Annotated in this window: 34 protein-coding genes (2 of these 34 cut by a window edge); 20 read left to right on the top strand and 14 right to left on the bottom strand. The window is 70.6% G+C overall.

The window, feature by feature from the left end; all coding sequences use genetic code 11:
• The 6 genes in view from WMF22_RS29925 to WMF22_RS29900 are tightly spaced (each overlapping or abutting the next) and all read left to right on the top strand, a layout consistent with a single transcriptional unit that may run on beyond the window.
• Positions 1 to 675 carry the 3' portion of an NAD-dependent epimerase/dehydratase family protein gene (locus WMF22_RS29925; RefSeq protein WP_438031997.1) on the top strand. The gene continues 285 nt to the left of window position 1, outside the view, so 675 of the gene's 960 nt are visible here — the last part of the coding sequence; its start codon lies beyond the left edge, outside the window; it ends in the stop codon at positions 673 to 675.
• Positions 676 to 1,719, top strand: coding sequence for a TolB family protein (locus WMF22_RS29920; protein ID WP_438031996.1), 1,044 nt, complete (start codon positions 676 to 678; stop codon positions 1,717 to 1,719).
• Positions 1,716 to 2,795, top strand: a complete 1,080-nt coding sequence (locus tag WMF22_RS29915) for an NAD-dependent epimerase/dehydratase family protein (RefSeq protein ID WP_438031995.1) — start codon at positions 1,716 to 1,718, stop codon at positions 2,793 to 2,795. The genes WMF22_RS29920 and WMF22_RS29915 overlap by 4 nt, the downstream gene beginning before the upstream one ends.
• Positions 2,792 to 3,511, top strand: a complete 720-nt coding sequence (locus WMF22_RS29910) for a glycosyltransferase family 2 protein (protein WP_438031994.1) — start codon at positions 2,792 to 2,794, stop codon at positions 3,509 to 3,511. Before WMF22_RS29915 ends, WMF22_RS29910 begins: the two co-directional genes overlap by 4 nt.
• Positions 3,498 to 5,543 carry an alginate O-acetyltransferase AlgX-related protein gene (locus WMF22_RS29905; protein ID WP_438031993.1) on the top strand — a complete coding sequence of 682 codons (2,046 nt, stop codon included), beginning with the start codon at positions 3,498 to 3,500 and terminating at the stop codon, positions 5,541 to 5,543. The genes WMF22_RS29910 and WMF22_RS29905 overlap by 14 nt, the downstream gene beginning before the upstream one ends.
• Complete coding sequence (locus WMF22_RS29900; protein WP_438031992.1) at positions 5,540 to 6,394, top strand: transglutaminase family protein; 855 nt, start codon at positions 5,540 to 5,542, stop codon at positions 6,392 to 6,394. The genes WMF22_RS29905 and WMF22_RS29900 overlap by 4 nt, the downstream gene beginning before the upstream one ends.
• 171 nt (positions 6,395 to 6,565) lie before the next feature.
• On the opposite strand, the gene WMF22_RS29895 is transcribed toward WMF22_RS29900, so the two are convergent.
• Complete coding sequence (locus WMF22_RS29895; RefSeq protein WP_438031991.1) at positions 6,566 to 7,207, bottom strand: metallophosphoesterase family protein; 642 nt, start codon at positions 7,205 to 7,207, stop codon at positions 6,566 to 6,568.
• Positions 7,208 to 7,578: 371 nt separating this feature from the next.
• On the opposite strand from WMF22_RS29895, the gene WMF22_RS29890 reads away from it, so the two are divergent.
• Entirely contained in the window at positions 7,579 to 9,453 is a 1,875-nt protein-coding gene (locus tag WMF22_RS29890; RefSeq protein WP_438031990.1) for an alkyl/aryl-sulfatase, read from the top strand.
• Positions 9,454 to 9,876: 423 nt separating this feature from the next.
• Here WMF22_RS29890 and WMF22_RS29885 read toward each other — a convergent pair whose 3' ends face one another.
• Positions 9,877 to 10,620 carry a hypothetical protein gene (locus WMF22_RS29885; RefSeq protein ID WP_438031989.1) on the bottom strand — a complete coding sequence of 248 codons (744 nt, stop codon included), beginning with the start codon at positions 10,618 to 10,620 and terminating at the stop codon, positions 9,877 to 9,879.
• A 188-nt stretch (positions 10,621 to 10,808) separates the two neighbouring features.
• Entirely contained in the window at positions 10,809 to 12,083 is a 1,275-nt protein-coding gene (locus WMF22_RS29880; protein WP_438031988.1) for a sigma-70 family RNA polymerase sigma factor, read from the bottom strand.
• Positions 12,084 to 12,656: 573 nt separating this feature from the next.
• Here WMF22_RS29880 and WMF22_RS29875 point away from each other — a divergent pair.
• The 5 genes from WMF22_RS29875 to WMF22_RS29855 all read left to right on the top strand — a co-directional run bounded on the left by WMF22_RS29875 (position 12,657) and on the right by WMF22_RS29855 (position 18,138).
• Positions 12,657 to 13,424, top strand: a complete 768-nt coding sequence (locus WMF22_RS29875) for a hypothetical protein (protein WP_438031987.1) — start codon at positions 12,657 to 12,659, stop codon at positions 13,422 to 13,424.
• 31 nt (positions 13,425 to 13,455) lie between these two features.
• Positions 13,456 to 14,580: a hypothetical protein gene (locus WMF22_RS29870; protein ID WP_438031986.1), complete on the top strand. Its 1,125-nt coding sequence runs from the start codon at positions 13,456 to 13,458 to the stop codon at positions 14,578 to 14,580.
• Positions 14,581 to 14,695: 115 nt separating this feature from the next.
• On the top strand, positions 14,696 to 15,811 hold the full coding sequence (locus WMF22_RS29865; RefSeq protein ID WP_438031985.1) for a hypothetical protein: 1,116 nt from the start codon (positions 14,696 to 14,698) through the stop codon (positions 15,809 to 15,811).
• A gap of 356 nt (positions 15,812 to 16,167) precedes the next feature.
• Positions 16,168 to 17,355 carry a DUF6544 family protein gene (locus tag WMF22_RS29860; RefSeq protein ID WP_438031984.1) on the top strand — a complete coding sequence of 396 codons (1,188 nt, stop codon included), beginning with the start codon at positions 16,168 to 16,170 and terminating at the stop codon, positions 17,353 to 17,355.
• A 141-nt stretch (positions 17,356 to 17,496) separates the two neighbouring features.
• Positions 17,497 to 18,138 (top strand): RNase H family protein, encoded by a 642-nt coding sequence (locus WMF22_RS29855; protein WP_438031983.1) that lies wholly within the window; start codon positions 17,497 to 17,499, stop codon positions 18,136 to 18,138.
• Positions 18,139 to 18,552: 414 nt separating this feature from the next.
• Here the strand turns inward: WMF22_RS29855 and WMF22_RS29850 are convergent, their stop codons facing one another.
• The 4 genes from WMF22_RS29850 to WMF22_RS29835 all read right to left on the bottom strand — a co-directional run bounded on the left by WMF22_RS29850 (position 18,553) and on the right by WMF22_RS29835 (position 24,801).
• Entirely contained in the window at positions 18,553 to 20,514 is a 1,962-nt protein-coding gene (locus tag WMF22_RS29850) for a hypothetical protein (RefSeq protein WP_438031982.1), read from the bottom strand.
• Positions 20,515 to 20,685: 171 nt separating this feature from the next.
• A complete protein-coding gene (locus WMF22_RS29845) occupies positions 20,686 to 23,508 on the bottom strand; it encodes a cation-translocating P-type ATPase (protein ID WP_437293409.1) in 2,823 nt (940 codons plus the stop codon).
• 13 nt (positions 23,509 to 23,521) lie between these two features.
• On the bottom strand, positions 23,522 to 24,358 hold the full coding sequence (locus WMF22_RS29840) for a PspA/IM30 family protein (protein WP_012238103.1): 837 nt from the start codon (positions 24,356 to 24,358) through the stop codon (positions 23,522 to 23,524).
• A gap of 53 nt (positions 24,359 to 24,411) precedes the next feature.
• A complete protein-coding gene (locus WMF22_RS29835) occupies positions 24,412 to 24,801 on the bottom strand; it encodes a hypothetical protein (RefSeq protein WP_437293408.1) in 390 nt (129 codons plus the stop codon).
• Between the two features lie 411 nt (positions 24,802 to 25,212).
• On the opposite strand from WMF22_RS29835, the gene WMF22_RS29830 reads away from it, so the two are divergent.
• Positions 25,213 to 26,799 carry a serine/threonine-protein kinase gene (locus tag WMF22_RS29830; RefSeq protein ID WP_438031981.1) on the top strand — a complete coding sequence of 529 codons (1,587 nt, stop codon included), beginning with the start codon at positions 25,213 to 25,215 and terminating at the stop codon, positions 26,797 to 26,799.
• A 1-nt stretch (position 26,800) separates the two neighbouring features.
• Positions 26,801 to 28,192, top strand: coding sequence for a sigma 54-interacting transcriptional regulator (locus tag WMF22_RS29825; protein ID WP_012238100.1), 1,392 nt, complete (start codon positions 26,801 to 26,803; stop codon positions 28,190 to 28,192).
• 38 nt (positions 28,193 to 28,230) lie between these two features.
• Here the strand turns inward: WMF22_RS29825 and WMF22_RS29820 are convergent, their stop codons facing one another.
• A complete protein-coding gene (locus WMF22_RS29820) occupies positions 28,231 to 30,033 on the bottom strand; it encodes a monovalent cation:proton antiporter-2 (CPA2) family protein (RefSeq protein ID WP_437293406.1) in 1,803 nt (600 codons plus the stop codon).
• 44 nt (positions 30,034 to 30,077) lie between these two features.
• Between WMF22_RS29820 and WMF22_RS29815 the strand changes: the two genes are divergently transcribed.
• The 3 genes from WMF22_RS29815 (at position 30,078) to WMF22_RS29805 (ending at position 35,377) form a co-directional block, all read left to right on the top strand.
• The gene (locus tag WMF22_RS29815) at positions 30,078 to 31,481 is read left to right on the top strand and encodes a B12-binding domain-containing radical SAM protein (protein ID WP_437293405.1); all 1,404 of its coding nucleotides are present in this window, start codon (positions 30,078 to 30,080) and stop codon (positions 31,479 to 31,481) included.
• A gap of 305 nt (positions 31,482 to 31,786) precedes the next feature.
• Positions 31,787 to 33,292 carry a hypothetical protein gene (locus tag WMF22_RS29810; RefSeq protein ID WP_438031980.1) on the top strand — a complete coding sequence of 502 codons (1,506 nt, stop codon included), beginning with the start codon at positions 31,787 to 31,789 and terminating at the stop codon, positions 33,290 to 33,292.
• A gap of 522 nt (positions 33,293 to 33,814) precedes the next feature.
• Positions 33,815 to 35,377, top strand: coding sequence for a hypothetical protein (locus WMF22_RS29805; protein ID WP_438031979.1), 1,563 nt, complete (start codon positions 33,815 to 33,817; stop codon positions 35,375 to 35,377).
• A gap of 33 nt (positions 35,378 to 35,410) precedes the next feature.
• Here WMF22_RS29805 and WMF22_RS29800 read toward each other — a convergent pair whose 3' ends face one another.
• Complete coding sequence (locus WMF22_RS29800; RefSeq protein WP_437293402.1) at positions 35,411 to 35,932, bottom strand: hypothetical protein; 522 nt, start codon at positions 35,930 to 35,932, stop codon at positions 35,411 to 35,413.
• 527 nt (positions 35,933 to 36,459) lie between these two features.
• Between WMF22_RS29800 and WMF22_RS29795 the strand changes: the two genes are divergently transcribed.
• Both WMF22_RS29795 and WMF22_RS29790 read left to right on the top strand, forming a co-directional pair.
• Positions 36,460 to 41,313 (top strand): hypothetical protein, encoded by a 4,854-nt coding sequence (locus WMF22_RS29795; protein ID WP_438031978.1) that lies wholly within the window; start codon positions 36,460 to 36,462, stop codon positions 41,311 to 41,313.
• Between the two features lie 423 nt (positions 41,314 to 41,736).
• Positions 41,737 to 42,891: a serine/threonine-protein kinase gene (locus WMF22_RS29790; protein WP_438031977.1), complete on the top strand. Its 1,155-nt coding sequence runs from the start codon at positions 41,737 to 41,739 to the stop codon at positions 42,889 to 42,891.
• A gap of 156 nt (positions 42,892 to 43,047) precedes the next feature.
• Here the strand turns inward: WMF22_RS29790 and WMF22_RS29785 are convergent, their stop codons facing one another.
• Both WMF22_RS29785 and WMF22_RS29780 read right to left on the bottom strand, forming a co-directional pair.
• Positions 43,048 to 44,265 (bottom strand): glycosyltransferase, encoded by a 1,218-nt coding sequence (locus WMF22_RS29785; protein ID WP_438031976.1) that lies wholly within the window; start codon positions 44,263 to 44,265, stop codon positions 43,048 to 43,050.
• An 838-nt stretch (positions 44,266 to 45,103) separates the two neighbouring features.
• Positions 45,104 to 47,395: a hypothetical protein gene (locus WMF22_RS29780; RefSeq protein WP_438031975.1), complete on the bottom strand. Its 2,292-nt coding sequence runs from the start codon at positions 47,393 to 47,395 to the stop codon at positions 45,104 to 45,106.
• A gap of 644 nt (positions 47,396 to 48,039) precedes the next feature.
• Here WMF22_RS29780 and WMF22_RS29775 point away from each other — a divergent pair.
• Complete coding sequence (locus WMF22_RS29775) at positions 48,040 to 48,570, top strand: GNAT family N-acetyltransferase (protein ID WP_438031974.1); 531 nt, start codon at positions 48,040 to 48,042, stop codon at positions 48,568 to 48,570.
• Between the two features lie 602 nt (positions 48,571 to 49,172).
• Here WMF22_RS29775 and WMF22_RS29770 read toward each other — a convergent pair.
• From WMF22_RS29770 to WMF22_RS29760, 3 genes are all read right to left on the bottom strand, one after another.
• Positions 49,173 to 49,907 (bottom strand): DUF7873 family protein, encoded by a 735-nt coding sequence (locus WMF22_RS29770; protein WP_438031973.1) that lies wholly within the window; start codon positions 49,905 to 49,907, stop codon positions 49,173 to 49,175.
• Positions 49,908 to 50,014: 107 nt separating this feature from the next.
• Positions 50,015 to 56,080, bottom strand: coding sequence for an AAA family ATPase (locus WMF22_RS29765; RefSeq protein WP_438031972.1), 6,066 nt, complete (start codon positions 56,078 to 56,080; stop codon positions 50,015 to 50,017).
• Positions 56,081 to 56,248: 168 nt separating this feature from the next.
• On the bottom strand, positions 56,249 to 57,671 hold the final stretch of the coding sequence (locus WMF22_RS29760; RefSeq protein WP_438031971.1) for an AAA family ATPase. The gene runs 4,583 nt beyond the window's last position; 1,423 of the gene's 6,006 nt are visible here — the last part of the coding sequence; its start codon lies off the right edge, out of view — the gene reads right to left on this strand; the stop codon is at positions 56,249 to 56,251.

Below are 57,671 nucleotides of genomic sequence, written 5' to 3'. Positions count from 1 at the left end.
CTTGTTGCGGAGGCGCGAAGAGCGGGGGTGCCGCACTTCGTGTACGTCTCGTCGGCCTCCGTCGTTTACCCCCGTCGCACGCGCTATGCCGAGTCCAAGCTCGAGGCCGAGCGTCTCGTCCAGGGCTCAGGGCTCGCCTACACGATCGTGCGGCCCACGCTGGTTTACGACCAGGGCGGCGGTCAGGAGCTCCTGATGTTCCTCGACTACTTGCGGCGGTTTCCGGTGGTGCCGTTCATCGGCGCCGGGGGCGCGCTCAAGAGGCCCGTTTGGGCCGAGGATGTCGTCGACGGCCTGGTGCGGCTCGCCAACGCGCCGATCGCGCACGGCAAGACCTACAACTTCAGCGGCGCGGAGGTGATTTCGATGCGCGAGCTCGCGGAGCTGCTGCTGCTTCATCACGATCGGCCTCGGCCGTTCTTGCACCTGCCGGTGTGGGCGTGCCGGGCGCTGGCGGCGGTGCTCCCGGTGTTCATGAAGCGGCCCCCGCTCACCTCGAGCGCGATAGCCGGCATCGTCAACGACGCCGATCTCGACCCGACCGAAGCCATGAGCGACCTCGGCTACGCGCCGCTCGGCGTGCGCGCCGGGTTGCGTCGCTGTTTTCCTTCGCCCGCCGTCGAGGCGGCCGCCCTCGCACCCCGCGCGAGTGAAGCTCGAGAAAGGACAATTTAGATGAGCCTGCGTTTCCCACTGCAGCAAATTGGTACTCTGTGCTGCTCGGCTGTGCTCGGATGCTCGGCCTTTTCGGGCGAGCCCCCGAAGGGGGCCGACGAAGCCCCGCCCGCGGAGGACGTCGCGCTGATGCGCGAGGTCGGCGAGAAGGCCAGCGGCACCATCGTCTGGTCCAGCTCCCGCGTGGGCAATCACGACCTGTTCACGATGAAGACCGACGGCTCGGACGTCAAACAGATCACCAAGGGCGACGAGGTCGACTGGTTCCCGAGGTTCTCTCCGAGCGGCGAGCAAATCCTGTTTTGCCGCAGCAAACAAGGCTGGGTGAGCGAACGCGACGCCAACGCCAGCGACAAATGGGACATCTACACGGTCAAGCCGGACGGCTCCGAGCCGAAGAAGGTCGTCGAGGGCGCGAGCTGGGGTAGCTGGATCTCGGAGGATGAGATCCTGTTCGTACGCGGCACGAAGGTCTTTCGCAGCAAGCTCGGCAGCGGCGAAGAGACGCAGTTGATGGACAGCGAGGGCGTATCCGATCTTGACGGCGCTTTGCTGCAGCAGCCGGAGATTTCGAGTGACGGCAAGTACCTCGCCATCACGCTGCGCGGTTCGAAGCGCGAAACAGGCATCTGGAACATCGCCAAGAAGGCCTGGACCCAGACCGGGCTGGGCTGCCAGGTGAACTGGACGCCGGATCACACGGCCATCTACTGGGTTCACCCGACCGGGAATGGCGATAGCCGGGTGCTGCGCATGCCGATCGATGACGGCACGCCGCCGAAGGACGTCGACCTGGACAAGCTCCAGTTCATGGACTTGCCGGGTCGCCGCTCGCACGAGTACTTCCCGCAGCTGTCGCGCGACGGCAAATGGATGGTCTGGGGCATCACCCAGCGCGGTCACGACCACGACACCGCCGACTACGAGATTTACCTGTGGGAGGTGGGCACGCCGCCCGAAAAGGCCGCGCGCCTCACCTACAACTCGGCCAATGATCGCTGGCCCGACGTCTTCATTCCGTCCGCCGGGAGTGGCTCACCGTGAGGGAAACGCGCATCGCCGTGGTCGGCGCGGGCGGCTTCATCGGCTCGCACCTGGTGCCGGCTTTGCTTGAACGCTTTGCCTGCCAGGTCGACGCCGTCGACGTGGATTTGACCAAGCTCGAGTGCTGGGACCCGCGCGTACGGCGCATCGAGGCGCGCGTCGAGGCGCCGGGGCTCGTCGAGGACGTCACCGAGCGCTGTCAGGTCGTGATCTCGCTCACGGCGCTTTGCAACCCAGCCCAGTACTCGACCATCCCGCTGGAGGTCATCGACGCCAGCTTCACGCACCTGTTGCCGCTCGTGAAGCGCTGCGCGGAGCGCGCCGTGCGCTTGGTTCATTTCTCGACCGCCGAGGTTTACGGGCGCACCGCGCTGGACGCGCAGGGGCTGCCGGCCGCGCGTATGCACGAGGATGACTCGTGCTTCTTGCTCGGCCCGGTGGGGCGCGAGCGCTGGACGTATTCGTGCGCCAAGCAGCTGCTCGAGCGGGTGATCTGGGCGCACGGTCAGCACGGCGCGTTGCCGTTCACGATCATCCGGCCCTTCAACACCATCGGCGCGCGCATGGACTTCCTGCCCGGCATCGACGGGGAGGGGACACCCCGCGTACTGGCCAGCTTCATGAGCGCGCTGCTGCGAGGGGAGCCTTTGCCGCTCGTGGGCGGCGGCGCGCAACGGCGGACGTTCATGGACGTGAGCGACATGGTCGAAGCCGTGTGCCGCGTGCTCGAGCGGCCGAAGCAAAGTAGAGGTCAGATCTTCAACGTCGGTAACCCAGACAATGACGTCAGTATCGCGGAGCTCGCTCGGCTGCTGGCCGACGCTTTCGCTCAGCGGTTACCCGAGCGCGCGCCTGCCCAGTTTCGCGCGGTGTCGGCCGCCGAGTTCTATGGCCCCGGCTACGACGACACGCAGGAACGCATCCCCGACGTTCAGAAGGCGCGGCAGCTGCTCGGCTGGAAGCCCCAGCGACGCCTGGCCGCCTCCTTGCCGCCGATCGTGCACGACTACGTCGAGCGCTACGGCGGTCGCGTCGCAGCGGCATCGTCGCTCTCCCAGCTCGCGAGCTCCGCATGAAGGTAACGGTCGTCATCCCTGCGTACAACGCTGCCCGGCACATCGAGTCGGTGCTGGAGCGCGTCGGCGGCCTGGCTTCGTCGGGGCCCACCCACGTGGTGGTCGTCGACGATGGCAGTCGCGACGACACGGCCCGTCGGGTCGAGCGCTACAGCTCGTCGGCGTTTCGCCTTAGCTTGCTCCGGCGGCGCAACAACGGCGGTTACGGCGCGGCGATGAAAGACGGTCTGGCCAAGGCCCGCGCCGATGCGCCGGAGCTGGTCGCCTGTATCCACGCCGACGGTCAGTATGCGCCCGAGGCCTTGCCTGGGCTGATCGGGGAGCTCTCGCGTCGCGGGCTCGATCTGCTGCAGGGCTCGCGCATCGCTGCGGGCACGGCCTTGCAGGGTGGTATGCCCCTCTACAAGTACGTCGGCAATGCGCTGCTGAACCGCATCGAGAACCGGACGCTGTCGCTTTCGATGACGGACTACCACAGCGGCTACCTCCTCTATGGGCCGCGCGCGCTAGCGCTGCCGTTCCACGACCTGTCTGACAGCTTCGATTTCGATCTGGAAGTCATCGCCTCGGCGCGGGCACGTGGGCTTTCGGTCGGCGAGGCGCCGGTGCCCACGCACTACGGGGACGAGGTCTCGCACCTGAACCCGCTGACGTACGGGCTCCGGGTGCTTCGCGTGATGTGGAACTACCGTCGAGGTCGCTATGACGCAGCGTAAGCGCGCGCTCGGGGTTTGGGGGTTGCTCGCCGCCGCATCAGCGCCTGGCATTGTCGCTTGTCACGCCGGGTCTGCGAAGTTCCCCTGGGGTGATGCGAGGGCGGGCACGCGCGTCGAACACGCTCACGTCCGTACGCTGAACGAAGGCTACGCGCGAACGCGCTCGCAGGTCTGGGTACGTGAGGTGGCACGCCCGACGCGCGCCGCGTTGGACTACGCCGCCTATCACAGCAACTTCATGATCGCCGACCCGGAGCCAGAGACGCCCATGTCGGCTGCGGGCACGCCCGATACCTCGCGCGCGTTCGCGGGGCAGCTCGACCAGGGCAGCCTGACGAGCGATCTCGCGAAGACGCCGCTCTCGCCGGCCGAGCAGCAGCAAGCGCTGGCTTTCGCGCCGCTTTCGGAGTTCTTGCAAGCGCGCAAGGTAGCGGGGGCCGAAGCGCTGGCCGAGGTTGGCTCAGCCGTGCGCAGCGAGCGGTGGGGCCTGCAGTTGCCGCCCGGCACCTCCGGCCAGCTCCTGAGCGAGGTGTTCGTTCATCAGGCCGCGTCGGGCGCGGTGGAGCTGTGGGCCAAGGTGGAGTTTCAGCCTTGGTTCAAGCCTTTTGCGGGCTCCGCCGATCAGGACGGGGACGGCTTTCCCGAGATCTATGGCCGAGTGGCGCCTGGCGTCGTCACTCCCGTGCTTGTGGCTGCGATCCAGAAGGACTACGTGGCGCCAGTGCTGTCGCCGAGCGAGGTGAAGGCTTGGGCGAACCAGCTCTCGTCGTATTGGTACCCGTCCTTCAACACCGATCTCATGCCGGTGGGACAGAGCTTTCCGGACGCGCAGACCGAGCCCTACATCAAGCAAGAGCTGGGTGGGCGCGCGTTTCCGGCGCCGACCATCGTGCTGCGCGGCAAGCCGCAAGGCAAAGCCACGTACAACGTCTTTCTGGTGCGTGGCGAAGGCGCGGCGCTCGCGGCCGCTGCGCCCGCGAAGCCGGCGCTTCGGCTGAGCAAGACACGTCCGTCGCCGAACCCCGCGCCGGGGCTCGAGACCGTGCAGCGCGAGCTGGCCCAGGCGGGCGGCTCTTGGCCGACGTGGATGGCCAAGCTCACGCCGACCCATGACGCCCTGAAGAAACGGCTCAAAGGCATGCCGCCGAAGGTCAAGGCGCTGGCTGGGCGAGATGGCTTTCTGTTCTACCGCAACGACCTCGAATACGTCAGCGGTGGTGATCTCGAGAAGCAACGCAAGGGAAAGAACCCGCTACCGGTGATCCTCGAGTTCAAGAAGCTGCTCGACGAGCAGGGGGTCGACTTCTTGTTCGTGCCGGTCCCGACGAAGCTCGAGGTGTATCCGGAGAAGCTGGACCCCGCTTTCACAGCGCTCTCGGGTCAGGTCATCAATCCGGCTTTCCGCAAGCTGATCGAGAGGCTCAGCGAGGAAGGCGTGGAGACCGTGGACCTGCTGCCGGCATTCCTGCAGGCGAAGGTCACGAGCGCAGCGGAGCCGTTTCTGTTCCAGCGCCAGGACACGCACTGGACCGACCGTGGGCTGCGCTTGGCCGCAGACCTCTTGGCCACCCGCGTGAAGAAGTACCCCTGGTACGCCGAGCTCGCCAGGCAGAAGCGCGCTTACGACTTGCGCGAAACCAGCTTCACCCGTTTCGGCGATCTGCATTCGCGACTGCCGGAAGCTGACCAGAAGAAATACGCGCCTGAGACGCTCGTGGCGCACCAGGTCGTTGCCGACGGCAAGCCGTACGACGACGACCCGGATAGCCCGGTCGTGCTCTTGGGCGACAGCTTCACCGCCGTCTATGAGCTGACGGACGCCGAGCACGCTGGCGTCTCGGCGCACCTGGCGCGTGGCATCGCGTATCCGCTCGACCTGGTCATGAGCTACGGCGGCGGCCCCAACGTGCGGCAAAAGCTACTGCGCCGCAGCGTCGAGGCGCTCGGCACGAAGAAGCTGGTCATCTGGATGATGACGGCGCGTGATCTCTACAACTACTGGGAAGACTGGGAGCCGCTGAAGAAGCCATGAAGCGCCGCTCGCTCCTGCTCTTGCTCGCGGGCAGCGGCTGCTGGCGCGCTCCGCGCCGAGAGCTTGCGTTCGGCCGCGCCCTGATCGGCCTGGCCCGTGACTCCGCGTTTGTCGACGAGAGCCAGGTGACCTGGAGCCTGACGGAGCTCTCGCGTCTCGTCGACGAGGCGGAGAGCGCGCTCGCTTCGTCGCCCCAGCGCTCACCTGCTGCGGTGTTGAGTGAGCTCTTGTTCGGTCGCTGGAGCTTCGTGCGCGAGGTGGCCGACACGAATCTGGCCTTCGTGTGCCTGCCCGGCGTGCTGGAGCGCCGCCGCGGAAGCTGCGTTGGCCTTGGTACCTTGTTTCTCGCGCTGGCTGACGCGCTCGGCCATTCGGCGTCCGGGGTGACGATGCCTGGGCACTTCTACGTGCGGGTGCAGGAGCAGGGCGGCGCGCGCAACGTGGAGCTGCTGCGCGCCGGTGAGGCGATGCCGGACGCGTGGTACGGCCAGCGCTTTCCGGTGCCGGGCGGCTCGGCGCGCGAATACGCGCGTCCACTCAGCCAGTCCGAGGTGCTCGGCGTCGTCGAATACAACGTCGGCAACGAACGGCGCCGGCAGCTGCGGCTGACCGAAGCGCGAGCAGCCTTCATCCGCGCCACCGGCTTGTTTCCGGAGCTGTCCGAGGCCCACGCCAGCCTCGGCGCCGTCGAACAGCTGCTCGGTAATCTCGAGAGCGCGGAGGCAAGCTACCGTCGCGCTTGCAACGCCAATCCGCACTTGCCCGGCATCGAGCAGAACCTTGCGCTCTTGGCAGCGGAGCGCACGACCGCGACGACTCTGCGGGCGTGCCCGCTGCCGCCGAGCTATTGATTGGCAAGGGAATGGCAACGGCGACGCGACCGTCCAGTCGGAGCTCTGCGCCACGGGGGTCACCACGTCCTCGGGCGGCGTCCGCCCGATGACCGGCAACGGCAACCTGTCACCGCTTCAAGGCTTGAAACGGCCGACTCGGTCGCCGAGCCCGCGGCGGGTGATGGCGCGTCACTGCAGCTGGATCTGATACCGCGGCAACGGGTCTCTGCCCGTCCCCTCGAGCCACCTGGCGTCGTGCCGCCACGCGCCGTTCAGCTCCTCGCGGCAGCGCGTCTCGACCGTCATCGTCCCCCCGGAGAACAGGAGGAGATTGTACTGGAGCGGGTATCCCGGCACCCATTGCCGCGCGGGCGCGCCGAAGGTGCCGGCGGAGACGATCTCGCGCCGCCTTCCGCCAGGGCTCATGTCGTACCGGTAGAGCTGGTTCTCGGCCCGGTGGACGTGGCCATGGAGCGCCACGCGGAAGCCGGCCACGGCGAGCTGCGGGAGGAAGCCCGCGTCGTCGAGGTGATCCGGCTCCGCGCTGGTGACCGGGTGATGCCAGACAGCGATCCGCAGGTCATCTCTCGCGACCCGATCGAGCTGGATCAGCGCCCGCGCGAGCGCGCCCGTGTGGACGCCGGCGCGGGCGCGGTGGTGATGTTCGATCTGCCACGCGGAGTTCAGGCCCAGGAAGAGCAGGCCGCACTCGGGCAGAGGATGGATCGTCGCCTGCTGCTCGTAATCGAGCGGATACTCTTCGCCCTTCACCTGCCGGTAGAACTCCGCGAAGTGCCGGAAGCGCAGCTTGTAGGCGTCCTCGTCCCGCACCTCGATGACGTCCGCGCCATGCGCGATGAACGTCCCGTCCTTCAGCTCGCCTCGATGGCGGGCGCGCCGCTCCAGCCGGTAGGCGTCCTGCGTCCTGCGCGAGGGCCTCGTCGCGGGAGGAGTGCAGCAAGACCAGGCGTGCCGGAGCTGGGGTCATAGGGGCCACCGGCAGGGCAAGGTAGCACGGCGAGGGAGGCCGCTGGAGATGGCCGGAGGGTGGACGCATCCTGGCCGAGCCGTCGCGCCGGATGCGGTTCAGCCGTTCTGATCTCGTCTATCCGGCGAACGTAGGGGAGGGCCCCACCAGCGCGGCGGGTTGCGGGTGAGCGACGTCACAGCCAGGTTCGGACGTGATCGCAAAGGAGCACGTCATGACCACACCGATCGATCCGGCCCCGGCCGTCGAGGCCGCTCATGCGGCCTACCGCGCGCAGCTGCCCTTCTCCGACCGGAGGGACTTCAAGGCCGCTGACCGCGGCTTCCTGGGCACCGTCGCCGAAGCGCGATTCCGCGGACCCGACGGGGCTGTCGTCTGGGACGGCGAGAGTTACGCGTTCCTCCAGGGCGAGGCGCCGACCTCCGTGCATCCAAGCCTGTGGCGGCAGTCCTTGCTGGTCGCCAAGCACGGCCTCTACGAGGTCGTCGAGGGCATCTACCAGGTGCGCGGCTTCGACCTTTCGAACGTGACGTTCGTCGAGGGCGATACCGGCGTCATCGTCATCGATCCGCTCATCTCCAGCGAGCCGGCCGCGGCGGCCCTCGCGCTGTACCGCGAGCACCGGGGCGACCGTCCCGTCGTGGCCGTCATCTACACGCACAGCCACATCGACCACTTCGGCGGCGTCTTCGGCGTCACCTCGCAGGCGGAGGTGGACGGCGGGAAGGTGCAGATCCTCGCGCCCGAGAGCTTCGTCCATCACGCGGTCGCCGAGAACGTGTTCGCCGGCGTGGCGATGGGCCGCCGCGCCGGCTACATGTACGGCGCCGCGCTCGCCCGGGGGCCGCGTGGCCAGGTGGGGGCCGGTCTCGGACAGACCACATCGACCGGGAGCGTCGGTTTCATCGTCCCGACGCTCGAGGTGCGGTCGACCGGCGAGACGCACAGCATCGACGGTGTCGAGATCGAGTTCCAGATGGCGCCCGGCAGCGAGGCCCCCGCGGAGATGCACCTGTTCTTCCCCGGCTTCCGGGCGCTGTGCATCGCGGAGAACGCGACGCACACGCTCCACAACGTGCTCACGCTTCGCGGCGCGCTCGTCCGCGACCCGCACGCGTGGGCGGGCTACCTGACGGAGGCGATCGAGAGGTTCGGCGATCGCGCCGACGTCGTCTTCGCGTCGCACCACTGGCCGACCTGGGGCCGCGACGAGGTCCTCGAATACCTCAGCCTGCAGCGCGATCTCTACGCCTATCTCCACGATCAGACCCTGCGCATGATCAACCGGGGCCTCACCGGCGCCGAGATCGCCGAGCAGATCGTGCTCCCGCCGGCCCTCCAGAACGCCTGGCACGCGCGGGGATACTACGGTTCGGTGAGCCACAACGTGAAGGCCATCTACCAGCGCTACATGGGATGGTTCGATGGCAACCCCGCGCAGCTCTGGCCGCATCCGCCCGAGGCGCTCGCCGCGCGTTACGTGGACGCGATCGGCGGCGTCGACCGCGTCCTCGATATCGCGAAATGCGCGTATGACGCGGGCGACTTCCGCTGGGCGGCCACGCTCCTCAGCCACGCCGTGTTCGTCGCGTCCGACGACGCGCGTGCCCGCGCGCTGTACGCCGACACCCTCGATCAGCTCGGGTACGGCAGCGAGAACGGCACGTGGCGCAACTTCTTCCTCTCGGGGGCGACGGAGCTGCGGAAGGGCAACTTCGGCACGCCGACGGCCTCCAATGCGCCGACGATCGTTGCGCGGCTCACCCCCGATCAGCTCTTCGACTCGATCGCGGTGAAGATCAACGGTCCGCGCGCGTGGGATCTCGACCTGCGCCTCGATATCGCGCTGATCGATCTCAAGGTGAACTACCGCGTCACGCTGCGAAACGGGGTGCTCGTCTACGTCGAGCGCCCGGCCGACGGCAAGGCGCAGCTCACCCTCCGCCTCAGCAAGGCGCGGTTGATCGCGCTGCTGAGCGGGGATTCGACGAGCGAGGGGATCGACGCCCGCGGCGACATGGGCGTACTCGAGCGGCTGATGTCGGTCATCGAGGAGGGGGATCCGAGCTTCGACATCGTGCTTCCGTGAGCGCGGCGCGCCTCTTTGGGTGAGCACGATGCTGTCGACCAGGCCTGTGGTGTTGCTGATGGGCGTGCCGAGCAGGCACCCGCGATCAGCCGGAGGGCTCGGCTGAAGGAGGAGACGGCGGCGGAGGAGCGCTGGGACCGCGCGCGCCGGTGTGGCGCGCCCTTGCGGAGGCATTCGCCTGCCTTGAGATCGCCTTCCCTGGCGCGCAGTCACTTGCTTCAAGGCTTGAAACGCCCGGCTCCGTCGCCGAGCTGGCGATTTCAAGCCTTGAAGCGGCTCACTCGACCGTCGAGTCGGCCGTCTCAAGCCTTGAAACGGCCCGCTGGGCCGCCGAGTCGGCCGTCTCAAGCCTTGAAACGGCCGACTCGGCGACCGAGTCGCCCGCTGCAAGACTTGCATCAAGCCTTGCAGCGGGCCGCGGGCTCACGCGTCCGGCGAGGCGGCCGGCTGGGCGGCCGGCGCGGCCGCCGGCGCGGGCGGCGCCGCCGGCTGGCCCGGCGGGAGGGCGTCGCTCACGCCGGTCGTGCGGTGGACCTCGGCGAGATCGTCGAAGATGAGCGGCAGGAGCTCGGGCTTGCCCAGGTGGGCGAGCAGCCCGCGCACGAGGCTCTTGTTGGCGTTGTAGACGCCCAGCCAGGCCTCGCGCGCGGTCGACACCTCGGGGCCGAGCTCGACGCGCTCGACGCGCGTGGCGCGCTGCTGCCGCTCGAGGATCCCGAGCTTCTCGTGCACCTCCCTGAGCTCGGCCAGCCACGCCTCCGCGCCGCGGACCTTCTGGCGCTGCCGCTCGAGCTCGTCGGCGATGTGCCCGACCGCGGCGGTGAGCTTCGTGATCCGCCGGCGCGCGAGGACGCTCGGCATCTCGCCGCGGAAGAACACCTTGGGCTCGACCGGCCTCCCCTTGAGCGAGTCGAGGTACGAGCCGAACCGCACGATGACGTCGCGCGCCTCGTCGAGCACCTCGGCGGTGTCGAGCTCCGGCGCCGGCTTGGGCTGGCGATCGAGGACGTCGGACATCGCCTGATCGGCGAGGAGCTGCTTGCCCATCGCGAACTCGACCATGCCGTCGAGGGCGGCGATCTTGCCCATCAGGACCGCGGCCATCTGCTCGCGCGCGAACTTGCCATAAATCTTCGTCTCGAAAGGATCGATGTAGGGGTCTGCCATAGGCGCCTCCTTGGGTTGAGCAAAACGCGCTGATGTTGGCAGAGCCCGAGGGGCCATGGCAACACCTCTCGGGCTCAACGGGACGGCATGGCACGAATCGGACGCTCTGCGGGGCCGACTGCGCCGGGGCGCGGGCCGCTGCTCCCTGTCTCCCCGTCTCCCTGTCTCCCTGTCTTCCTGTCTCCCTGTCAATTGCGGCGCGGCTTTGCCTGCAGCCGTCGCATGAGCTCCTCGCGGTCTCTCGCGTAAGCGCCTCGCGGGAAGTCGCGCCGGTGTTGCTCGATCAGGAGCCGCACGGCGTCGTGGCGACCGGCGGCGAGCGCCGCGAAGGCCTGCCGGATCAGCCGGGCCTCGGAGGAGGGCAACTGGATGCCTTCGCCCCGGCGAGGGCCGGGCGGGTATCGCGGCCTCGGCGGGTCGCGGCGCGCGGTCGTGAGGGCGCCGCTCACCTCGCCTTGGGCCCGCTCCTCCGAGGGCACCTCCGGGCCCGCGAGGACGGCGCTGTCGCGCTGCGCGGGCCATGCGGCCTGCGGGGAGCGAAGCGCGACCGCATGGGCGCTCGGCTGAGCGGGCCATGCGGCCTGCGGGGAGCGAAGCGCGACCGCATGGGCGCTCGGCGACGGGATCTCGCCGCGCCCGCCGGGGGCCAGCAGGGCGAGCGCGCCCGCCACGACGCCGGCCGCGGCGCTGGCCATCGATCGGCGGATGGCACGTGGGCGGGCCAGCGACGCGTTCCACGAGCTCGCCGCCGAGCGGGCCGCGCCGTGAGACGGCGCGCGCCGGAAGGCGCGGCGAGCCCGGTCGAGCAGCCGCCGCAGCCGGCCTCCGTGGAGCGGCCCCGACGAGGCGCGCGCTTCGGTCGCGTCGAACGCGAAGGCGAGCGGCGCAATCAGGGCGCCGCGGCCGCGCCTCCGCGCTTGCCAGCGCCGCGCGGCGGCGTCGAGGCTCAGCCGCGCGAGCCGGAGGTCGTTCCACACGGTATTGCGCGGCATCGCGAGCTCCTCGGCGATGTCCTGGACCGCCTCCTCCCGGAGGTCGTGCGCGACGAGGATCGCGCGGCGCCGCGGGGGGACCTCCTGGAGCAGATCCGCGAGGATGTCGCTCTGTTCCGCCTCGATGAGCCGTGTCTCGGAATCCGGCGCCCGGCTGGAGAGGCCTTCCAGCGCGTCCTCCGGCCACAGCTCTTCGTACCGGCGATGGGCGCGCTTGCGCTCGTTGGAAGTCAGGTTGAACGCGATCCGCAGGAGCCAGGTGCGCACGGTGGCGATGCGGGGATCGAACCGGGGCAGCGACCGCGAGGCGCCGTGGAAGATCTCCTGGACCAGGTCGTCTCGATCCGCGCCGCGGAAGCCCTGGCGCTCCACGTAGCGGCGGACCGTCTCCAGGTGCTCGGCCATGATCGACTCGATGGTGAGCGGTGCGTCCGCGGTGGTGCTGTCGGTTTTGCGAGACGATTTCCCCATGCCTGCGTAGTTACCTGGCGAGCTCGTTCGACATTTGAAATTCGGCATGTCGGGCTGAGCCGAGGCAGGCCTGTGGCGCGAGCGCTCGGCGCGCAGCGCAGCAGGGCGAGCATTCTCGCGGCGCGACCAGAATTGCCTGACGATCGAGTCGATTCCGTCACTTTCTCCGGACCAACGCGGCTTGACAGAAAAGAGAGTCGACGCTTAGTATGCCGCGGAGATGACGTCCACAGGACGGTGGCTCCTCGCCGTGGTCGCCGCCGCTGTCGTGTGGAGTCGCGCGGCGGTGGCCGCCGGGGAGGAGCCTTCTGCTGGACCGTCCGGGGCGGCCCTGATGCGCTCCGAGGCCGAAGAGGCGTTTGCGCGGGGCGAGAGGGCGCGGCGCGCGGGGCGAGAGGGCGCGGCGCGCGGGGCGAGAGGGCGCGGCGCGCGGGGCGGAGGGAGGACGCGGAGGCGGCGTATCGCGCCGCGTGGAAGGCGGATCCGCGGCCGGAGTTCGCGGGGGAGCTCGGGCTTTCGGAGCTCGCGCTGGGGCGGCCCCGGGACGCGGCGGAGCACCTGCGGGAGTCGCTGGTGTATCCGGAGACGCTCCAGCCGGCGGCGCAGCGGCGCTTCCGGGCGGGGCTCGAGAAGGCGGAGCGCGAGGTCTCGTTCGCGACCGTCGCGGTGAGCCGGCCCGAGGCCGAGGTGTTCATCGACGGCCAGTCGATCGGCCGCGGACAGGGGATGTACTTCGTCTACCTCGATCCGGGGCGGCACGAGGCGCGCGGCACGCTCGATGGGTATGTCGATGACGTCTATCCGTTCGAGGCGGAGCGGGGGAGGGAGTCGATGGTCGGCCTTCACCTGGAGCCCAAGCCCCCGCCGCCGGCTGCGCCTGCGCCGGTTGCGTCTGCGCCGGTTGCATCTGCGTCGATTGTGGCGCCGGTCGCGCCTGCGCCGGCCGCGACGCCCGGGGGGCCGTCGGCGGGAACGGTGTTCCGCGTCGGCGGGATTGCGCTGGCGTCCGCCGGGATTGCGCTGGGTACGGGCTTCGCCGTGGCAGCGGCGGTGCGCGGCGGGGAGGCGGAAGCGCAGGCCGCCCAGATCCGCCAGCGCAACGGGGCGGCGGCGTGCTTGTCCAAGGCATACGCCGAGCCGTGCGGTGTGCTGCGCGAGATGATCGAGGCGCGCGACACCCTGAAGGCCGCCGCATGGGGGAGCTTCATCGGCGCCGGAGTCGCCGGCGCGGTCGCGTTCTCGTCGCTCCTGTGGGCGCCGGCGCCGGGAAAGCGCGCCGTGCGCGCGGCGCCGCTCGCGGCTGCGCATGGCGGGGGCGTGATCTTCTCCGGCAGCTGGTGAGGCTGCGCCGGAGCCGGAAGGAGCGGTGCTGATGCGGAGCGTGCGGCAGAGAGGGCTGGCAGGGCTTTGGCTCGTCTGCTTCGGAGGGGTGGCGGCGGCCAGCGGGTGCAGCGGCGCCGGGGGGTACGACTGCGCAGAGGCCGTCGCGTGCGAGATCCGGAACGACGACGGCACCAGCAACGGGCACTGCTGGGGGCAGTGCGTCCACGCGCCGCCGGACTCGTTCGGCGCGCCGAAGCTCGTCTGGACGGGGCCCGAGGTGCTCGCGCCGACGTCGTGCGCCGAGCTCGTGCGGATCGTCCCCGGGACCGGCGAGCGGATCCCGTTCGGCGGCGCCACGCGGACGCTCTTCGCGCGGGCCATTCCGGAGCCAACGCACGACTGCCCCGCCTGCGCGTGCACGGCGCCGGCGTGCGCGCTCCCGCAGATCGTGACGGCGAGGTCGATCGAGGCCTGCGGCGACGGCAGCTCGGGGACGCAGACGTCGTTCCTTCTGCCGGCAGGCTGGGACGGCTCGTGTGTGTCGCCCGGTACGGTGACGGCGGAGCAGCTCGGCTCGCTCTCGATCGGCCCGGCGATCTGGGAGCCGTGCACGCCGATCGTGGCCGACGAGCCTCCGCAGCCCCTCGCGGGAGGCGTGGGCGAGGTCGCCGTCGGGTGCAGCGGTGTGGTGGAGGACGAGCTGTGTCCGGGAAAGGGGGAGCTCTGCATGCTCGAGCAGCAGCCGGCCCATCTGCCCGACGGCTGGCGCCACTGCATCGTCGGGAGCGGTAATCTCGGCTGCCAGCAGCCCGAGGGAGGGGCGGACCCTCGGAACATCTTCTCGGACAGGCTGGGGGTGTTCTATGAGGACCTGGTGACCGCGCCCGCGTGCTCGCCGTGCACCTGCGAGGCGCCGGCGACGAGCCGGTGCGAGGCGCTCGTGGTCGCCTGGGAGGATGCCGCTTGCAGCGACATCCTCGTCGGCGCCGATGTGGCCGAGCGTGGGATCTGCCTGGTTCCTGAGCCTACCTCCAGCCTGGGCAGCGTGAGCGCGACATGGCTCTCGAACGAGCCCGGGACGTGCAAGCCGACGCGCGGTGAACCCATCAAGGACGATGTGGTCGCCAGGGCCAAGACGGTCTGCTGTCTGCCGAAGGCGCTGGAGGCGCCGTGAGGGCGTGGTCGAGAATACGGGCGGGCGGCGGGCGCGCCGCCCGCGGCAGGAGCCAACCGAAGGTTCAGGGGGTAGGGGCTCCTCGGGAGCGCGTGGGGAAGGCGGTGAGGTCGCGATGACTTGGAACGGAAGATGGTGGCTCCTGCGCGCGTCGATCTCGCTGTCGCTGGGGAGCCTGGGCGGCGCGCTGGTCGCGGGCGGCTGCGGGAGCGCGGAGCCGCCGTGCGGCGAGCCGTGGAATCCCTGCCTCATCACCAACGAGGACGGCACGAGCAACGGCGTCTGCGGCGGGAAGTGCGTGATACAACCGATGGACAGCTTTCACAAGCCGATGCTCCTGTGGATCGGAGACGCTGACGACCCCGAGCCGGCGTGCGAGGACCTCACCGGCTTCGACCTCCAGAGTCGCGACACGGAGCAGATCGCCCCGAGGACGTCCTTCCGGTTCCGGACGCTGCTGCCGGGCGACGAGCCCTGTCCCACGTGCAAATGCAGCGTTCCGTACTGCCGCATGCCTGGGATCGTGGCGGCGCACTCGGACGCCTCGTGTGAGAACACCCCCGCGGAGACGCTCCGGCCGTTCAATCCGCCCTGGAACTGGCAAGGCGAATGCACGTCTCCGGGGACCGTGCCGGCAGAGGAGTTCAGCGCGATCTGGATCGCGCCGGTGCCGGATGGCTCGTGCACGCCGTCCGCCGAGGGCGAGTCCTCTCCGCCGAAGAGCCCTGCGAAGATTGCGGTCGCGTGCAGTGGCGTCGTGTGGAGTAATTCGTGTCCGGAGATCGGCGACGTGTGCATGGTCAACCAGCAAGAGACCAACGTGCCCCCCGGGTGGCGGTACTGCATGATCGCGCAGTACGAGGGGCCTCACGAATGCTATCCGCCCGCCGGTCCCGGGGAGCGGCCCAGGTTCTCGGACAAGCTCACCTTCTATGACCGGGACCTCACGCGGGGCTGCGCGCCGTGCGTCTGCGTGCCCAGCCGCACGCCGAGGGAGTGCGTCGCGCGGGTGAGCGCCTACTCGGATCGCGCGTGCAGCGAGGGCGCGCTCCTCGGGACGACGACGGTGACGGAGGGCGGGGCGGATCGCTGCCTGCTTCCCGAGGAGGATGGTGCGGCGCTCGGCAGCATCCGCGCCGAATGGGACGTCAACGAGCTGGGACTCTGCGAGCCGGCCGGCGGCGAGCCGCGCCCGACCACCGTCTGCTGCCTGCCGGAGCCCGCCGGATGACACGGCCGTGAACGGCGACGGCCACGCGGTCGCGGTCCTCTTCAATCCCACCAGGCTGCACGCCTGACGCCTCGATTGGGAGCTTCGTCAGCGGCGTCCGCAACACCTCGTCGAAGTCGAGCCCAACAGGTGCAGCGGCGACGGCGGACGGGGCGCGCAAGATCTGCGTGGACGACGGCCGGGCTGCGCTTCTCGGCGCTCGGTTCCGCGCGAATCGACCGCGCCCTCGGCGTAGCTCCCGGTTTGGCACGCGGGCTGCAAATGCAAATGAAAAAGAGCACGTGAGAGACGGAGTCGGCTTCTGGCGACCAATCGACGGCTGGGCGCAGCAGGCGACTCCGGGAAAGAGACACGTCATGCGGCTCGGATTGGCCCTCCTGATCGCGCTCCACGGCGCGATTCACCTCATCGGATACCGCGCGTGGTCGAAGCTCGCGGCCGCCGGTCAGCCGAGCGATCACACGCTCGTGCCCCTCTCTCCCACGGGCGCTCGGATCTTCGCCCTGCTCTGGCTCGCGGCGCTGCTCGTGCTGCTCGCGGCGGCAGCGCTCTGCGTCCTGCGGCGCGACGCGTGGTGGGCGCTGGCGCTCTTCGGCGTGCTCCTGTCCCAGGGCCTCATCGTCCTCGCGTGGCCCCAGGCGAAGTTCGGGACCCTCGTCAACGTGCTCGTTCTCTTTCCTATCGTGTCCGCAGCCGCACACGCACGCTTCCGCCATGAGGTCGATTCGGCGGTCCAGGCGCTGCTCGCGCGTCCCGCGGAGCCGTACGCTTCCAGCGTCGACCCCTCCGAGATCGAGCGCCTGCCCGCGCCGGTGCGCACCTGGCTGGAGGCCTCGGGCGTCGTCGGCCGGGAAAGGGCTCAGACGGTCCGGCTGAAACAGCGCGGCGAGCTCCGGACCAGCCCTGACGCCGCGTGGATGTCCGTGGAGGCCGAGCAGAACTTCTCCGTCGGCGAGCCTGCGTTCGTCTGGAAGGTCACCACGAAGATGATGGGCATCCTCCCGATCGAGGGCCGCGACAAGTACGCCGCCGGCAAGGGCCAGATGCTCATCAAGGCGGCGTCGCTCGTCAACATCGTCGACGCGGCCGACGAGAAGATCGACCAGGGCGCCATGCTGCGCTTTCTGGGCGAGATCGTCTGGTTCCCGTCAGCGGCGCTGAGCCCCTACATCGCGTGGGAGTCGATCGACGCGACGAGCGCCAAGGCGACGATGCGCCACGCGGGGAAGGTGGCATCGGCGGTGTTCACGTTCGATCCTCGGGGGCGCATGGTCGGGCTTCAGGCAGAGCGTTATCTCGGCGGCGGCGCGGGCGCGAAGCTCACGCCCTGGTCCGTGTCGTGCTCGGACTGGCGCACGTTCCGGGGTATCGAGGTTCCGAGCCGAGGTGAGGTCCTGTGGAAGCTCGAGAGCGGGAATTTCAGCTACTACCGCTGGGAGATCCTCGACGTGGAGCACAACCCCGCCGGGCCGTACCGGGAGAGCGGCGATCGCGCGCCCGCTGATCTGGCGACTCCCGGGTCAGCGCCGAGGAGAGCCCGATGACGCCCGCCGCCATGAAGTATCCTGGGGCCTGATCGGGAACGCCAGCCGCGCCTCTTCGAGAAGAGCTCGAGGCGCTCCGCGAGGCGTACGTCGGCCAGCACGGGGCCCGGGCCCGCGGGATGAGCTGGACAGCCAGGTTCCATGGTGGATGGCCTCGGGAGCCTGCTCCGAGGCGCGGCGTGGCCGCTGCCTCGCAGGGGCCTGATCGTGGCGCGCTTGACGCGGCCATCGATGCGGTTCATGCACGCGGAGGTGTCCGGACGACCACTCACCTCATCCACATCGAGGTTCTGGGTCACGTGCTACACCGATGCATCGTTCAGTCATTCCGGCGCAGGCTGGGCTGTATGGGGCCGCTGCGCGGAAGGGCGCCTCGTCCGTCGTGGAGCCTGCCCGGGCTACGTGAAGAGCTCGCTGGAGGCCGAGCTGGCGGCCGTTTTCGCTGGCATCTTCCTCTCATGCCACACATGGGGAGAGCGGGTGCGCGGCGTCGTCGTGCGGACGGACTGCCAGCCGGCGATTCACCTCCTGACGACCGACGACGTGAGGCCGCGCACGCAGAAGCGGTGGCCAGGCGCGATGCGCTTGCGGGCGAAGATCCTGGGCCTCGTCAAGGAGCGTGGGATCGGCCTCGAACTACGGTGGGTGATGGGCCATCAGGCGGGCAACAGCGTCCAGGCCTACCTGAACCGCGCCTGCGACGAGCTCGCCGCACAGGCGCGCAGGGCAGCACCCGTGAACCCCATGGCGCGCCGGCGGCCGCGGCGGCAGGGGCGCTGCTGAAGCGAACGCCGAACGAGACGAACAGGGCGAGGCGAGCCGTCGGTGATGCGCGGACGCGCGGGATCTGGCCCAGAGCGGGCGGCCGAGCCGGGTGCGGATCTGCGCCTGGACATTCTCTGGAGAAGTGAGCGCAGGTCCGTCGCGCAGACTCATGACCAGCTGGCCATGAAGTCACGTTGACGGAGGGCGTCAATCCGCAGCTCGTCGGCTCGCTGGGGCATCATCGCGTCTGCAGCTGACGTCGTCGAGAATTTCGGATTTCAACGCCAAGGCGCAAAGACGCGAAGACGCAAAAAGGCCGAGAGAATGACCGAGAAGGAGATGGCCAAGGTCGTCCATGCTCCGCCTCTGTGACGTGACTCGCGGTGAGCCCCAGAGTTTCTGGCGTCGCACATCGCGCCGCCCTCTTCCCGCCTACTTGGCGAAAGTCGACCCGTTCCAGACGTACCGCGCCGGCTGCGCGCCGCCCCACGGCAGCAGCAGCGGCTCGAAGCCGCCGACGGGCGCCTTGTCCTGGTTGAAGGGGTATGTCTGCTCCGTCCACTCGACGGCCTTCCCCGGGGCGAGCTCGATCCCCATCTTGTCGCCCACGCGAACGAACTTGAGCTCGCCGGCGATCTTCTTGTCGCCGATGCTGCGCGCGACCTCGGCCGCGAAGATCCGCTGGATGCTCTCGCCCTCGACCCGGAAGATCTGCACGACGTCGCGGTCCACGGTCCCGCCGCCCGCCTCCTTGGGCGCGGCCGCGCGGACGGTGCCGTGGACGATGATCTCCGCCTTGCCGTCGCCGGTGAGATCGAGCGCGCGCACCGAGCGGATGTCGGCCGGGGACGCGAACTGCGCGAGCGTCATGAACGCGTACCCCGCGCCGCCCCGGAACCCCTTGCCGAACACGACGATGTCGCGGTCGTGCAGCAGCACTCGCTCGGGCTCCTTGCCGCCGGCCACGTCGGCGCCGAGGTCGAACCGCGGCTTGCTCGACGAGGCGCTCCGGTCGCGCCGGTAGAGGGCGTACACCTTGTCGAGCATCTCGGCCGGCGAGAGGCCGGCCGGCTTCGGCGCGGCCCGCGCCTCCTCGGCCCTCGCCGGCGCCGGGCGCGGCCCCGCGACGCCCGCCTGCCGCTGCTCGCTCGCCTTGGTGAACACCCCGCCCGTCAGCTTGTAGAGCTGCGACTTGATCGACCCCCACGGCAAGAGCAGCGGGTCGTACGTCGTCTCGACCCCCTCCGCGTAGTTGCTCGCGTCGTACCGGGTCGCCTTGCCCGGCTCCACGCGGATCGCCATCTTCTCGCCGTCCGCCACGAAGTCGACGTCGTTGACGACCGATCCCTTGTCCGTCGCGATCGCGATCTCGTGCTGGAAGATCGGCCTCGGCGTGTCGCCGGCGCCGAACTGGAGCACGTGGATCACCTCGCGGTACTTCGCGCTGCTGCCGGAGCGCTTCCGCAGGATGAGCTCAGCCTGGCCGTCGCCCGTCAGGTCGCGCGCCGTGAGCGACGGCACCATCCCGTCCTTGGCGTCGACCCCGAGGTCCTCGAAGTAGTACTGCGCGCCCTTCCGGAACCCGGGGCCGAGGACGATCAGGAACCGCTCGTGGACGAGCACCCGCTCCCGCATCGCATCGCCGGCCACGTCGGCGACGAGGTCGTAGCGCGCGCGGCCCTGGATGCCCTTGCTCCGGAGGAGGCCGTCGGCCAGCGCGAGCTCCGGCTCGGTCACGAGCGGCGACAGCGACCCGTATGCCTCCGAGGCGGCGTTGCCGACGACGGCGTCGACCCCTCCGCCGTCGTCGTCGTGGACGAAGAGCCCCGCCCGCAGCCCGACCCGGGTCGTCGCCGCCTCGGGGAACGCCGTCCAGGGGACGCTCGCCTCCAGGGTGTACCCGCCGCTCCGGGGGGCCTCGATGACCCTCGCCCCGGCCACCGCCTTGCCGCCCGGGACCTTGACGCTGCCGGCCGTCTTGCCCGGCTGTCCCGGGTAGAGCGCGACCTCCTGGACCCTTCCGCCCGGGAACCCGATCACGACCTTCACGTGATCGGCGCCGCCTCGCAGCGCGTCGTCGGTCACGTCGGCCGCCACGTAGATCCGCGCGTCGTCGTAGGCGATGGCCACCTGCGCGGCCAGATCGGCCTTGCTGGGCTTGCCCTTGACCTTGAGGCCGAGGGAGGTGAACGCCACCGGCCACTCCTTCGGGATCCCGTCGAGCTTGAGCCATTTCGACTCGACGAGCGGCGCCGCGATCGGCGCGCCGGCGGCGAGGGCAGGGGAGGGGGCGGCGGCGGTCAGCGCCGCCAGCGCGACCGGCGCGAGCGCGGCGACGCGGGAGCCGGAGGCATGGGCCCCCGGCGCACGGAGGTGGTGTGATTTACGTCTCATAAGCTCGGGTTTGGACGCCTCTCCGCGCCCGCTTGTTCTTACCACGAGCACTTTCTTTCCGGATCGCTCCGCGTCGCCGACGTCGCCTACCCGACGCGGCTCCCTGGACGCCGCGAGGCGGCCGTCTGGCAGGCGAGGGAGCTCGGCGGCGCCGAGGCCCTCACCCGGCGGTCATCCGTGGGGCTTGGAGGCGGGCGTGAGGCGGGCGGGGCCGGCGCCTTCGGGGCGGATCCGGCGGTACACGAGCTTTGCGATCTCGACGGCCGGGACGATGAGCGCCGAGAGGACGAGCAGGAGCATCCACTCGTCCGACGACATCGCGTACGTGCGGAAGACCGGGCGCAGCGCGGGCACGAGCAGCGCGATCAGGTGGATCGCCGCGCTCGCCGCGACCGCCAGGAGGAGCGGGAGGCTGATGAGCGGCTTCGACGCGAAGAGCGAGATGACCGGGCTACGGCAGCTCCAGGCGTGGAAGAGCGGCGACAGCGCCAGCAGCGAGAAGGCGACGGCGCGCGTGCGCAGCAGCGCGTCCTCGGTCTGGTCCGACGTCGCGTAGAGCGCGACGGCGGCGAGCCCCATGATCGCGCCGACGTACAGGATGCCGAGGTAGTCGCGCTTGATGAGCAGGCCCTCGTCGCGCGGCCGCGGCGCCTCCGACATGAGCTGCGGATCCGGCGGATCGATGCCGAGCGCGAGCGCGGGCAGGCCGTTCGTGACGAGGTTGATCCAGAGGATCATGAGCGGCGTCAGCGGCGGCCACTTGCCGAAGAACGAGACGACGAACACGGCCACGAGCAGGCCCATGTTCGACGAGAGGAGGAAGAAGATGAACTTCTGGATGTTGCGGTAGATGGCGCGCCCCTCGCGCACCGCCTCGACGATGGTCGCGAAGTTGTCGTCCGCCAGCACGAGGTCCGCCGCCTGCCGCGCCACGTCGGTGCCCCCGCGCCCCATCGCCACGCCGATGTGCGCCTCCCGGAGCGCGGGCGCGTCGTTCACGCCGTCGCCCGTCATCGCCACGATGTGGCCGTGCGCCTTGAACGCCCGCACGAGCCGGAGCTTCTGCTCCGCCGTCGTCCGGGCGAAGACGCGCAGGTGCATGATCCGCCGCCCGAGCTCCTCGTCGCTCATCACCGCGAGCTCCGCGCCGCTGAGCGCCTCGTCGCCCTCGTCCCAGAGCCCGATCTCCTTGGCGATCGCCGTCGCGGTGAGCCGGTGGTCGCCGGTGATCATGACGGCGCGGATGCCGGCGCGGCGGCACTCGGCCACCGCCTCCTTCACCCCCTGCCGCGGCGGGTCCATCATCCCGACCAGGCCGAGGAACGTGAGCTCGCGCTCGACGTCGTCCTCGTCGCGGCTGACCCGCACCCGGCGGCAGATCGCGAGCACGCGCAGCGCGGCCGCGCTCATGCGATCGGCCTCGGCGACGATCGCGACGCGGTCGTCCTCGGACAGCGCGCGCACGCCCTTGTCGTCGGCGAACTTCACGCAGAGCGGCAGGAGCACGTCGACGCTCCCCTTCACGTGCGCGATCTCGCGGCCGCGCTCGTCCCGCGTGATCACCGTCATGCGCTTGCGGTCGCTGTCGAACGGCAGCTCGTGCACGAACGCGTGCGACGGCGCCACCGACTCGCGCGAGTAGTTGCCCTTCGCGGCCAGCGTCAGCAGCGCCCCCTCGGTCGGATCGCCGACGATGTTCCAGCGGCCCGTCGCGTGGTCCTCGTCGAGCGACGCGTTGTTGCAGAGCGCGACCGTCGCGAACAGGTACGTGAGGGGCGCCGAGTGCTCCACGACCTCCGCGCCGTGCTCGTCCCGCAGCGCGCCCTCCGGGTTGTACCCCTCGCCGGTCACCGTGTAGCGGCGGCCGCCCGCGTACACGTTGCGCACGGTCATCTCGTTCTGGGTGAGCGTGCCCGTCTTGTCCGACGCGATGATCGTCGCGGCGCCGAGCGTCTCGACCGCGGGCAGCTTGCGCACGATCGCCCCGCGCCGCGCCATGCGCTGCATCCCCAGCGCGAGCGTGATCGTCGTGATCGCGGGCAGCCCCTCGGGGATGGCGGCCACGGCGAGGCTCACGCCCTCGAGCAGGAGCTCGTGCCACGGCCGTCCGCCCCGGATGAACCCCCAGCCGAGCAGCACCGCGGAGAGGGCCAGGCACACCCGCAGGATCACCGCGCCGAAGCGATCGAGCCGCTCCTCGAGGGGCGTCTTCTGCTCGCCGACCGAGCGGATCATCTCGCCGATCCGGCCGAGCTCGGTGCTCACGCCGGTCGCGGTCACCACCGCGCGCCCCTTGCCGCGCACGACGCTCGTGCCCGTGAAGACCATCGTGACCCGGTCGCCGAGCGGCGCGTCGCGCGCCACCGGGGCGAGCGCGTCCTTGACCGCGGCCGCGCTCTCGCCCGTCAGCGCCGCCTCCTCGGTCGCGAAGCTGATCGTCTGCACGAGCCGCGCGTCGGCCGGGATCGAGTCGCCCGCCTCGAGCTCGAGGATGTCGCCGGGCGCGACGTCCTCGGCCGCGATGATCACGGTCTTGCCGCCGCGGCGCACGCGCGCGTTCGGCGCGCTGAGCTTCTGGAGGGCCTCCAGGGCCGCCTCCGCGCGCCGCTCCTGGTAGTAGCCGAGGAAGGCGTTCAGGATCACGATGAGCAGGATCGCGATCGCGTCGCCGAACCGGTGGAGGAAGCTCGCGTCCTGGTCGGCCGTGAAGCCGACGACCACGGCGATCGCCGCCGCGGCGAGGAGCGTGAGCACGAGCGGGTTCGCGAACTGCTCGAGGATGCGGACGAGCGCGCTCTTCTTCTTCGTCTCGGGCAGGCGGTTCTTGCCGTGCTCCTCGAGGCGTCGCTGCGCCTCGGCGTCGGAGAGCCCGCCGGACGAGCTGACCCCGACGCGATCGAGGAAGGCGCCGACCTCTTCGGCGTGGACAGGGATGGGAGCGGAGGGAGGGGCGTTCGGTCCGGCCGGGCGGAGCGCCGTGGCGGCTTGGCTCATGGGCGGGCGTGCTCTAGCGCTTCATCCTGGCTTGTTCACGTTGTTCTTCGGCTTCGAGCTCCGCGAGCGCCGCCGCGAGCTCGTCCTGCTCGGCCTGGGGCGCGGCGGCCGGCGCGCCGCCCGCGCCGGCCACGCGCACCTGCGGCGGCGGCGCCGCGGCGGGCGGCGGCTCGGGCGGGAGCACGCCCATCTTCCGCTTGAGCGCGAGAAGCTCGTCGTCCGCGCCCGCCGTCGCCTCGAGCTGCCCGAACTTGTGCGCCAGCGTGTCGCCCGTGTACTGCTCGGCGATCTCCCCGGCGGCCTCGGCCTCGGCCTCGATCTGGTCGATCTTGTTCGACATCCGGTCGAACGTCTCGAAGGCGGAGGCGTTGTTCAGGCCGCTCATCGTCTCCTGGATGGCCTTCTGCGCCTCGGCCCGCTTCTTCCGGGCGATGAGCACGTTCTTCTTGCGCTTCGCCTCCTCGATCTTGTTGTTCAGGAGGCGCAGCGCCGTCTTCAGCTGGTCGACGGCCTGCTTCTGCTTCTGCCACTGGTCCTTGTAGGAGGTGGCGAGCTGGTCGTGCTCCTTCTTGCGGTTCAGGGCCTCCTTGGCCAGCGCGTCGTCGCCCGCCTTGATCGCGAGCATCGCCCTGCGCTCCCACTCCGCGGCGTTGGCGGCCTCCTGCTCGGCCTGCTTGGCCAGCCGCTTCTCGTCGGCGATCGAGACGGCGACCTGCTTCTTCGCCTCGATCAGCTGGTTTGCCATGTCGATGACGACCTGGTTCAGCATCTTCTCGGGGTCCTCCGAGCGGCTGATGAGGTCGTTCAGGTTCGACTTGATGAGGGTCGCAAGGCGCGCGAAAATTCCCATAGATCAGCTCCAACTCTCGGGGTGCGCAGGGTCGAAAGGCGCGGCGGGTCTGCTCAGCTGAGCGCGAGATCGTGCAGCACGGGGACGTGGCGGGCGAGCGCGAGATCGATGTCGCTCAGGATCGCCTCGAGCTCGTTCATGTCGAGGTTCTCGAGCTCCAGCGCCGCCGACAGGACGACGGTGCCCGCCTCGATCCCATACGAAGCATGCATCAGATCCGTCGCGTTGTACTCGAGCAGGCGGCGGAAGAGCCTGGTCTGGTGTGCGTCGTCCCCGGGGACGGGGCCGATCGAGACCCGCACCGCCACGATCGGCGGGTCGATGCGGATCGCGATCGGCGGCGTGTCCGGACCCCCCGAGACGAGGTAGGTACCGGCGTCGTTCTCGAACCGGCGATCGAGCTGCAGGAGGTAGGTTTCGACATCCTCGGCTGTGCGCGGCATGGCGCGGCGAGCCTACAGAATCATGTCGCGTCGGGCTAGTGCCGCGTCCCTCGGATTCTTTCCGGGATTCCGCGCCGCGGGCCGCGGCCCACGGCCTGCGGCCTGCGGCCGCCACCATCGAGGGCGCGCGGCTCGCCGTGGTCCTCCGAGTGGTCCTCCGAGTGGTCCCCCGAGTGGTCCCCCGAGTGGTCCCCCAAACCATGGCGTCCCCTTCGTTGGGTTCGTGCTCCGATCGCACCGGCGCGCTGTCACGCCGTGAGCCCGCAACACGCGCCGCGAGCCGCAACGCGCGCGGCGAGCCGCGTTCCGCGATCGGTTCCGCTCGCTCCCGGAATCACCGCGTTTCCCCGGACGCTCGCTTTTTTCTCACCCGTTCGAGAATCGCGGTGGTACGGTCCCGATCCAGGTTACGTGGCGATCCACCCGGGCGACGTCGTTGCTGGCTACCGTGTCTCCCGCCTGCTCGGGCGGGGCGGCATGGGCGAAGTCTGGGCAGCAACACGGGAATCGGACAATCAGCAGGTCGCCATCAAGGTCCTGCTCGCGCGCGCCGCGATGAAGCCGGATCTCGTGCGGCGCTTCGACCGCGAGGCGAAGATCGCCTCGGCCATCCAGAGCCCGTACGTCTGCCAGCTGCTCGAGGTCGGCCAGACGGACGAGGGCGAGCACCTGCTCGTGTTCGAGCAGCTCGACGGCGAGTCGCTGGCGGATCGGCTGAAGCGCGAGCAGTACCTGCCGTTCAGCGAGGTCGGCCCGATCATCGACGACGTGCTCCAGGGGCTCGTGGCGGCGCACGCCGCGGGCGTCATCCACCGCGATCTGAAGCCGGGCAACATCTACCTCGAGCACCTCGGCCTGCCCGACCGGCGCGAGCGCGCGAAGATCCTCGATTTCGGCATCTCGAAGCTCACGCGGCGCGAGAAGGAAGAGCCCACGCTCACCGCCTTCGACGCGACGCTGGGGTCGTTCGCGTACATGGCGCCGGAGCAGGTGCGGGGCGCCGCGCGGGCCGACGAGCGGGCCGACATCTACGCGGTCGGCGCGGTGGCCTTCCGGTCGCTGTCCGGGCGGCTGCCGTTCGAGGGGGCGAACGCCGCGGTGCTCGTCGCGATGAAGCTCGACCGCCCGGCGCCGTCGCTCGCCGAGGCGACCGGCGAGAAATGGCCGGTGGGCATCGAGCGCTTCCTCGAGCGGGCGCTCGATCGCCGGCGCGAAGGGCGCTTCGGCTCCGCGGGAGAGGCGCTGTCGAGCTGGCGGGCCATCCAGCCGGCGAACATCACGCGCGCGACGCGCCGCACGCAGCGGAGCAGGTATCCCTCCGAGCTGCCCGACGCGTTCCTGGAAGACAACCCCACGGTCGTCGACGGCCCCCCGACGATGACGGAGAACGGCGGCTTCAGCGACGCCGGCCACAGCTCGCCGCCCCCTGCTTCGCTCGCCCCTCCCAGGGCCAGCACGGTGCCCCCGCCGCCGCCGAGCAGGGCCGGGAGCACGGTGCCCCCGCCGCCCCCGAGCCGGGCCGCCGCGCCGCCGGCGTCGCCGAGCAGGACCGGCGTGGGCGCGCCGCCTGCGCCGCCGAGCAGGGCGGGCGCAGGGGCGCCACCGCCACCGCCGAGCAGGGCGGGCGCGGGCGCGCCGCCGCCACCGCCGAGCAGGGCGGGCGCAGGGGCGCCACCGCCACCGCCGAGCAGGGCGGGCGCGGGCGCGCCGCCGCCACCGCCGAGCAGAGCGGGCGCGGGCGCGCCGCCTGCGCCGCCGAGCAGGGCGGGTGCGCCGCCGCCACCGCCGAGCAGGGCGGGCGCGGGCGCGCCGCCTGCGCCGCCGAGCAGGGCGGGTGCGCCGCCGCCACCGCCGAGCAGGGCGGGCGCAGGCGCGCCGCCGCCACCGCCGAGCAGGGCGGGCGCGGGCGCGCCGCCGCCACCGCCGAGCAGGGGCGGGGGCGCAGAGATTCCCCGGCCGGAGGGTCCGCCTTCGCGCCGCAAGACAGAGAGGCACTGAGTTGCTCGACGCGACGGTAGGCACGAAGAACCGGGTCGAGGTGCGCGGCGGGCGCATCCGCCTCACGAAATCGTCGGCCGCGCGCGGCGGCGGATGGATCGAGATCGGCACCGATCCCGTCATCGTGGGCCGCAACGCCGCCTGCCAGCTGGTCCTCGACGACGCCAAGGTCAGCGCGGTGCACGCCGAGTTCGTCGCCACGGAGCAGGGCGTCCGCGTGCGCGATCTCGACAGCCGGAACGGGACCTTCGTCGGCGGCGTGCGGGTCGGCGACATCTACCTGCTCACGAGCACGAAGCTGCGGCTCGGCGAGACCGAGATCCAGTTCGAGCCCCTGCGGCCCGAGCGCATCACGGTCTCGGCGATCCCGTCGTTCGGCCCGCTCGTGGCGAGCAGCCCCGGGATGCGGGCCATCTTCGAGCGCCTCTCCAAGATGGCGCCGACCGACCTCACGGTGCTCATCACGGGCGAGACCGGCACGGGCAAGGAGCTCGTCGCGCAGGCGCTGCACCTGGCGAGCGCCCGCTCGAAGAAGCCGTTCGTCGTCGTGGACTGCGGCTCGATCCCGCCGACCCTGGCCGAGGCGACGCTGTTCGGCCACGAGCGCGGCGCGTTCACGGGCGCGGTCGACAAGCGCCTCTCGCCGTTCATCGAGGCGGACGGCGGCACGATCTTCCTCGACGAGCTCGGCGAGCTGCCGCTCGAGGTGCAGCCGAAGCTCCTCCGCGCGCTCGCCGAGCGCCGCATCAAGAGCGTCGGCGGGTCGAGCTACCGCGAGGTCGACGTGCGCGTGCTCGCGGCGACGCGCCGCGACCTCGTGCGGGCCGTGAACGGCGGCAACTTCCGGAGCGACCTCTACTTCCGCGTCGCGCAGATCAAGATCGAGCTGCCGGCGCTCCGGCAGCGCGTGGAGGACATCCCCGTGCTCGTCCGTCGGATGCTGAAGGATCTCGGCGACGAGAGCGCCTACGAGCGCGTCTCGAACATGACGCTCGAGCGGCTGATGCGGCACGACTGGCCGGGCAACGTCCGCGAGCTGCGGAACGCGGTCGCCGTCGCGTTCGCGCTCGCCGCCGAGGGCGAGGAGATCGACATCGCGGCGCACCTCGGCGCCCTCACCGAGACGCCGGTGCACCCGAGCTCCTCGCCGTCGATCCCCCCGGGCGCCGGCGGCGGCGCGGCCAGCAGCTCGTTCGCGTCGATGAAGGGCCGCCAGTTCCAGGAGGCGAAGCGCGACGTCCTCGCGCGGTTCGAGCGCGACTACTTCGCCGCCCTGTCCGAGGACGCGAAGGGCAACGTGAGCGAGATGGCGCGGCGCGCGGGCATGGAGCGGGCGCACGTGCGGGCTTACCTCCGCCGCCACGGCATCGGCGCGAAGCAGGAACAGGAGTGAAGGCGTGAGCGAGCCGGCGGCGGCCCGCGCGCTCCGCGTCACACCGCCGCGGCCTCGTCGTCCCTGCCGGACGGCGCGATCTCGTCGGACGCGAACAGGCCTTCGAGCTCCTGCGCCGCCTGCTTCGCCGCCTCGATGAGCTTGACCTCGTCGTTGTGCACCGCGTGCCCGCGCAGGAGCACCTCCTCGTCGTGGGCCCTGAACCGCTCGATGGTCGCGCGGGCGTCCCGCTCCCGCATCCCGAGGCCCTCGAGCACGCGCGCCGCCACCTCGAGCGACGACAGGAACGTCTCCCGCTCCAGCACCGTCACGCCGATATCCATCAGCTGATACGCGTGCTGGCGGTTCCTGGCGCGCGCGTAGATCAGGAGGTCCGGGAAGTGCCGCTTCACCACCTCCGCCGTCTTCACCGACGACGCGACGTCGTCGATCGCCAGCACGAAGATCTTCGCCTTGTCGGCGCGCGCCGCGCGGAGCAGGTCGAGCCGGGAGGCGTCGCCGTAGTAGATCTTGTTGCCGTACTTGCGGACGAAGTCGACCTGCGTCGGGCTCGCGTCGAGCGCGGTGAAGGGGATCTTCCTCGTGCGGAGGACGCGAGAGACGATCTGGCCGAAGCGGCCGTATCCGGCGATGATGACCCTCGGGTCGTCGTCGTCGATCACGTCGAACTCGCGCGCTGGCCCGCCCCCCTGCCATCGCTTCACGAGCGCGTCGCCGAGCGCGATGACGAGCGGCGTGACCGCCATGGACAGCGTGACCACGACGACGAGGAGGTCGGCGAGGAGCCTGTCCATGAGGCCCTGTCCCGCGGCCATCCCGAAGAGGACGAAGGCGAACTCGCCCCCCTGCGGGAGCGTGAGCGCGAGGTCGCGCGCGGAGCCCTTCGCGTGCCCGGCCGCCCTGCCCAGGACGAGCAGGACGGCGGCCTTGAGCGCCATCACGCCGAGGACGAGCCCGAGGACGAGCAGCGGCCGCTCGATGACGAGGCCGATGTTCGCCGACATCCCGACGGCGATGAAGAAGAGCCCCATGAGCAGGCCCTTGAACGGCTCGATGTCCGCCTCGAGCTCGTGGCGGTACTCCGAGTCGGCGAGCAGCACGCCCGCCATGAAGGCGCCGAGCGACATGGAGAGGCCCACCTGCACCATGAGGAGCGCCGTGCCGAGCACGACGAGCAGGGCCGCCGCGGTGAAGATCTCGTGCGCGTGGGTGGCGGCGATGGCCCGGAAGACGGGGCGCACGAGGTAGCGGCCGCCGGCGACGACCGCGAGCAGCACGGCCACGGCCTTGAGCGACGAGGCGACGGCGCTCCCCTCGCCGGGGGCCGCGCCCGCGGGGCCGAGCAGGGGGAGCACCGCGATCAGCGGGATCACGGCGAGGTCCTGGAAGAGCAGGATGGCGAACGCGGAGCGGCCGTGCTGCGACTGCATCTGGCCCTTCTCGGCCAGGATCTGCAGGACGAACGCCGTCGACGAGAGCGAGAGCCCGACGCCCGCGATGGCCGCCGTGTCGGCGCGCAGGCCGAGCGCGGCGCCGATGAGCGCGATGAGCGCGCCCGTGACGGCGACCTGCGCGCCGCCGAGGCCGAACACGGCGCGGCGGAGCACCCAGAGCCGCGACGGCTGGAGCTCGAGGCCGATGAGGAAGAGGAGCAGCACCACGCCGAGCTCCGAGAAGTGGAGGGTGTCCTCGACGTTGGCGATGATCCGCAGCCCCCACGGGCCGAGCAGCGCGCCCGCGACGAGGTAGCCGAGCACCGCGCCGAGGCCGATCCGCTTGAACAGCGGCACGGCGACGACGGCCGCGCCGAGAAAGACTGCGGCGTCAGAGAGCAGGCTCATTCGTCGTGGGTCTCCTTGGGGCTCCGTGATAAGCACGATCCGCCATGCAGATCGAGCTCATCGCCACGGCGAGCGAAGATTCCGCGTACCTGCCTCGTGTGGGGCTCGGCACCCTCGCGGCGCTCACGCCCCCCGAGGATGAGATCATCTACACCGATGACGTCGTGCAGCCCTTCGATCTCCAGCGCGACGTCAAGGACGTCGACCTCGTCGGGATCAGCGTCGACAGCAAGACAGCCCGCCGCAGCTACGATATCGCCGCCGCTTACCGCAGGCGCGGCGTGAAGGTGGTGCTCGGCGGCATCCACCCGACGGCCTGCCCCGACGAGGCCCTGCAGCACGCGGACGCCGTCGTTGTCGGCGAGGCGGAGGACGCCTGGCCCGCCCTGCTCGCGGACGTGAAGCGCGGCGAGCTCAAGCCGTTCTACCGCCCGGAGCTGCCGGATCTCGCGGGCAGGCCCCCGCCGCGGCGCGACCTGTTCACCTCCAAGAAGTACATCCCGTTCCAGGTCGTGCAGACGATGCGCGGCTGCCCGTATCCGTGCGAGTTCTGCAGCGTGTCGACGGCGAACGGCACAACGATGCGGTTCCGCCCGACCGACGAGGTGCTGAGCGAGCTCCGGTCGCTCGGCAAGCTCATCATGTTCGCGGACGACAACGTGATGATCCACCGGGCTTACTCGAAAGAGCTCTTCACCCGGATGATCCCGCTGAAGAAGCACTGGATTGGCCAGTGCTCGCTCGCCGCGGTCAAGCGCCTCGAGAACGTGAAGCTCATGGCCGAGAGCGGGTGCAAGGCGCTCTTCATCGGCTTCGAGAGCATCGACGAGGAGACGGTGAAGTTCACCGGAAAGCGGCAGAACCGTCCCTCCCAGTACAAGGACACGATGGCGATGCTCCACGATCACGGCATCTCGGTCTGGGGGAGCTTCGTCTTCGGGTTCGATACGGACGATCCCGAGGTGTTCGATCGCACCGTGGAGTTCGGCATCGACATGAAGCTGACGATGGCGCTGTATGCCATCCTCACCCCGTACCCCGCGACGCAGCTGTACCGCCGCCTCAAGGCGGAGGGGCGCCTCACGGACGAGCGCTGGTGGCTGCGCCGCGACCACGACGCCGGCTCGCCCTATTTCGTTCCCAAGCAGATGTCGCGGGAGCGGCTCCGGGAGGGGTGGGTGTCCGCGTGGACGAAATTCTACTCGCCGTCGTCGATATGGCGCAGGTTCACCCTCACACGGCAGTCGAGCTGGATCCAGCTGGCGGGCTTCTTTCCGCTGAATTTCATGCAGCACACGCTGGCGCACCGCAAGATCGCGGGCGGCGAGCAGCGCTTCCGCTCCGGCGTGCACATCGAGGAGGCGGCCGCGTCGTCCGTGGCGCAGCCGCAGCCGGAGCCGCAGCCCGCGAGGGCCAAGGGCGCTCGGCAGCTCCCGATCATCGGATAGGCGATCCCCTGGCGCCAGCTTCGCGTCCTGTGCGTGCGTGGGCGCCGTCCTGCACGCTGCGGGGCAATGGTACGCCGCGGCGCAATGGTGCCGTGCTCCGCGGCGCATCGGTGGATGTGGGCAATCGACCGCTCGTGGATTGACAGCAGCGCACGGTGAGCGAGCGACATTCTTCTGTCGCGCTTGCAGTGCGATTGTCGCTTGCTGATTTTGCTACACTCGCGTGAGCTCCTGGAATGCCGGGGTGTCGAGCGGGGTGTGAGCCCGCTTTGTCGCGGCATCGAGGATCCCCAAGCGGAGGTGTCATGGGTCGACGTCGGTTCTCCTTCTCGCTCCTCATCGTGGTTGGCGCCGCCGTGTACAGCGCCGGCTTCGCGGCCAGCTGCAGCGCGACGGGTTCGTCCAACGTGCTCGACTCGAGCGGAGCTGACGAAACAGGCGTGGGAGCGGGAGGCACGACCGGCGGAGGCGACGGGCTGGGTGGGTTCCTCGACATCGATGGAGGGGAGGAGCCGCACAGCGATGTGATGGTGAACCCTTGTGGGAGCGCGTGCGGCGACAAGGAGCTATGTACCGGCGCGACCCTCGGCCTGGACGACGACTGCGATGGTTCGATCGACGAGACGTGCGCCTGCATCCCCGGTCAGGCGCACTCCTGCTTCCGCGGCGATCCGTCGTTCCGGAACAGCGAGGGCTGCTTTCCTGGCACCCAGCTCTGCGACGAGACCGGCACCTGGGGCCCGTGCGTCGGCGGCGTGCACGCCGACGAGAAGTGCCATATGGATAGCGGCGCTCCGTGCCGCCCGATACAGGCGTCGCCCTTCGCCGATGTGAACCTCAAGGCGGGCACCAGCGCCTTCAGCGCGGACGCGGTCGCGGGCTCCGAGGTGTGGACGGTGGACTGCCCCGATGGCGTCGACCCGTGCCCGGAGGTGAGCGGCTCGGACCCAGCGGACGATTTCAAGCCGCTGCAGTCGGGGGAGTACACCGTCACGTACACGAAGCGCGTCCCGAGCGGCGACACCCAGAGCTGCCAGTACCCGCTCTTCGTCAGCGCGGGCGGCCTGCGCGTCGAGCTCGAGTGGGAGCACGACGTCGGCGACGTCGATCTCGATCTTCACCTCCACAAGCCGAGCAACACCCAACCCTGGAGCATGTCGGGCTCGTCGGTGGACTGCGGCTATTACAACTGCACCATCGAGCACTTCTCGTCAAAGGCCTCGGATATCCGCTGGTTCTTGAACAGCGCGAGGCTGCCGGACCCCGTGAACTGGTACCTCGACCCGGTGCCGGGCAACAACGGCTGCTTCAACGCCCCTCGGGGCGTGGGGAAACAATGGGAGGCCAACGGTCTTGGCTGCCACAACCCGCGGCTCGACCTCGACAACTGGAGGTGCGACCCCGTCGTGACGGACCCCAACGACCCGGACTTCTGCGCGCCGGAGAACATCAACCTCGACTATCCGCCAAAGGGGCAGTGGATGCGCATCGGCGTGTATTACTATGGTCAGGGCAGCGTGAAGCACGATGTCCACCCCCGGATCAAGATCTTCTGCGACAGCGCGCTCGGGGCCGATCTGGGGCACACGGGGTTCTACAGCCCGGAGCGGCGTGTCGCGTTCAAGCCCACGGACGGACACACCATGTTCTGGCTCGTCGCCGACGTGCTCTTCCCCGAGCCGGACGAGTGCGGCCAGGCGGCCTGCGTCGTGCGGCCGCTCTATGAGGACGCCAGCGCGAAGACGCCGCTGCTCACCACGCGGGACGACGCCGAGGCGAGCTTCGGTCCCGCTTACCCGACGCTGCCCTGACCCGCATCCCACCCAGCTCACCGGCTGGGCCTCGCGACGTCAGCGCGCGCGAACGCGTTGACGCGAGCGCACGAGCTCTGCCGGCGCCACCGCGCCCCATGCGCAGAGGTCGTGAGGCGCAACGCCACACCGGCCAGCAAGGCGAGCTTCGTGGTGATCTGTCCGAGGATGATTTCTCTGATTCATCGGGTAACCTGGTGGTTCGCCTGACTCCGCATCTGGCGAGAGCGCGTCTCGCCGGCTGAAGGCGGCTCATTGTGGCCATCGCCGGCCGGCGTCCGTGCTAGGGAGTCCTCCTCCAGCGACTCACCCTGCTGAGTCTGCATGGAAGGTGTTCTTGTTGCTCGATGAGGGTCGGGGCCTCGTGAACTGCCGTCCCGAGCCGCGCTTTCGCGCGCGCTGGGGACACCGGTATCCGCTTTGCTTCACGCTGTAGTGCCTGGTGAACGGCGCGCTTCGCCGTGGCGCGGAGCGGGCGCAGGCCGCCGCGACACCGCGTCTAGGTCTCCAAGTGGAGGTATCATGTCTCGTCTTCGTGTCTCCTCCGTGCTCCCCGTCGTGATCGCGATCGCGGCGTCGGGCGCCGGTTTCGCGGCCGGCTGCAGCGCGGAAGGCAAGCGGCTCACGTTCGATCTGACCACGGGCGGCAGCTCGCACGCCGACGAGGCGGCCAGCGCCGGCGGGGCGGGCGGCGCCGGCGTGGCGACCGCCCAGCCTGGCGACTCGGAAGGCTACGGCGGCTTCCTCGGCGATATCGATGGAGGGGCGCACGAGGGCTTGCCGGTGACGATCAACCCGTGCGGGAGCGCCTGCGGTCCGACGGAGCTGTGCGGCGTGGATGAGCTCGGCGTCGATCACGCCGGGCTGGACGACGACTGCAACGGGATGATCGACGAGCGCTGCGGGTGCATCGCCGGGCAGGCGCACTCCTGCTTCCGCGGCGATCCGTCGTTCCGACGCAGCCCGGGGTGCTTCCCCGGGACCCAGATCTGCGACGAGACGGGCACGTGGGGCCCCTGCGTCGGCGGCGTGCACGCGGACCAGGACTGCCACCGGAACGACGTGGCGGGCTGCCACCCGCTCCAGGCGGCGCCGTTCGCCACCGTCGATCTGAAGGAGGGCACCGGCTCGTTCAGCGAGGACGCGCGGCCGGACTCCGAGGTGTGGACGGTGACGTGCCCGCCGGGCGTGAACCCGTGCCCCTCGGTGGGCGGGCAGGGGCCGGCGGATGATTTCAAGCCGCTCCAGTCGGGCGAGTACACGGTCACGTACACGAAGAGCCTTCCGAGCGGCGAGACCGCGAGCTGCGTTTACCCGCTGTTCGTCGGCGCCCGCGGCCTCCGCGTCGAGCTCGAGTGGGAGCACGAGCCGGCCAGCGTGGATATGGACCTCTACCTCCACAAGCCGGACAACATGCAGCCCTGGACGGTCGGCGGCTCCAGCGCCGCGTGCGGTTACGGGAACTGCACGCTCGACAGCCTCTCGGGCGGCTCGGCCATCACGTGGTTCAGCGACACGGCGACGCCCCCCGAGCCGGTGAACTGGTACCTGGATCCGGAGGAGACCAACAACAGCTGCTTCTACGCGCCTCGCGGCGTGGGGGACGACTGGCGCGCCCACGGCAGGGGGTGCCATAGCCCGCGGCTCGATCTCGACAACATCTCCTGCTCCCACCGCACCACGGACCCGGACGACCCGACCTTCTGCGCGCCCGAGAACATCAACGTCGATTTCCCGCCCAAGGCCAGCTGGATGCGCATCGCGGTGCACTACTTCGGCGGCAGCGTGTCGTTCGACGTGCACCCGCGGATCAAGATCTACTGCAACGGCGAGCTCGGGGCCGACCTCGGGCCCACCGGCTTCTACGACCCCGAGGTGCCGGTCGCCTTCGTTCCGGAGGACTCGGGCGACAGGTTCTGGCTCGTCGCCGACGTGATCTTCCCCGAAGCGGGGGAGTGCGGCGACGATACGTGCGTCGTCCGGCCGATCTACCGGGACGAGACCGTGAAGACGCCGTACCTCTCGACGGTCCGCGACGTCCGCAACGACTTCGGTCCGGCCTACCCCAGCCTGCCGAGGCCCTGACGGCGCGGCGGTGGCCGGCGGCGGGCGCGCCCCTCACGCCTCGACGCCGGCCCGCTTGAGGAAGGCGAGCGCGGGTCCGAGCGCGTAGGCGGGCGCCCTGCCCAGGCGAAGCTGCTCTCCGGTCGACAGGTGGAGGAGCAGCCAGCGCGGCGCGAGGCCCGGCTCGTCGACGTCCGTGTCCGAGGCGGGCGGGGTCGAGACGCCGACGATCGTCTGGATCGGCAGGATCCGCCGGAAGCCACGGCCGTCCTGGATGAGCTCGTCGCGCTCGAAGTCGAGGCGGAACAGCCCGTGGAGCCGGCGGCGCCGGCGGACGGCGAGCAGCGCGGCGGCGGCTCCGGCGGTCCACGTCCCCGCGATGAAGAGGATGGGAAAGGGGGCCGCGCGCGCCGCCACGATGCCCGCCACGACGAGCGAGGCGACGAGCGCGAACGCGGCGACGCGACGGACGGCGAGGTCGAGGCCGTCGCCACGGCACTCGCAGACGAGCACGGCGGGGCCTTGCGCCAGGATGGTGCCGTCGGTGTTCGAGAGCAGGACGTCTCCGTCAGGCACTGCGGTCCTCCCGATCGGGTGAGGTGGTCGAATACCGCAGCCTCGCGGGAGAGGCGAGGGGCGACGGGAGAGAAGCTCGCGCCGGGCATCCTGGACGTCAACCAAGCTTCGCGCTGCGTTCTCCTACCTCCGAACGTTTACGTTTACGTTCACGTTCACTTTGGTGATCGATGGCGGGGTGGAGGGGCACGCGCTTCGTGCCCTGAACGTGACCGAATCCGTCCCCGCCCGGAGAGGCTCGGCAACAGGCGGCGGCGGCCGTCAATCGCCTAACGCCCGGCGGCGCCGCGCGCCCGCGCGGTGAGCGGGGCGCGAGGCGAAAAGGCATTGAATGCCCGTGGATTGTCCAGGAATGGCGAGGGTGTGGCGCGCGTGGTACGTGGTATGCCGCGGTGCCGGCGTGGGCGAGCAGGCCCGCCCCCCGCGCGACCGGGGCGGTCGTCGCGGCGACTCGGGCCGAGGTTCTCATGGGGGCATTCGCGCTCGGGACCGAGCTGCCAGAGGAGGACTCTGCGATGAGGTGGATCGTGAGACAGGCATTGCTCGCGGCAGCGGTGTGCTCGATCGCGGGCTGCGCCGAGGAGCGGCCGGCCATCAGCCAGGTTCAGGCGAACGCGCTGGCGAAATCGTTCTTCGTCGGCGCCGATCTGCAGAGCAGGGAGGACGATCCCGAGTTCTGGGCGCGGACCACGGTGGTCGACGTGGGCTACGGCGCCTCGCAGGACGGGCTCTTCTCCTCCTCGTACGCTCAGGCCGATGTCGCGCGCATCAAGTGGATCATCCAGGAAGACCTCCTGCTCGGGCGCCTCACCTACGAGCGCGTGAACGACAGCGACGGCAAGGGCGCCGGCGCCGCCACGGACGATGGCGTCGTGGTCGTCGCCTACAAGATCCTCTCCCACTTCGACGTCCAGCGCGATTACAACCGAGCGACGGGGGAAGAGAGCAACGTCATCGTCGAAAATACGACCGACCGTCCATGGGTTGAGCGCGAGTACATGCGGGTCGACTGGTCGAAGAACCTGAACGTCGACTCCTACGACTTCGACACGCTGTCGCTCATCGGCGTCTACGGCGGCGTGCAGTACGAGCCGCTCTCCTACTACGTCAGCGACCCGAGCCACCCTGACGCGCCCCATTTCGACCCCGAGGAGGGGTATTTCGACGTCACCAACAAGGCCTTCGCGGTGCCCCAGCTCGTCGATCTCAGCCACCTCGGGTGGGGCATCGACAGCTTCCCGGCCTGCATGCTCGACACGGACTTCACGGGCGGCACCGCGCCGGTCGGATCGTGCAACCCCGTCGAGATCACCCTCCGGCAGTCGTTCCGGCGCGTCGTCGATCGGGACTACGAGCCGGCCGAGTGGGACGGGTACCGGTTCCGGGCGTTCGGCGCCTTCGTGCGAGAGCGCTTCGGCTACGCCCGCAACTACGGCATGAGCGACGCCAAGTGGCACCGCATGATCTCCCGTTACAACATCTGGGAACGCAGCCACTACTACGACGATCCAGAGAGCATGACGGGCGAGATCCCGTGCTTCACCCCCGAGACCACCCCCGCCGGCGCAGATCCGCACCGCGACCAGGACCGGAACGGGACCGAGGACGAGTGCGAGGTCGTCACCGGGGCCCCGATGGCCCGGGATGGAGGGATGGAGGCGGTGGGGCCCGGCTCGCGGTGCGACACCTTCAAGCAACGGTGCACCCTGCCCTACCAGCGGCGCGAGGCCGTGCCGCAGGCGTGGTACGTGACCTCGGACAGCAACCCCGACTATTTCGTCGCCACGGACATGGCCGCCCACGAGTGGGACGTCGCCCTGCGCAGCGCCGTCGTGACCGCCAAGTACACCGAGTGCGTCCGGACGCACGGGGACGCGGCGCGCTGCGGCGAGGCGTTCCCTGTCTACGACGGGCAGATGGACGATGACGCCGACGCCATCGCGCTCTCGCGCGAGGTCGACGCGTGCCGGCGCGGCGCGGCGCGCGAGGGGCAGCCCTGCGAGGCCCTCGCCGACGAGATCGGCGCGCGGCGCGGGACCTCGAGGGGCGTCATCGCGCTCGCGAAGATGCCCGAGATGATCGTGCTCTGTCACAGCCCCGTCGAGGCGGACGACCCCGAGGCGTGCGGCGGTCCGCGGCTCCCGGCGGGCGTGACCGCCAGGATGTGCAGCGACGAGCGCCGCAAGGAAGCAGGGCGGGACCCCGCGCTGATGGGGGCGTGCCGCGAGGCGCTGAACGCGCGGATCGGCGACCTGCGCTATCACCAGATCAACAACTTCGAGGCGCCTCAATCGCCCTCCGCCTGGGGCATCTACAGCGACTCGGAGGACCCGCTCACCGGCGAGAAGGTCGCGGCGAGCATCAATGTCTGGACCCACGTCAGCGACATCTGGAGCCAGGGCGTCGTGGACACGGCCCGCTACATCAAGGGAGAGCTCAAGACCGAAGAGGTGACCGACGGCGATTACGTCCGGGACTGGGCGCAGGCGAGCGAGGGCGCGTCGCGGGGCGGCGCGCTGCCGCGGTTGACGCGGGAGGAGCTCGGGCGGCGGATCGCCCGGTCCGCCGGGGTGGACGAGGCGGCCGTCTCCGAGGGCACCGGCCAGATGGCGCAGAACCCGGCGCTGCGCGAGAGCCTCCGGCGGCTCTCGAAGGAGGTGCGCGGCATCGCGGCCGACGCCACGGCGCCCGACAGCATGCGCGGGATCTACGAGGCGCGCCGCAGGGCCGCGGCGGGCACCGAGCTCGAGGCCGAGCTCACGACGAAGGCGATCCAGCAGCTCACCGGCGTCGCGGGGCTGCCGCTCACGGACGAGGTGATGCGCCTCGCGTCGCCGCTCCGAGGGGCGAACCCGAGCGTGCGGCGCGAGCTCGCGAACCTGAAGGAGATCGCGCTCGCCGAGCGCGGCGCGTGCGTGATGCACGAGGCGCCTGCGCCGCTCGCGACCGCCGACCTGGCGGACCTCCTCGAGGAGAAATTCGCGAGCAAGCACGGGCGCTTCGGCGAGGGGGACGCCGCGCAGAAGGCGCGGCGCGCCGAGGCCATGCGGCGCTACCTCGCGCAGCGGGCGCACACCTCGGTGATCCTCCACGAGATGGGCCACTCCGTCGGGCTGCGGCACAATTTCGTGAGCTCCTCCGACGCCTGGGGCTACCGGCCGCAGTACTGGCAGCTCCGCACGAGCGATGGACGGGTGAAGACGCCGTGCGAGACGCTCTCGGAGGACGGCGAGGCCTGCGTCGGGCCGAGGTATTACGACCCCGTCACCGAGAACGAGCGGAAGAACCTGATCTGGATGTTCATGCAGTCGTCGGCGATGGATTATGCCGGCGAGCCCACGCAGGACCTCATCGGGCTCGGCGCCTATGATTTCGCCGCGGCCCGCCTGTTCTACGGCGATGCCGTCGCCGTGCACGCCGACCCGAGCTACAAGGCGACCACCCCGCGCGGCAAGGGCGTGCTCGCGAAGATCGACGATTTCGGCGGCGTCCTCGGCATCCAGCCCGAGTACGACGACGAGGACATCCATTACTCCGAGCTGCAGAGCAAGTACGAGCTGATCACGCCGCGCAGCTGCGTCGAGGTCGACCCGAGCGCGTTCGTGCCCTCGGACTGGGACGAGGAGCTGGACGGCGTCTGGCACCCCTTGCTCGACGGCCTGCTCGTGTCGATCGACGGCAAGACCACGCGGTGCCGGCAGCAGAAGGTCGATTATGTCACCTGGCGCGCGCTGGAGACGCCGGAGGACGTGAAGGGACCCTCGGTGGACCCGGCGGGGCGGACCCGCCTGCCCTACGGCTTCGCGACCGACCGGTGGGCCGACCTCGGCAACCTGAGCGTGTACCGGCACGACAACGGGGCGGACGCCTACGAGCTCTTCAATTTCTTCGTCACGCAGCAGGAGGTGAACCACATCTTCGACAACTACCGCCGCGGCCGGCAGGCCTTCAGCGTGCGCGCGGCGTCGGAGCGGACCCTGAACCGGTACAACGCGAAGATGCGCGACGGCGCGAAGGGCCTCGGGCTCATCATGAACATCTACCGCGAGTTCGCGCTGGACCGCGGCTACGATTTCGACACGTTCTGGGTCCAGGCCGCGAACAGCCTCTTCAAGGAGAACACCCTCGCGGCCGGGATCGCGTTCGATCACTTCTCGCTCCAGATGGCGCGCCCGCAGCCGGGGGAGCACTTCCTGCCGGACGGGGACAACGTCCTCCGGTCATCGAGCGACGTGTTCGGCGATCCCGGGGAGCCGCTGGTGGTCGTCCCGAACGGCGCGACGGGCTATTTCGGTGATATCGCCGTCGGGGGCAAGCCGCTCGAGAACGCGCTCGCGGCGGACAAGGGCGAGTACGACTCGTCGTACACGATGAACGCCGGGGCCTATTACGACAAGGCGTGGGTGTCGATGCTGATGACCGAGTCGGTCGACAACTTCATCAGCGACTCGCGGCACGACTTCCTCGACGCGCGCTACCGGGCGGTCTCGCTCGCCGACGTCTTCCCGGAAGGGTACCGCCGCTGGCTCGCCAACAACCTCACGGGCGACGACGCCCTCAAGGGCGTGCGCGTCGAGGCGGACCAGCGCGGCCGGCCGGTCCGGGACGCGAGCGGGTATCCGGCCGGCGCGCTCGGCTGGACCTCGTGGTGGGCCGAGAGCGGGCCGGAGAGCTGCTTCCCCGCGGCCGGGAGCATCGTCTGCAGCTCCTATGGCGCGCCCGACAGCGCGCCGTGGAACCCGCGGGCCCCGGCCAAGGTCGCCATCCTCGACCCGCAGATCGGCTGGGAGCAGCAGAAGTTCCTCATCGCGTGGACCCTGCTCTACCTGCCCGAGAACCAGAAGCAGAAGTGGCTGGACATGATGCACGTCTGGGAGGCCGGGGCAGACGCCGATCCCGGCTTCCCCGACCGGATCGAGCTCCACCACCCGTCCGGGAAGGTGTTCGTGGCGAAGGCCTATGGGACCGAGACCGTCTTTGGCAAGATCGTGCAGAAGGGCATCGGCGCGCGCGTCCTGGAGTATGGCAATGAGCTCCTGGCCAGGGCGTATGTCACCGAGCCGGGGCCCGACCTCGACGGCGACGGCAAGGCGGACTGGCACAAGGTGAAGCCGAACCCGGAGACAGGGCAGCCGATCGTGCGGTGGGATCCGACGATCGCCGCCATCGCGGACGACGGCGAGGTCCTGCGGGAGGGCGTGGACGGCTGCAAGGCGGACGCCGACGCGGACGACGACGATTTCAGCGATTTCTACGCGTGCACATGCTCCTCGAACCGCGCTTGCGGCGCGCTCGAGAGCTACCTCTCGGTGCCCGCCTTCATCCGGCAAGCGCTGGGGGCGTTCAAGCTGGGTGACCCGACGATGAAGGGCCTCCACTGAACCCAGGCCTCACGATACCGAGCACATCCGAGCACATCCGATGGCAGTCTCACGATGACGAGGCGGACCGCCTGGCGACGCCACAAGGGTCGGGGCATTTTGCCGCAAGGGGGCGATTCGCCACACGTGGTGGCGCGTTCACCGCGGCGCTCCAGGTGCGCCGGCGTGGCTCGGGTTTTGCTGAACTTTTCCATGAAATGACGTGCTGCTGGAGAGCGCCCACCCCATGCGGCTCCTGTGTCGGTGACGCAGGACGGCCTGGCGGGTCGCGGTGCCGACGAGCTGCAACCCGGGCCTGCCCTCGTGGCGCGCGGATTCGATCGTAGCGCCGCCGCCGGGACACGGGAAACGCAGAGCAGAGTGGCTCTCCCGCGCCGCGAGCGCCGGGGGCGCCGCTGGCTCGAGGTACGGAGAGGACCAGCGATGGAGTTCGAGAATGTCACGCACGTCCAGAGAGCGCAGGCGCGGGTGGGAACGTCGCTCAACGGCGCGTGGCGGCTGGACGCGCTGATCGGCCTCGGCGGGATGGCGGCCGTCTATGCCGCGACGCACCGCAGGGGCCAGCGGGCCGCGATCAAGCTGCTGCACCCCGAGCGGGCGAGGGATCGGGGCGATCGCGCGCGGTTCCTCCGCGAGAAGGCCATCGCGCAGACCCTCGATCACCCGGGGGTCGCCGCGGTGATCGCGGACGACGTGACCGAGGATGGATCGCCGTTCCTCGTGATGGAGCTCCTCGAGGGAGAGAGCCTCCTCCAGCGCTGGAAGGCGCAGAGGGGCCCGCTCCCGCCGGCCGAGGTCCTCTCCGTGAGCGAGCAGATCCTGGAGGTGCTCGAGGCCGCGCACGCGAGGGGCGTCGTTCACCGGGATCTGAAGCCTGACAACATCTTCCTCACGCGAGAGCGCGGGGTGAAGATCCTCGATTTCGGCATCGCGCGCCTGCGGGCCCCCTCGGGGCAAACCTCCCTCGTGGGGCTCCGCGCGATGGGCACGCCGGCGTACATGCCGCCCGAGCAGGCCCGCGCGCGCTGGGATCTCGTCGATGCGCGGACAGACCTCTGGGCGCTGGGCGCGACGATGTTCGCGCTGCTGACGGACCGATACGTCCAGGAGGCGCCGACCGTCAACGAGCTCTTCTTCCTGAGGATGACCTGCCCGATTCCGTCGCTCGCGCGGATCGCGCCGTCGATGTTTCCGGCCGTTGTGCGGGTGGTGGACCGCGCGCTCGAGTTCGCGCAGGCGGATCGCTGGCCGGATGCGCGGTCGATGCTGGCCGCTGTGCGCGAGGCGCATGCCGCGCTCGCGCTCGCGCCACCCCGGAGCACGCTGGTGCCGCCGCCCCGGAGCACGCTGGTGCCACCACCCCGGAGCACGCTGGTGCCGTCACCCCGGAGCACGCTGGTGCCGTCACCCCGGAGCACGCTCGCGCCGGTGACGGACCTGCGCGACCCCTGCGCGCTGGACGAACGGCCGCCTTCGGGTCGTCCCCAGGCGCGGCTTTCCCGTGCGGCGGCGCTCTCGTCGCCGCCGTCGCTCGCGACGAACGCGCGCGCGCGCTCGACGATCCCTCGCGTGCCGTGAAGCGAGCCCGAGGCGGCGACGGCCTGCCCGCGGCGGCGGGCGACGCGCTTGCCACGGTGTTTTCGTTTCGCCCTGGGTGTGTGGCCGGGTGATGGGGGGCGAGCCTGCGAGCGGCTCGCCGGGTGATGGGGGCGAGCCTGCGAGCGGCTCGCCGGGTTATGCGCTCAGGCCTGCGAGCAGCTCGCTCGGCCGCAGCACGCCTCGCCGCTCCGACTCGCGCCGGGCGAGGAGGGTCTCGTAGATATCCATGTAGCTCGCCATCATGCGTTCGGCCGAGTAGCGCCGCAGCGCGAGCTTCCTTCCGCGCTTGCCCATCGCCGCGGACTGCACGGGATCCCCCTTGAGCGCGGCGAGCTTGGCGGCGAGCGCGCCCTCGTCGTCCGACGGGACGAGGAAGCCCGTCTCCCCGTCGGCGATCAGGGCAGGGATGCCACCCACGGCGGTCGAGACCACCGGCAACCCGGTCGCCATGGCCTCCACCATGGAGAGCGGCAGACCCTCGGACTTCGACGACAGGACGAAGACGTCGCTCGCGGCGAGCAGCCCCGGCACGTCGTGCCGTTCGCCCGCGAAGACGACGCGGTCGCTGATGCCGAGCTCTTCGGCGAGGGCGCGCAGCGAGGCGGCTTCCGGCCCGTCTCCGACCAGGAGGAGGCGCGCGTTGCCCGAGTCGCCCGACAGGATCCCCGCGGCCGCGCGGAGCAGGAGCGCGTGGTTCTTGACCTGCGACAGGCGGCCGACCGCCCCGGCGACCCACGCGTCCTGGGGGATCCCGAGCTCGGCCCGGATGCGGTGCCGGGCCGCGGCGTCCGGCCTGAAACGGGAGAGGTCGATTCCATTCAAGACCACATGAAGCTTCGAGCTCGGTACCTCTTTGTGCTTCAGCATGAAGTCGGCCGTGGACTGCGACACGGCCACGTGCGCGTCGGCGAGCCTGGCGGCCATGTGCCGCAGCCACGCCCTGCGCCCCTGATCGAACATGGCGCCGTGCAGCGTGTGGCACACAGGCACACGGTGCAGCCGGCCCGCGGCCGTGGCGTAGATGAGCGGCAGCTGATTGTGCGAGTGCACGATCGAGACACCGTGCTTGGCGAAGAACGCCGCGAGCTTCCCGGGGAGCTTGAGGTCGAAGCCGGAGCGCTTCGGCAGCATGTGCACCGCGACGTCGCGCTCCCGGAGCTGCGCCGCGCGCGGCCCGTCGGGGTTCGTCTCGATGCCCACGACCATCACCTCATGTCCCGCGGCGCGCTGCAGCGCGGCCAGATCCACCACGACCTGCTCGGCGCCGCCCACCTGGAAGGAGTTCAGTACGTGTGCGATCACGAGGCGGTCGTGGCGTGCTCCGGTCATCGTCGCATGCTCGGTGGTCTTCATATCGTAATCTATGCTCATGGTTCCCCTCTGGGGTGCGCTTCGGGCGCATGTGGTCCGACCTGAGAGAAACCCCTCCTTCGTGTCCGCGTCCCCAGGGGGGCAAATTACCACAGCATCTACGGAGCGAGGAGATTTCTCTGTGTGTCCCCTCGATATGCTGGGTACCGCTGGATTGACGTGAGGGGATGTCTTCATCGGCCCGTCCGGTGACTACGTGTGATCGCGCCTGTGGCAGATGGCAACAGCTGTGACAAAGAGCGTCGCGGCGGCTCCACGTGCGTGCCAGGGCGGCTCTCCCTGATCCAGGACAGCAGCGATGCCACGCCGATGTTCCGGTAGAAATGCCGGAAACCGCGCATTTTTTTCGGAACGTGGAAGAGTCCGATGTTCATGCAGGCCACCGGCAGGAATTCATGCGAAAAGCGTGCAAGCTGCCTCACGCGTGCCGGCAGGACATCTGCACCCTCGATGCCGCGACGGTGAGGGGTGTCGTCTTTTGTGGGTGAATGTGCGGGTGATGATGTCCCCTGGGAACGCGGGCCGATGGTCCGGCGGTGTAAGGGGTGCAGGGGAGGGCTGCGACTGGGCCCGGCGGCGTCGCGGGTCGTGCTCCTGGGGAGCACGGGCGGACCGCGGTGGTCTGTGCAGGCGGGGTGGCAGGTGGGGCTGTGCGGCGATGGCACGGTGGGCCGCGGTGCGGCGTGCGGCGTGTGGGGAGCACCGGTGAGGTGCGGAGCCAGCTGTCCCCCGCCCTCGCGGTCACGGTGGACGGGCGGGGGACAGCTGCTCGACAGATGGGCTCGTGCTCACGCGAGCATGGCCCGCCGGTCTTTCGGGATCAGCGCTCGGACAGCTCGGCGCACACGGCGTAGGTGGTCAACGACACCGTCTGCGCCTTCTTGCCGAAGCCGCTCTCGAACACGGCGGTCGATGTCCAGCCCGCGCGGCCTTCGGTGGGGTCGAACGGCGAGTTCTCGACAACCCTGCTCGTCGCCTGGGCGCTGCCGGAGATCGAGAATCCGCCGCCGAGCACGAATTCACCCGCGTCGCAGAGCGCCTTGACGTTGACGGACGCGCTCGCGGGCGACGCCTCGCGCGTCACGGAGACCACGCGGATCTTCACGAGCCCAGGCGCTCCGGCCGGCCCCTGGGGGCCACGCTCGCCCCTGGGTCCAGTGAGGCCCTGAAGACCGCGCGCGCCGTCGATGCCCTTGAGGCCCTGGAGACCCTGGAGACCGGCGATCCCCGCGGGGCCCGCGGGGCCGCGCTCGCCACGCTCGCCCTTGGGTCCGGCCGGCCCCTGGGAGCCGACCTCGCCCTTGGGTCCGGCGGGGCCCTGCGGACCGCGCGCGCCGTCGGCGCCCTTGAGGCCGTGAGCGCCGTCGGTGCCCTTGAGGCCCTGGAGGCCCTGAGGACCGACGATCCCCGCGGGGCCGCGCTCGCCGCGCTCGCCGCGCTCGCCCTTGGGTCCGGCCGGCCCCTGGGGGCCGACCTCGCCCTTGGGTCCGGCGGGGCCCTGCGGACCGCGCGCGCCGTCGGCGCCCTTGAGGCCGTGAGCGCCGTCGGCGCCCTTGAGGCCCTGGAGGCCCTGAGGACCGACGAGCCCCGCGGGGCCGCGCTCGCCCTTGAGGCCCTGGAGGCCCTGAGGACCGACGATCCCCGCGGGGCCGCGCTCGCCCTTGGGTCCGGCCGGCCCCTGAGGACCGACCTCGCCCTTGGGTCCGGCGGGGCCCTGCGGACCGCGCGCGCCGTCGGCGCCCTTGAGGCCGTGAGCGCCGTCGGCGCCCTTGAGGCCCTGGAGGCCCTGAGGACCGACGAGCCCCGCGGGGCCCTGGAGGCCGCGCTCGCCCTTGGGTCCGGCCGGCCCCTGGGGGCCGACCTCGCCCTTGGGTCCGGCGGGGCCCTGCGGACCACGCGCGCCGTCGGCGCCCTTGAGGCCGTGAGCGCCGTCGGCGCCCTTGAGGCCCTGGAGGCCCTGAGGACCGACGAGCCCCGCGGGGCCCTGGAGGCCGCGCTCGCCACGCTCGCCCTTGGGCCCTGCCGGCCCCTGCGGACCGCGCGCGCCGTCAGCGCCCTTGAGGCCCTGAGGACCGATCTCGCCCTTGGGCCCCATCGGCCCCTGAGGACCGATCTCGCCCTTGGGCCCTACCGGCCCCTGGGGACCCATCTCGCCCTTGGGCCCTACCGGCCCCTGCGGACCACGCGCGCCGTTAGCGCCCTTGAGGCCCTGAGGACCGATGTGCCCCACCGGCCCCTGAGGACCGATCTCGCCCTTGGGACCCATGGGCCCCGCGGGTCCCTGCGGACCACGCGCGCCGTCAGCGCCCTTGAGGCCCTGAGGACCGATGAGCCCCGCCGGCCCCTGAGGACCCATCTCGCCCTTGGGACCCATGGCTCCCTTGGGACCCTGTGGACCACGCGCGCCGTCAGCGCCCTTGAAGCCCTGGAGGCCCTGGGGGCCGATGAGCCCCACCGCCCCTGCCGGCCCCTGCGGACCACGCGCGCCGTCAGCGCCCTTGAGGCCCTGAGGACCCATCTCGCCCTTGGGACCCATGGGCCCCGCGGGTCCCTGAGGACCACGCGCCCCGTCGACGCCCTTGAGGCCCTGGAGGCCCTGGGGACCGATGAGCCCCGCGGTGCCTGCCGGCCCCTGCGGGCCGGGCTCGCCGCGCTCACCCTTGGGCCCCTGCGGACCGCGCGCGCCGTCGACGCCCTTGAAGCCCTGGGGACCGATGATCCCCGCGGCGCCTGCCGGCCCCTGCGGGCCGGGCTCGCCGCGCTCACCCTTGGGCCCCTGCGGACCACGCGCGCCGTCGACGCCCTTGAAGCCCTGGAGGCCCTGGGGACCGATGAGCCCCGCGCTGCCTGCCGTCCCCTGCGGGCCGGGCTCGCCGCGCTCACCCTTGGGCCCCTGCGGACCCTGAGGACCGCGCTCGCCCTGCGGCCCAGCGGGCCCCCGCTGCCCCATGGGCCCCTGGGGACCGCGCTCCCCCTTCTGATACTGCTGAAACTGCTGTCCCACGAACCCCTTGCCCTTGCCGGGTACGTGGTGCCCGACCTCGTCGGACGCCCTGGCCTCCGCCTTGACGTCTCGCGAATCGCCGGCCCAGCTCGCGCCTGCGCTGGCCATCACTCCGGTAAACCCGGCGAGGATTCCAGCAGAAACCGCACTCGCTCGATACTTTCGCATGTGACTCCGCCTTTCTATCGATTCCGAGCTTCAATGCGCTCGATCCCGCAGACAGCCGCGTTCAGATGAGGTGGAGCCCAGCAGGCGAGTGATTCGGGCGAAGGCCGACTCCGGGACGGATCTCCGCCCGTGCCCCGCACCGACTTCTCGATGAGAGTCCCACCAATTGCCGGCACGAAAAGTCAGGGCGATTCGTCGATGCGGCACCCGACAGGCCACGCCACGACGCGGGCGTGACCAGGTGCCGCCAGCGCTCGAAGGCTCCAGTCGCCAACCCGCTGTGTCTGGAGCGATCCTAAGTTGATGGGGGCGGTTCACCAAGCCCCTGAGGAGGGGTTGACAGCCGCGATCCGTGTCGAGCAATCGGCGTTGATTCGCGCTCGCGCCGGGGAAAGGGCGCGCCCGCGAGCGAAGTCGGGGTATTGCAGATATCGAGAGCAGAGCAGGGCGAACGCGTGGAAAGACAGCAGCTCGCGCACGGGAGCACGCAATGGCGCGGAGGGAGCACCAACGCGAGAATCAGGAGACGGCCGCGCACGCGACAGGAAATGGCGAACACGTGGCGGACCGGGTAACATCGCCGGGTGCCCGGCCTCGACACCGACGACGACGCCCTCCTCTTGACGGAGCGCCTGCGCCTCCGCCCCCACCGGCGGTCGGACGTCCCGTTCATGATGGAGCTGAACTCGGATCCCGAAGTGGTCCGCTACACCGGCGATGCCGCGTTCGCGTGCGAGGACGAAGCGCGCGCGGTCGTCGAGCGGCTCGCGCGCCAGTTCGAGGACTTCCGCATGGGCCGGTTCATCGTCTCGGACCGGAAGACGGCGGAAAAGCTAGGCTGGTGCGGCCTCAGGTGGCACGACGACCTCGAGGTCGCGGACCTCGGGTACCGCTTCTTCCGCGAGCACTGGGGCAGAGGCTACGCCACGGAGGCGGCCGCCGCGTGCATCCGGTACGCGGTCGAGGAGCTCCGGCTCTCACGCCTCGTCGCGCACGCGATGCTCGAGAACGTCGCGTCGGTCAGGGTGCTGGAAAAGCTAGGATTCCGCCGGACGGGGCCGACCGTGTTCAAGGGGCTCGTGGCCGAAGGGTTCGAGCGCCTCCTGAAGGCCTGAGCCGCCGGCGCGCTCCGCCCGACCCGGAGGCCCCTGAAATAGGTGAGACCCGGGACTGTGGCCTAGCCCCGGGCCTCGGTTTGCCGCCATCTGCGCACACCCACACGTTTAAGGTCGAAGGTCAGTCCTTACACCGCCGTGTTCTGCCATTGAACTACCGGCCATCATGGACCGCGCGCCGGGGCGGGAGCGCCCCGGCGCCGCGCGAGGAGAGGCGACGCCTCACCGCGGCGCGGGCTGGCCAGGCTGGAATTGAACCAGCATCCGACGATTCAAGCCTCCTCCCGTTCGATTGGGTGATCGGCGGCGAATGCTCGAGCCTGGAGTGAGAGCTTGAGACCATTGAACGGGCCGGCGCTGCCTCTTCCGAGCTGGGCTACCCCGCCGCGAGAGAAAATGAGGTGGCGGGGGCAGGATTCGAACCTGCGCTTGGGCGCCGTGCCCATCAAGCTGAGCTTGAGCTTCAACTTGCACTCCGCGGCCACGATATCGCTCCGGCGGCCGCGGCGCAAGCGCGGCCGGGGCCGGGGCCGGGGCCGGGGCCGGGGCCGGGGCCGGGGCGGCGAGCGTCAGGTGCGCGTCAGGCACGCGTCAGGCACGCGTCAGGCGCCAAAGAGGAACCCGAGGACGGCGGCGCCGACCTTCTGCTCCTCGACCGTCTGGTTGTTCGCCTCCTCGCGGGCGAACTTGACCGCCTTTTGCAGCTTCTCCACGCGATCGAGCAGCTCGTTGATGCGCCGCGCTGGCAGCGCGCCCGAGAACTTGACTGTCTTCCAGTAACCGACGACCACGTCCTCGTGATAGACCTCCACCTGCGCCGGGTGTTTGTCCGTCGCCTCGGCCTTGACGTGGTTGCGCGGGATCTTCTTGGTCCGCGCCGTCTGCACCGGCTCCGTCGCCCAGGAGTCCGCGGAGGGATCGAACGTCCAGCTCTCCGACGCGTCGAGCACCGGCAGCTTCTTGATGAAGGTGTTCATGTCGACGAGCTGCTTCTCCAGGAAGAGCAGGTAAGTCACGGGCGTCCCCGCGAGGAGCACCTTGCCGTCGACGACCACGTCCGCGCGGGCCTTGCAGTTCGCATAGTCCTTGGTGGCCGTGACGTCGAAGAGCTCGCCCAGGATGTCGGCGGTGCTCCGGATGATGTCCTCGGCCTTCGCCTGCACCCTCGTCGCCTCGGGCGGGAGCTGCTCGCCCTCCTCGTCCTTCGACCGGTAGGTGCGCGAGATCCCGGAGAGCAACGCCGGCTTCTGCAGCGCGTGGTGCGCCTCGGTGAGGCGCTGGTGGGAGCGGGCCTTGACGCCCTTCTCGATGGCGATGATCTGGTTCAAGCGAGGCATGGCAGTCTCCTAGGAGGACCACCCTATCAGAGGAGCAAAGCGCCTGTCAGCGCCGTCGCGCGAGCCGGCAAAGGGCCCGGGGAGTGCTGTCGTGAGCGCGTGAGCGCCTAGGCCGATGGGAGCAGGGCGCCTTCTCCTTGGCCTGCGCCCTCGGCCGCCGTCTCCGCCTCGGCCGGGCGCAAGGGGAGCTCGACGATGAACGCGGCGCCCGCGCCCGGCTCGCTCTCGACGCGGATGGTGCCGCCGTGGGAGGTGACGATCCACCGCACGATGTAGAGGCCGAGGCCGAGGCCGCCGAAGCTGCGGGCAGAGACGGCGCGCTCGAAGCGCTCGAAGATCCTGGCCTGGTCGGTCTCCGTGATGCCGATGCCGTGATCGCGGACGGCGAGCAGCGCGCGATCGCCATCGCCGCGCACGACGACGTGAATGGGGGCCCCGGCGCCGTACTTGATCGCGTTGGACAGGAGGTTGATGAGGACCTGATCCATGCGAGAAGCGTCCCAGTTGCCCACCACAGGCCCTTCCAGCTCGAGCTGGGTGCGGCAGCAGGCGTCGTCGAGCTGCTGGTGCATCCGCTCGACGACCTCGCGCGTCAGGGCCGCCAGGTCGAGGGGGGCGCGCGCGAGGGTGAGCCGGCCGGCGTTGAGGCGGGTGACGTCGAGCAGCTCGTTGACCAGGTGGGCGAGGCGCGCGATCTGGCGGCTCAGGACCTGGATCGCGGCGTCGATGCGCTCCGGAGCGACCTCGGCGCGCTGGAAGCGGGGCAGGAGCCGGGCGAGGAGGTGGGCCTGCATCTTGAGCGAGGTGAGCGGGGTCTTGAGCTCGTGCGAGGCGACGAGGAGGAACTCGTTCCGGCGCTCGATGGCCTCCTGGGCCTCGGCGAACAGGCGGCTGTTGTCGAGGGCGAGCGCGGCGCGGCTCGCCAGCTCCTGGGCCAGCCACAGGTCGGCGGGGCCGTAGCGGCGCCGGGGCGCGGTCGCCAGCAGGGTCATGACGCCGAAGCACCGGTCGCGCGCGAGGAGCGGAGCGCGGAGCAAGGAGTGAACGCCGAGCGGCTCGAGGAGGGGCGCGGCGCGGACGTCGCCCACCTCGGGGCGTTGCAGCGACGCCGCCGAGAGCGGCTGCAGCGCGTCGAGCACCGCCCCCGCGAGCTCGGCGGGCGCGCCCGTGGCGATCGTGTGTCCCGGGGCGCCGCGAGCGAGGTCGACGTCGATGACGCACTGATCGGCCAGCTCGGGCACGGCGAGCTGCGCGACGCTGTCGAGGGTGGCGCCGTAGCCGAGGGCCATGAGCTTGCGGCTCGCCTCGGCGAGGAAGCGCTCGGCGAGCTCGGCCCGCCTGCGCTGGGTGATGTCGGTGGAGATGCCGCAGAGCACGCCGGGCATGACCCGCTCGCCGAGCGGGAACTTGACCGACAGGAAGGTGTGCGGCCCGTCGTTCAGCAAGATCTCCTCCTCGCACTGCAGCGGCTCGCCCGCGTCGAGCACCTTCCTGTCGTTGTCACGGAGCAGCTCGGCGGTCGAAGCAGGAAAGACCTCGGCGTCGGTCTTTCCGAGCAGCTCATGGCGCGGCAGCCCGACGGCGCTCTCCGCGTGGCAGTTGGCGAGCAGATACCGGCCGTCGCGATCCTTGAGGTAGATGGATGCAGCGGAGTTGTCGACGATGGCCTGGAGCGTCTTCTGGTTGGCCTGGAGCTCCCGCTCCGCCCGGCGCCGCTCGGCGTTCTCCTGCTCGATGTCGGCATAGAGGATGGCGTTCTCGAGCGAGATGGCCGATTGCGAGGCGAGCAGCTCGAGCACGGTGAGCCGCCCGGGCGTGAACGCCCCGGTGATGAGCCTGTTCTCCAGGTAGAGCAGGCCGAGCAGCCGCGCCTGCCGCACGATCGGGAGGCACAGCGCCGATCCCGCCCCCCGCTGCTTGAAATAGGCGTCCTCCGAGAACGGGTGCCGCCCGGCGGCGTCGTCGAGCAGCACGCGCTCGTGGCTGCGGCGAACGTAGTTGAGGACCGACTGCGGCAGCGCGGTCGCCGCCGCTTCGCCCGCGTCGAGCAGCCGCGCCGCGCTGCCGGACGTCGAGCGCGACGTCGAGATCGCCGCCGCGATCGACAGGCGATCCTCCCGGACCAGGAGCACGACCCCCTCTCCGGCGCCCGCGTGCTCGACCACGATGCGCAGCAGCATCTCCAGCAGGCGCGGGAGCTTGAGCTCGCCGGAGATGCTCTGAGAGGCGGTGACGACCGACAGGACGTCGAACTGCTCGGCCCGCACGGCGAAGGTGACGGTGGGCGCGATCGGCTTGCGCGGGGCGAGGTGGGGGTAGCGCTGGTCGAGCTGCTCCACCTTGGCGTGGGCGCCCCAGCGAAAATAGCCGGCGCGGGCCTCTCGCAGGTAGGCGTCGGCGGACGTGGAGAGGCCGCACGCGCGGTAGAACCCCGCGGCGAGCTCGCAGGCGATGGCCTCGTGCTGGACGAAGCCGTTCTCCCGCGCCGAGGAGATGGCTTGCTCGTAGAGCCGCATCGCCTGCGGTTCCTGCCCGCGGAGCCGGGCGATCTCGGCGCGGACCAGGGCGTGCTTGTGGAGGAAGTTCTCGGGGCAGCTCCTGGCCCAGGCGCCGAGCTGCCGCTCGCAGTCGAGCAGCTCCTCGGGGAGGTCCCCCCGCGGGGCGGGCCGCGCCGCATGCGCCTCGCTGGAGAGGGCCGCGAGCGAGAGCGCGAGGTAATAAAAGCTCTCGGCGATGATGACGTTCGACTCGACCTTGTAGGGGTGCTCGGCGCGCCCGCGGGTCACCGCGGCGAACGCCGCTCCGGGAGGGCCGATCAGGAAGCGCGCCTGCGCCTTCAAGTTGTAATGGATGGCGCGGACGAGCGGAGGATCCCCTTCCTCGAGCGACGCCTCGAAGGCCGGCGGATCCAGCGCCGAGCCGTCCACCGCCGAGAGGCGCGCCGGCCTCCCGCGCAGCGCCTGGATCATGGCGTAGATGCTGAAGAGGACGCGGTGCGGTAACGCGTAGCCGGCCCTGCGCACGAAGCCGAGGCGCTCTTCGACCGCGCGGAGCACGTCCTCCAGCGGCTCCCCGGAGAGCAGCGGGAAGATCTCGGCCCACATGCAGTTGTAGCAGGCGTCGTTCAGGTTGCCGGACTCGACCGCGGCGCTGAAGCCGGCGCGCGTGTACGGATACGTCTCTCGGTAATGGCGCGTCCAGAAGACGATGTGCTGTCCAAACATGGTGAGCACCACCGATCTCGTGGTGAGGAGGCCGCTCCTCTGCGCCAGGTCGTGACCGAGCTTGCCGAACAGATATCCTTCCTGATACCGCCCGTACCTCGGGCCGATCACCCTCGCGAAGAAGGTGTACGCGTTGGAGGAGCTGTCGGCGTTGCCGTGGCGCAGGCTGAGCTGGACCATGCGCAGGACGATGAGGTAGTGCAGGTTCGCGTCCATGAAGAACGCGGGGAGGGACACCCCGTTCAGCACGCCCATCGCGCTCTCGATCTCCGGACGCGTCATGCGGGGCAGGTGGACCAGGTCCGCGATCGCGCGATCGCCCAGGTCCCGCCAGACGTGCTCGGTCTCCTCGTCGACCTGCGCGTCGCTGGGGCAGAGCGGAAGCGCGATGTCGCAGGCGCGGAGCCACCCGAGCCCGATCTCCACCGCGCGAGCGTGCCGCCCTCGGGTGACGTTCAGCGCGACGGCGAGCTCGACGGCGGCGGCCATCTCGGTCCTGGTCCTCGCGCGCTCCATGAGCTCTTCGAGGAGCCGCTCGGCCTCGTCGAAGCCGCCGGTGATGTACGCGACGTGCGCGCGCTCGAAGGTCAGCTCGTAGGTCAGCTCGTGCCGCGCCTCCCAGCGGCTCGGCGCGAGCAGGGAGAGGCCCGCGGCGAGGAGCGCGGCGGCGGACTGGAACGCCGCGGCGGCCTTGGCCTTCCTGCCGGCGCGGAGGTTCAGCGCGGCGAGATCGTCCCGCTCCACCTGGGAGCGGAGGAGCGCGGCGCCGCGGTTGAGGTGGCCGACGACGTCGAAGAGCGACTCGTCGCGCTCGCCAGGGCGCTGGGCCTTCACGAGCAGCTGGCCGATGCGCAGGTGCACCTCGGCGAGCTGCTCGGTCGGGATGAGCGAATACGCGGCCTGCTGCACCCGGTCATGGAGGAAGCGATAACCAGAGTCCCGGCGGAGCAGCAGCCCCTCCCGCACGGCCTCCTCGAGCGCGCCCCGGAGCGCTTCCGCCGACCTTCGCGCGACGATCGCGAGGGTGTCGAGGTCCAGGCTGCTGCCGAGGCAGGCGCCGAGCTTGAGCGCGTCCCGCGCCGGGAGGGAGAGCCGCTTGAGCTTGCCCACCATCAGCTCGACGACGTTGTCGGTGAACCCCTTGTCGTGGATGGCGGCGATGTCCCATCGCCATACGCGCCGCTCGGCGTCGAAGGTGATGAGACCTTCCTGGTGCAGCTCGAAGAGGAACTGGAGGACGAAGAAGGGGTTGCCGCCGGTCTTCTCGTGGACGAGCCGGGAGAGCGGCTCGACCTCCTCGGTCCGGGCGTGGACCGCCTCGGCGACGAGCGCCCCGACGTGGGCGGCGGAGAGCGGCGCGAGGACGAGCTCGGAGACGGCGGCGCCGCGCTTCTGCACCTCGGCCAGCGTGAGCCGGAGCGGGTGCGCGGGGCCTACCTCGTTGTCGCGGTAGGCGCCGATCAGCAGGAGGTGCTCGGACCCGGTGTAGGTGGCGAGCTGCTCGAGCAAGAGGAGGCTGGCCGCGTCGGCCCATTGCAGATCGTCGAGGAAGAGCGCGACGGGGTGCTCGTTCCGGGCGCACGCCGCGACGAGGCGCTGGAGCGCCGCGTGCAGCCGGCCCTGCGCCTCGGTGGGCGGGAGCTCGGGCACGGGGGGCTGCGGGCCGAGGAGCAGGGCGAGCTCGGGGAGCACGTCGGCGAGCAGACCGCCGTCCTGGCCGACGGCCTCGCGGAGGCGCTCTCGCCAGCGCTCGAGCTGCTCCTCGCTCGCGCACAGGATCTCCTGCAAGAGCGCCCGGAACGCCTGGAGGAAGGCGTGGTAAGGGACGTCGCGCTTCAGCTGCTCGAACTTGCCGGAGAGGAAGGCGCCGCGCTCGCGCACGACGGGCCTGTGCAGCTCGGCGACGAGCGAGGACTTGCCGATGCCCGAGTAACCCGACACGAGCGCGAGCTCGGGCCGGCCGTTCGAGACCACGCGCTCGAACGCGGCGAGCAGCGCCTCGATCTCGCGCTCGCGGCCGTAGAGCCGCTGCGGGACCCGGAACCGGTCGGAGAGGTCGCGCTCCCCGAGCGGGAACGGCTCGATCGCGCCGGTCGCCCGCAGCTGGGAAGAGCACCGGTCGAGATCGTGGCGCAGGCCGAGCGCGCTCTGGTACCGCTCCTCGGCCGCCTTGGAGAGCAGCTTGAGCACGACCGCCGACAGGAGCGGGGGAATCGAGGGGACGAGCGCGTGGGGCGGCCGCGGCGCCTGGGCGATGTGGCAATGCACCCACGCGACGGGATCGCTGGCCTGGAACGGCAGCGCGCCCGTCAGCATCTCGTAGAAGGTGACGCCGAGGGAGTACAGGTCGGTCCGCTCGTCGATCCAGCGGTTCATCCGGCCTGTCTGCTCCGGCGCCATGTAGGCGAGCGTGCCCTCGATGAGCCCGTCGCGGGCGAGGTCCTGGGACCCGCGGGGCAGCAGGCAGGCGATGCCGAGATCGGTGATCTTCACCTCCCCGGTGTCGGGGTTGCAGAGCAGGTTCTGGGGCTTGATGTCCTTGTGGATGATGCGATGGCGGTGCAGCTCGGCCAGCGCGTCGGTCAGGCGGAGGGCGAGGGGGACGAAGCGCTCGATCGACATCCCGCACATCGGCCGCATCGGGCGCATGGGCCCGTCGCCATCGAGCAGCCGGTCGATCGAGCGGCCGCCGAAGTCCTCCAGGACCAGCGCCACCTGATCGCCGAACACCTCGATCGCGCGGGCCTTGACCACGGCCGTCGTGTCGAGCGCCCTGGCGAGCTCGTGCTCGTGGTGCAGCCGGCCGAGGGCGCGCGGGCTCGCGTGGTCGCGCCGCAGGACCTTGAGCACCACCGGCCGGCCGTCCTCCGCGCGCCGCGCTCGGTAGAGGATCGTCTCCGCACCTTGGTGCAGGACCCCCACCACGAGGTAGCGCGGACTTTCTGGCATGGGCAAGATCGTCGGCAGCCGGAGCCGCCTCCGAAGGCGTCGGCGTCTGGCCTGATGGTGCCAAAAGCGGCGTGCTTCGCCACGGGAAATGGCGGCATGCCCTCGCGCCGGCTCGCCTGGAGAGCGCATGCACCGGTCGCCCCGGGGGGGCCCCTGTGAACGTCGATGCTATGTCGATGCGAGGGAGGCGCCCTGGACGTCCGTCTCCGCCTCGGTCGGGCGCAAGGGGAGCTCGACGATGAACGCGGCGCCCGCGCCCGGTTTGCTCTCGACGCGGATGGTGCCGCCGTGGGAGGTGACGATCCAGCGGACGATGTAGAGGCCGAGGCCGAGGCCGCCGAAGTTGCGGACGGAGACGGCGCGCTCGAAGCGCTCGAAGATCCTGGCCTGGTCGGCCTGCGCGATGCCGATGCCGTGATCGCGGACGACGAGCAGCGCGCGGTCGCCATCGCCGCGCACGACGACGTGAACGGGGGCCCCCGCGCCGTACTTGATCGCGTTGGACAGCAGGTTGATGAGGACCTGCTCCATGCGAGAAGCGTCCCAGTCCCCGATCACGGGCCCTTCCAGCTCGAGCTGGGTGCGGCAGCGGGCGTCGGTGAGCTGCTGGTGCATCCGCTCGACGACCTCGCGCGTCAGGGCCGCCAGGTCGAGGGGCGCGCGCGCGAGGGTGAGCCGGCCGGCGTTGAGGCGGGTGACGTCGAGCAGCTCGTTGATCAGGTGGGCGAGGCGCGCGATCTGGCGGTTCAGGACCTGGATCGCGGCGTCGATGCGCTCCGGAGCGACCTCGGCGCGCTGGAAGCGGGGCAGGAGCCGGCCGAGGAGGTGGGCCTGCATCTTGAGCGAGGTGAGCGGGGTCTTGAGCTCGTGCGATGCGACGAGGAGGAACTCGTCGCGGCGCTCGATGGCCTCCTGGGCCTCGGTGAACAGGCGGCTGTTGTCGAGGGTGAGGGCGGCGCGGCTCGCCAGCTCCTGGGCCAGCCACAGGTCGGCGGGGCCGTAGCGGCGCCGGGGCGCGGTCGCCAGCAGGGTCATGACGCCGAAGCACCGGTCCCGCGCGAGGAGCGGAGCCCGGAGGAAGGAGTGAACGCCGAGCGGCTCGAGGAGGGGCGCGGCGCCGACGTCACCCACCTCGGGGCGTTGCAGCGACGCCGCCGAGAGCGGCTGGAGCGCGTCGAGCACCGCCCCCGCGAGCTCGGCGGGCACGCCCGCGGTGGCCGTGCGCTCCGGAGCGTCCGGATCGAGGCGCACGTCGACGACGCACTGGTCGGCCAGCTCGGGCACGGCGAGCTGCGCGACGCTGTCGAGGGTGGCGCCGTAGCCGAGGGCCATGAGCTTGCGGCTCGCCTCGGCGAGGAAGCGCTCGGCCAGCTCGGCCCGCTTGCGCTGGGTGATGTCGGTGGAGACGCCGCAGATCACGCCGGGCATCACGTCCTCGCCGAGCGGGAACTTGACCGACAGGTAGGTGTGCGGCCCGTCCTCCATGATCAGCTCTTCCTCGAACTCGAGCGGCTCGCCCCTGTCGAGCACCAGCCGGTCGTGCGCGTCCAGCGCCACGGCGCGCGCGGCAGGCAGGAGCTCGGCGCTCGTC

This window comes from Sorangium sp. So ce204 (genome assembly GCF_051526795.1).
Taxonomy (GTDB): domain Bacteria; phylum Myxococcota_A; class Polyangia; order Polyangiales; family Polyangiaceae; genus Sorangium; species Sorangium cellulosum_B.
Note: the sequence above shows the minus strand (reverse complement) of the source record. Positions and strands in the feature narration are given on the sequence as shown.

Coding starts and splice junctions, on each gene's coding strand:
- WMF22_RS29920 (WP_438031996.1), top strand. CDS start 676: ATGAGCCTGCGTTTCCCACTGCAGCAAATTGGTACTCTGTGCTGCTCG.
- WMF22_RS29910 (WP_438031994.1), top strand. CDS start 2,792: ATGAAGGTAACGGTCGTCATCCCTGCGTACAACGCTGCCCGGCACATC.
- WMF22_RS29905 (WP_438031993.1), top strand. CDS start 3,498: ATGACGCAGCGTAAGCGCGCGCTCGGGGTTTGGGGGTTGCTCGCCGCC.
- WMF22_RS29900 (WP_438031992.1), top strand. CDS start 5,540: ATGAAGCGCCGCTCGCTCCTGCTCTTGCTCGCGGGCAGCGGCTGCTGG.
- WMF22_RS29890 (WP_438031990.1), top strand. CDS start 7,579: ATGACCACACCGATCGATCCGGCCCCGGCCGTCGAGGCCGCTCATGCG.
- WMF22_RS29885 (WP_438031989.1), bottom strand. CDS start 10,620: ATGGCAGACCCCTACATCGATCCTTTCGAGACGAAGATTTATGGCAAG.
- WMF22_RS29880 (WP_438031988.1), bottom strand. CDS start 12,083: ATGGGGAAATCGTCTCGCAAAACCGACAGCACCACCGCGGACGCACCG.
- WMF22_RS29870 (WP_438031986.1), top strand. CDS start 13,456: ATGCGGAGCGTGCGGCAGAGAGGGCTGGCAGGGCTTTGGCTCGTCTGC.
- WMF22_RS29865 (WP_438031985.1), top strand. CDS start 14,696: ATGACTTGGAACGGAAGATGGTGGCTCCTGCGCGCGTCGATCTCGCTG.
- WMF22_RS29860 (WP_438031984.1), top strand. CDS start 16,168: ATGCGGCTCGGATTGGCCCTCCTGATCGCGCTCCACGGCGCGATTCAC.
- WMF22_RS29855 (WP_438031983.1), top strand. CDS start 17,497: ATGGTGGATGGCCTCGGGAGCCTGCTCCGAGGCGCGGCGTGGCCGCTG.
- WMF22_RS29850 (WP_438031982.1), bottom strand. CDS start 20,514: ATGAGACGTAAATCACACCACCTCCGTGCGCCGGGGGCCCATGCCTCC.
- WMF22_RS29845 (WP_437293409.1), bottom strand. CDS start 23,508: ATGAGCCAAGCCGCCACGGCGCTCCGCCCGGCCGGACCGAACGCCCCT.
- WMF22_RS29840 (WP_012238103.1), bottom strand. CDS start 24,358: ATGGGAATTTTCGCGCGCCTTGCGACCCTCATCAAGTCGAACCTGAAC.
- WMF22_RS29835 (WP_437293408.1), bottom strand. CDS start 24,801: ATGCCGCGCACAGCCGAGGATGTCGAAACCTACCTCCTGCAGCTCGAT.
- WMF22_RS29820 (WP_437293406.1), bottom strand. CDS start 30,033: ATGAGCCTGCTCTCTGACGCCGCAGTCTTTCTCGGCGCGGCCGTCGTC.
- WMF22_RS29815 (WP_437293405.1), top strand. CDS start 30,078: ATGCAGATCGAGCTCATCGCCACGGCGAGCGAAGATTCCGCGTACCTG.
- WMF22_RS29810 (WP_438031980.1), top strand. CDS start 31,787: ATGGGTCGACGTCGGTTCTCCTTCTCGCTCCTCATCGTGGTTGGCGCC.
- WMF22_RS29805 (WP_438031979.1), top strand. CDS start 33,815: ATGTCTCGTCTTCGTGTCTCCTCCGTGCTCCCCGTCGTGATCGCGATC.
- WMF22_RS29790 (WP_438031977.1), top strand. CDS start 41,737: ATGGAGTTCGAGAATGTCACGCACGTCCAGAGAGCGCAGGCGCGGGTG.
- WMF22_RS29785 (WP_438031976.1), bottom strand. CDS start 44,265: ATGAAGACCACCGAGCATGCGACGATGACCGGAGCACGCCACGACCGC.
- WMF22_RS29780 (WP_438031975.1), bottom strand. CDS start 47,395: ATGGCCAGCGCAGGCGCGAGCTGGGCCGGCGATTCGCGAGACGTCAAG.
- WMF22_RS29770 (WP_438031973.1), bottom strand. CDS start 49,907: ATGCCTCGCTTGAACCAGATCATCGCCATCGAGAAGGGCGTCAAGGCC.
- WMF22_RS29765 (WP_438031972.1), bottom strand. CDS start 56,080: ATGCCAGAAAGTCCGCGCTACCTCGTGGTGGGGGTCCTGCACCAAGGT.